This window comes from Microvirga arsenatis (assembly GCF_009910705.1).
Classification (GTDB): Bacteria; Pseudomonadota; Alphaproteobacteria; order Rhizobiales; family Beijerinckiaceae; genus Microvirga; species Microvirga arsenatis.
Genome location: NZ_JAAAXJ010000007.1, coordinates 1 through 55,942, shown reverse-complemented (window position 1 = coordinate 55,942; position 55,942 = coordinate 1). Strand labels below are relative to the sequence as shown.

Below are 55,942 nucleotides of genomic sequence, written 5' to 3'. Positions count from 1 at the left end.
CGCGCAAATCGGGGAGCTGGTCATGCGCGATGCCTGTTCGACGTCGCGCCAATGGCCGAACCTGTTCATTTCCGTCAATCTCTCCCCGGTTCAATTCCGCGGCGAGGGCTTCGCGGAGCGAATGATCCAGATCGCCCGCGAGAACGGCACGGATCCCCGAAAGATCGAGCTGGAAATCACGGAGGGTGTCCTGCTCGACGACGAAGGCCAGACCGCTCAGACGCTGAAGGCTTTGCGGGAGGCAGGCTTCCGGATCGCGCTCGACGATTTCGGCACCGGCTACTCCAGCCTCGGCTATCTGCACCGCTATGAAGTCGACAAGATCAAGATCGATCGGTCCTTCGTGAACAGCCTGGGCAAGGAGGACAGCGCGACAGCCATCGTCAGCGCCATCATCGCCCTGGGCCAGGCGATGAAGCTGACGGTCACGGCCGAGGGCGTCGAGACTCAGGAGCAGGAGCGCTTCCTTCGCAGCGCGGGCTGCGATGAACTGCAGGGCTACCGCTACTCCAAGGCCCTGGACAGAGAGCAGGTCGCGCGCCTCCTCGATCCCACACCCCGTCTCGAGCAGAGGAGCGCCCTGACAATTGCGCCCTCGACCATCTAGAGCACTTTTCGGCGAAGTGGATCCGGTTCGCCGCCAAAAATGCGGCAGGCAAGAAAGAGATGGTTCCATGTCGATGGAATCATCTCTAGGGGCTGTCCGAACGCACCATCTGAGGCCGGACCGTTCGAGGGGGTCAGACGCAAGGCTGGCATGCACCTTCATGCGGCCGGTGCGGGGTTTCACACGGAACCGATCGCATCCTGCCCGGTTGGCTTTCATCCCCTCGAGCTTCAGGAACACCCATGCCGCGCTATTTCTTCAACGTGCATATCGGCACGGATGCCCTCCCCGATCCCGAAGGCCAGGACCTGCGCGATGCGGATCAGGCCTGGGAGGTGGCCAGGGCGATGGCGCAGAACCTGATGGGCACCGAATTCGATCAGCCGATCAACTGGGCCTCGGCGCATATCGAGGTGAAGGACGATCTGGACGAGATCGTAATGGAATTCCCCTTCCTGGAAGCCATCACGCCCGACCGGCTTTCGCACTGACCGTTCGAACGAAGCTGCGCCTCACGCCCGCCTCGCCGAAGCGGTGAACGGCCTGAGCTTCAGGCTCAAGGTTCTCCCGGCGAAGCGCGCCTTCAGGCGCGCTCCTCCCAGAGCTTGGCGAGCTCGACGATGGTGGCGACGGCCTTTTCCATGTCCTGGCTGCTGACGAATTCCAGAGGCGAATGGAAGGCGTGGCCGCCGGCGAAGATGTTGGCGCAGGGCAGGCCCATGAAGGACAGGCGCGAGCCGTCCGTGCCGCCGCGGATGCTGCTGCGCTGGGGCTCCATGCCGGCCCGGCGGATGGCCTCCACCGCGTATTCGACGATCTCCGGACGCTGATCCAGCACCACCTTCATGTTGCGGTACTGCTCCTTCACCGTGAAGGTGTAGGTGGAGCCCGGATAGTTCTCCATCACCTGCCTGGTGATGCTCTCCAGCAGCGCCTCCTTCTGCTTCAGCCCCTCTTCCGTGAAGTCGCGGATGATGAAGCTCAGGGCTGCCTTTTCCATCACGCCGGACATTCCGGTGGGATGAATGAAGCCGTCGCGTCCCTTCGTGGTCTCGGGCGCCATGTCCCGAGGCAGCCGCGCGACGATGTCGCCGGCGATCCTGACCGCGTTCTCCATCTTGCCGTAGGCATAGCCCGGATGGATCGCCACGCCGCGGATGGCGATCTCCACCGCATCCGCCGAGAAGCTCTCGTCCTCGATGGTGCCGGCGGCTGAGCCGTCCATGGTGTAGCCGAAATCGGCGCCGAGCTTCGTCAGGTCCACCTTGTCGACGCCGCGGCCGATCTCCTCGTCCGTGGTGAAGAGGATGCGGATCGCGCCGTGCTTCACCTCCGGGTTGTTCACGAAGAACTCGGCCGCCGCCATGATCTCGGCGATGCCCGCCTTATCGTCGGCGCCGAGCAGCGTGGTGCCGTCGGAGGTGACGATGTCGTGGCCGGTCATGTCCTTGAGCACGGGATGGTCGGCGACGCGGATGATCTGGCTCGGATCCCCCGGCAGGCGGATGTCGCCGCCCTGGTAGTTCCGCACGATCTGCGGCTTGACGCCCGTGCCGGAGAAGTCCGGCGCGGTGTCCATGTGGGCGCAGAAGCAGATGACGGGCACGTTGTTCTTGTGCGTGTTGGCCGGAATGGTGGCATAGACGTAGCCGTGCTCGTCGAGATGCGCGTCGGAGATGCCGATCTCGTGCAGCTCCTCCACCAGCAGGCGGCCGAGATCCTTCTGCTTCTCGGTGGAGGGCTGGGTGGGAGACTTGGCGTCGGACTGGGTGTCGATGACGACGTAGCGGAGGAAGCGGTCGGTGACGCTGGTGGCCATGGGGTTCTGGATCCAAACTGCGGAAGAGGCCCCCGACTTGTAGCGGGCCGGGGCCTGTCCGTGAATAGGCCTCCGAAAGATCCCCACCGGCAAAGAAAAAGGGCCCGAGGGGCCCTTTTTCCGTCGGGAGCAGGCGCTGCCCTGCCCTAACGTATCGTGATGCTCTATGCGGCCTTCACATGGGTGAGGAAGGCCTGCACCTCGCGGCTGAGATCGCCCGAATGCCGCGCCAGTTCCTGCGCCGCGCTCAGGACTCGGGTGGCGGCGGTGCCGGTCTGCCCGGCGCCCTGCTTCACGTCGAGGATGCTGCCGCTGACGGAGGCCGTGCCGTGCGCCGCCTCCTGCACGTTGCGGGCGATCTCGCCGGTGGCGGCCCCCTGCTCCTCGATGGCTTCCGCAATCGCCGCCGAGGTCTGGGACATCTGGCTGATGGTGTTGCCGATGTTCTGGATCGCGCTCACCGCCTCCCGCGTGGCCTGCTGGATCTCGACGATCTGCGCCGAGATCTCCTCGGTTGCCTTCGTGGTCTGGTTGGCGAGCTCCTTCACCTCCGAGGCCACCACGGCAAAACCCTTGCCCGCCTCGCCCGCGCGCGCCGCCTCGATGGTGGCGTTGAGCGCGAGCAGGTTCGTCTGGCCGGCGATGGTGTTGATGAGCGCGATCACCGCGCCGATCCGCTCCGCCATGCTGGCCAGTGCCTGCACGGTGGCATCGGTGCGGCGCGTCTCCTCGACGGCGGCGCCTGCGATCTTCGCGGAGTGGGAGACCTGGCTTGCGATCTCGCGGGTGGAGATCGACAGCTCCTCCGTCGCCGCCGCCACCGTCTGCACGTTCATGGAGGCCTGCTCGGCCGCGGCCGCGACACTCTGGGACTGCAGGTTGGTCTGCTCCGCGGTGGCCGCCATGGTCTGGGCGGTGGTCTCCATCTCCAGGGCCGCGGTGGTCAGCGTCTGGGTGAGGGCTGCCACATTCGCCTCGAACTGACGCGTCAGCTCGTCCAGGCGCTGGGCGCGCCGGGCCTGCGCATCGGCCTCGCCGGCATAGGCCCGGTCCGCCTCGTCCTTGGCGACCAGGGTGTCCCTGAACACCTGAACCGCATGGGCCATGGCGCCGAGTTCGTCCCTGCGGTCCTGCGCGGGCACCTCGATCTGCCGCTCCCCCTTTGCGAGAGCGTGCATCACGCGTCCGAGCGCCAGGATGGGCCGGGTGACGCTGCGCCCGATGAAGGTCGCAACCACCGCGATGAGCAGGACGATCACGGCGACGCCCGACATCAGCTTCAGCGCGGTGCTCCACACCTTCGCGGCGGTGTCATCCGTGTAGACGCCCGAGCCGAGGATCCATCCCCAGGGCTTGAAGCCCTTGACGTAGGAGATCTTGCCGACGGGCTCCTGCGCTCCCGGCTTCGGCCACAGATAGGGCACGAACCCCGCGCCGCTCTCCTTCACCTTCTCGACGAAGGCGACGAACAGGCGAAGCCCCGTGGGATCCTTGTTCTGCGACAGGTCGGCGCCGTTGAGCTCCGGCTTGATCGGATGCATCACCATGCGCGGATGCATGTCGTTGATCCAGAAATATTCCTGGCCGTCGTAGCGCAGCACCTTGATCGCTTCGGCAGCCGCCTTCTGGGCCGCCTCGCGCGTGAGGCGGCCGGCCCGCTCCTCGGCCTCGTAGTGCTCGAGGATGCCATAGGCCACTTCGACGACGTGCTTGGTCTTGACCATCTGCGCGCCGGAGATCTCCTCGCGCAGGTGGAACACGGCGACTGCGATGACGGCGGCGATGCCGAGCAGGGCCGTCAGGGTGATGGAATGAATTTTCGTTCCGATGCCGAATGTCTTGCGCATGGTCCCCCCGGTTCTGCGCCTGATATGGTTCTGATTGCGCGCTCCCGACGAATGCGAGCAATCCTGGTCCGACGGTCTCCATCGTCGCGGGAGCGGAACGCAACCATTTCCCGAAGCTGGTTAAAAAGCCGTTCACGTAACGGCACCCGAGGGGTCGCAAGGTCGCAGAAATCTTTGTGCCGCAGCACTGTTTCAGGGCCGGGGCAGTTGCCCGCCGGGCGGCCGGAGGGTCAGCGCACCGTGACCTGATCCTTGATCTTCTCGTAGACCGGGCGGCGGAGCACCTTCTTCCGCACGAGATCGTCCACGGACTTGTAGGGGCGCCCCTTGACGATGGCGCGGCCCAGCGCGCCGGCGCCCTTGAGGGAGTTGAGCTGCTCCAGGGAAGCGGTGTTGAGATCGACCGGGACGGTTGCAGGCGCAGGCGCGGCGGGTTCGGGGAGCGCCGCCTGCTTCGTCACCGCGCCGGTGACGCTCATGTCGAGGGCCGGAGGCGGCGAAGGCTCGCCGATGGCGGCCGCGTCCTGCGGCTGTGCCGTCGAGGATTGCTCCGGAACGGGAGCCGGCGCATCGGGAGAAGGGGCGCCGGGCGGCGTGGAGACGGAGGGCGGGGCAAACTCCTGCGCATCGGCCACCTGGATCCGGGCTGCGGGATCGGGCAGGGCCGCGAGCTGCTCGCGGGCCAGGGTCTGCGGCGGCGCGACGACGACCATGCCTTCCGCCGGCGGACCGCCGCTGCCGGAGGAGAGCCACAGGGCAAGCAATCCCCCGGCCATGAGCGCAGCCACCAGGAGAATGCGCAGGCCCTGGAGGATGGCATTGTCGCGATGCTCTCGGACGGTCCGGGTCGGGGACAGGTTGCCAATCCGCATGGAATCCTCGCGCATACTCAACGGCGACACCGCGATGGGCTCAAGCGCTAGACCGGGGATGTGGCACGGACGTGGCAATCGGCGCGCGCAAGGCCGCGTCCATGACTATTTCGGATAGGTGCGGGGATTTTCTGCACGAGCCGAAGCGCATCCGAAACGTCATCATCTTGCGAAACAAGCCGCGGGCGGCCAGGCCGTCCGCGGCTCGAAACGGTTACGCGGCAGGCCGCAGACCGACGACGGAAGCCGGGATCTCGATGTCGACCTCGAGGGTCGAGACGGAGGCGCCGCGATCCATCTTGATCTGCACCTTGTCCTGGGGCACCGCCATGTGCTTGGCGATCACCGCCATGATCTCCTCGCGCAGGATCGCCACGAGATCCGAGTGCGGGCCCACGACGGTGCGCTCGTGCGCCAGCAGCACCTGGAGCCGCTCCCGGGCGACGGGCGCCGACGTCTGGCGCTTGAAGAATCCGAACAGGCTCATGCGGCCCTCCGTGCGAAGAGTTTGCCGAAAAGGCCGCGCTGCTTCTGCACCTCGACGAGGGTCTCGCCCTTCAGCTTGCGCACCGCGTCGCAATAGGCGCGGGCCGGGGCCGAGTTCGGGCTGCCCAGGGTCACGGGCGCGCCGAGGTTGGAGGAGCGCAGCACCTCGGTGCTTTCCGGGACGATGGCGAGCAGCGGGATGGAGAGGATGTCGAGAACGTCCTCGACCTTCAGGATCTCGCCGCGCTGGGCGCGGGCCGCGTCGTAGCGGGTGAGCAGCAGGTGCTTTTCCACCTGCTCGCCCTTCTCCGCCTTCTCGGTCTTGGAGTCGAGCAGGCCGATGATGCGGTCGGAGTCGCGGATGGAGGACACTTCCGGGTTCGTCACCACGACGGCCACGTCCGCATGGCGCATGGCCATGGTCGCGCCGCGCTCGATGCCAGCCGGGCTGTCGCAGATGATCCAGTCGAACTTTTCGCGCAGGCCCGCGATGACGCGGGCGACGCCCTCCTCCGTCAGGTTGTCCTTGTCGCGGGTCTGGGAAGCCGGCAGCAGGTGCAGGGTCTCGATGCGCTTGTCGCGGATGAGCGCCTGATCGAGCCGGGCATCGCCCTTGATCACGTTGACGAGGTCGAACACCACCCGGCGCTCGGCTCCCATCACCAGGTCGAGGTTGCGCAAGCCCACATCGAAATCCACCACGGCCACCTTCTGGCCCGACTGCGCCAGCGCGGCGCCAAGAGCCGCGGTGGAGGTGGTCTTGCCCACCCCTCCCTTGCCCGACGTCACTACAAGAACCTTCGCCATCCTCGGATCTCCACCCATCGAATTCTGTTCATGCGACGCCATCGCCACCGGATCCCCGGAAGAGCCCGACCATGAACGAGAGTGGAGCCGGAGAGAGCTGTCGCGGTTATTTTACGCAACGGAATGGGAATCATTGCGCGCCTGTTATGGTTACCGCCCGGTTAAGATTTTTGCGGAAAGCCCGGTTTTTCCTGCAAAAAGGCAGTTTTCGGGCCGTGCCGCGCGATGGGGCGCTCCCGCAGCCGAGCCGCCCCGCCTCCATTGACCTTCGCCCCGGAACCCCTAGCCTTGGATGGCAAGACGGGAGATCCATCGATGCGGCACGGATGGCGACTTCTCTTGGCGGCCTTCGCATGGACGTGGGCCCCTGAATCGGTCTCGGCCCAGCAGACCACGACGCTGCGGGTCGGGCATTTCCCCAACATCACCCATGTGCAGGCCCTGGTCGCCCGCGCCTTCGAGCGGCAGGGGCGCTCCTGGTTCGCGCAGCGCCTCGGGCCGGGCGTGACGATCGAGTGGTACGCCTACAATGCGGGCCCGAGCGCCATGGAGGCGATCTTCGCCAATTCGCTCGACCTCACCTATGTGGGCCCGAACCCGGCGCTGAACGCCTATGCGCGTTCCCGCGGCGCCGAGGTGCGCGTGATCGCCGGCGCCGTGAACGGAGGCTCAGCCCTCGTCGTGCAGGGGGATTCCGCCCTGGCCAAACCCTCCGACTTCAAGGGCAAGCGCATCGCCACCCCGCAATTCGGCAACACCCAGGACGTGGCCGCCCGCGCCTGGCTTGTCGCCGGGGGCCTGCGCATCACGCAGACCGGCGGCGATGCCCAGGTGGTGCCCACCAGCAATCCCGACCAGCTCTCCCTGTTCCAGAGCAAGCAGCTCGACGGGGTCTGGACCGTGGAGCCCTGGGTCTCGCGGCTCGAAGCGGAGGCGGGCGGCAAGGTGCTGGTGGAGGAGAAGGAGGCGATCACCACGATTCTCGTATCGAGCGCCGCCTTCCTGGCGAAGGACCGGGATCTCGCCCGGCGCTTCGTGGCAGCCCATCGCGAGCTCACCGAGTGGATCCGGCAAAACCCCGATGAGGCGCAGCGCATGGCCCGCGATGAGCTGCAGGCCTCGTTCCGCCTCGACATGCCGCCCGAGCTCGTCGCGCGCGCCTGGAGCCGCATGACGGTCACGGCCGATACCTCCCGCGAGGCGTTCCAAGCCTTCGTGGACAGCGCCCAGAAGGTGGGCTTCCTGCGCGGCGCGCCCGACCTGGCGCGCCTGATCGAGGCGCCTTGATGGAGCCCTTCACGCCGGATTCCAGCGCAGCCCGCCCGGCGAAGCTCATCGTCGAGGGCGTGTCCAAGTGGTTCACGTCGCGCGCCGTGGTGCAGGCGCTCGACGACGTGTCGCTGACGATCGCGGAGGGCGAGTTCGTCTGCCTCATCGGCCCGAGCGGCTGCGGCAAGTCCACCCTCCTCGACATCATCGCCGGGCTGACGAAGCCGGATACGGGCCGGGTGCTCGCGGACGGGCGAACGGTGGAGGGGCCGGGACGGCAGCGCCTCGTCATGTTCCAGGAATCGGCGCTCTTTCCCTGGCTCGACGCCTTCGGCAACGTGATGTTCGGCCTGAAGCTGAGGCCGGATCTCACCAATGCCGAGCGCAAGGAGATCGCGCACCACTACCTGAAGCTCGTCGGCCTCGAGAAGTTCGAGCATGCGCACGTGCACGAGCTCTCGGGCGGCATGAAGCAGCGCGTCGCGCTCGCCCGCGCGCTAGCGCCCGACCCGCAGGTGCTGCTCATGGACGAGCCCTTCGGCGCCCTCGACGCCATGACCCGCGACCAGCTCTACGACGACATCCAGGGGATCTGGATGGAAAGCCGCAAGACCATCGTATTCGTCACGCACAACGTGCGCGAGGCGGTGTGCCTCGGCGACCGGGTGGTGCTCATGTCGCCCTCGCCCGGGCGCATCCAGCAGGTCTTCCGCATTCCCCTGCCCCGGCCGCGCGACATCAACAGCCCGGAACTGGCCGGCCATGCGTCGAGGATCGCCGCAGCCCTCAAGGGCACCCGCATGGAGGCCGCGTCCGAATGAAGCGCATCGCCGTCGCCCTCCTCTTCTTCGCCCTGCTCATCGGATTGTGGGAGCTTGCCGTTCGCAGCGGCCGCTGGTCCGCCGTGCTGCTTCCCTCGCCGATCTTCGTGGGCGAGTACATCTGGGGCGCGCTCCTCGACGGAACCCTCGTGGAATCCACCTGGGTCACCCTCAAGCGGCTTCTCATCGGCTATGCGGCGGGGGTTCTCATCGGGCTGCCGCTCGGGCTCCTCACCAGCACGTCGCAGCTCTTCGAGGACACCCTCGGCGCGCTCTCGCTCGGCTTCCAGACCCTGCCGAGCGTGTGCTGGGTGCCGCTCGCCCTCGTATGGTTCGGCCAGACGGAGGGCGCGATGCTGTTCGTGGTGATCATGGGCACCGTGTGGTCGGTGATCATCGCCACCGACCACGGCGCCCGCAACATCCCGCCGATCTATGCCCGCGCGGCGCGCACCATGGGCTCGGAGGGCTTCCACAAATGGACGCGGGTGATCCTGCCGGCCTCGCTGCCCTTCCTGGTCAGCGGCATGAAGCAGGGCTGGGCCTTCGCCTGGCGCTCGCTGATGGCGGCGGAGATCTACGTGACGATCCTCACCGGCTTCGGCCTCGGCCACCTGCTCCATTACGGGCGCGAGCTGAACGCCATGGAGCAGGTGATCGGGATCATGATCGTGATCGTGGTGATCGGCCTCGTGGTGGACCGGGCCCTGTTCTCCCCGTGGGAGAACTTCCTGCACCGGCGCTGGGGCACGAATGTGAGGCAGACGTGAGAGGATCCCGCGCTGCCCCAGCGCGGGATCCTTGCCCTTACCGCCCGCCGTGCTTCGGCGAGCCCGAATCCGCCCCGCCGGTCGGCGCGCCGCCGGTGCCGATGGAGCCCGCGGAGGGCGCCGGGCCGCCTGCCGGCAGGGTTCCGCCGGGCTGGAGGGGCGAGGACAGGCCGGAAGGCGCCCGCGGCGGATGGGCCGAGGAGAACCAGTGATCGTCGGAGGGGCTGCCGCCCGCCTGCGGCTCGGATCCACCCGCGCCGTGCAGCAGGGCATCGTCCCCCCGGACTCCTCCCCGGCTCTCCTGGCCGCTCATCTGCGCCCCGGAGCCCTGAGCGGCGGAGCCTGCGCCGGCCGAGGCCGCGCCGGCTGACGCATAGGTGCGGGCGCCGGTCGAGGACCGGTCCGTCGCACCGCGGCGCGAGCCTTCCAGGCTGCGGTCGATCACGCCGCCCTCGAGCGGGAACGGCGGCTGCGGCCGCCGCGGCGCCGGGCGCAGGGACCCGTCCGGCCGCGAACCCATGGCGCCGGAGCGGTTCATGCTCCACAGCAGGGCGCCCGCACCCACGGCCAGCGCGCCGGCCAGCACCCCGAACACCGTGCCCGTGGGCAGACCGTAGCGGCTCGGCATCATCGCCTGCGGCAGGTGCCAGCGGCCCGCCTCGTAGGAGGCGATGCGCTCGCGCTCGTACTCGCGCTGGAGGCTCTTGAGCTCGCTCGGGGAGAAGACGCCGCGGGCGACGATCATCACCCCGTTCTCCTCCAGGGTGAAGGCGTGGCGGATGGAGCCGGTCAGGTCCTTGAAATCGGCAGCCCAGTCGCGGCTGTCCTTGTCGGGGCGGGCCTCCAGCTCGTCGAGCCGGCGCAGGATCTCGTCCTGCCGGCTTTCCAGATCGGCCACGTAGCCTCCCGTGCGCTCATGCCCGCGCAGGGCCGGGTAGAGCACGTTCTGCTGCGCCGCGATGTGCCGCTCCAGCTCGTCCTGGAGATCGGCGAAGAGCTCGGCCCGGCTGTTCGGCCCCGTTCCGGTGGCGCGCAGCACCTCACGGCAGAGCTCCTCGATATTCGCGTGATCCGACACGACCATGTGCCATAGGTCCATGGATAGCCTCCTGTTGAGCCTTTGCCCTAATCAGGATGAACGGCTGGGACGGGAGGCTGTTCCGGCCCGGTGAGGAGATCGGGCGCGTCCTCCCGAAAGATCCGGGTGCCGCAAGGACGCCCGGATCGCGTGGGTCCGTCCCTAGCCGGGGGAGGAGAAGGCGAAATCGTCCGCCCGCAGCCGGGCAAGGCGCATGTCCTCGATGGTGATCGTGGACCCGGCACCATAGGTGATCACCACATCCTCGCCGGACTGCACGGCATGGTTCTCTGCGATCATCTCCTCGAACGACTCGTAGAACGCGGCCTCGATGATGATCGTATCCTCGCCCGGCCTGAAGTCGGTGACCCGGTCATGGCCGCCGCCTCGAACGAACGAGAACGAGAACTCGTCCTCGCCCGGGCCGCCCTTGAGGACGTCGTTGCCGGCGCCGTCGAAGATCAGGTCGTTGCCGCTGCCCGCGTCGATGGTGTCGCTGTCGAGCCCGCCCCGGATGGTGTCGGCGCCGTCGTTGCCGAAGATCCTGTCGCGCCCGGTCTGGCCCTGAAGATCGTCGTTGCCGCTGCCGCCCTTGACGGAGTCGTTGCCCGTGCCGCCGAGGATGAAGTCGTCGCCCTGCTCGCCCCGCAGGTCGTCCCTTCCGTCGCCGCCGCGGATCAGATCGCCGCCGCCGCGGCCGAGGATCTTGTCGTTGCCGTAGCCGCCGAACAGGAAGTCGTTCTCGCCGCCGCCCTTGATGGAGTCGCTGCCGTTGCCGCCCCAGATCCATCCCTGCCCCGCCTTCAGGAACAGGGTGTCCCCGCCGTTGCCGCCGGAAAGGAAGTTGTACTGGGCCGTCCCTCGCAGGGTGTTGTCACCGCCGGTGCCGCTGAGAACGAGCGGCGTGACGTTCTCGGGCAGCCAGATCCCGTCGACCATGGCCCAGGCCTCGTTGTCGTCGGTGATGTTCGCGCCGGCGGAGGTGATCAGGACGTTGGGGCCGTCGGCGCCGTCATGGACGCCGAGCCTCAGGGACGGGAGGGGCTGGCCCGCCCCGCCGAGGGTCATCGTGACGTTCCCGACGATGTCCTCCTCCGTGTAGTCGCCGACGCGGGGCTGCTCGAAGAAGAAGTCGATCCCGGGCGTTCCGTTCGGCAGGTTGAACTGCGTTCCGGGCGGCGCGCTCTGGGCGATCTGCAGAGCCTCGCCGGAGAGAGCGAGATAGCCGGTGACGAGCTGGCCCTCCTTGTATTTTCCGACATTCGCGCCGTAGGCCGGGTCGACGAGGGACAGGTCGCTGATGTTCTGGTTTTGCCAGAAGCCCTCGACGCCTCCGTAGAAGATGTAACGCAAGGTGGACATGTGATCTCCATTCGATGGAGCAACACGGATGCCGTGCGCCGCCGCGCGAGCCGGAAAGCGCTTCCTGTTGTGCTGTCGGTAGAGCCGCGTTCCTCAGGAGCCCCGCAGACTTGTCTCAACCCGATGTAAGGTTGTACAGGTGCGAAAAAGGGTTAGCCCCTTTCGGGTAAGGAGGCCCTCTTTATTGCCCTTCCGAGCCGACATCGCGGCCGGGACCGTGTAGGCTCGAGCACCATTCGACGAATCGACGGATCATCATGAGCGCCTCCATCAGCCCAGCCGCGGAATCCCGATTGACGACCTACGAGGACGTCTGCGCCGCGGCGCAGCGCATCGAGGGAGTAGCGCATCGCACCCCGGTGCTGACCTCCCGCACCGCCGATGCGCGCACCGGCGGCCGGCTGTTCTTCAAGGCGGAGAACCTCCAGCGCTCGGGCGCCTTCAAGTTCCGCGGCGCCTACAACGCCATCGCGCGCCTGTCTCCGGAAGCGAAGCGGCGGGGCGTGGTGGCCTTCTCCTCCGGCAATCACGCTCAGGCCATCGCCTATGCCGGCCAGCTTCAGGGCGTGCCGACCGTCATCATCATGCCGCGCGACGCAGCGGCGATAAAGCTCGCCGCCACCAAGGGGTACGGCGGCGAGGTGGTGCTCTACGACCGCTACACGGAAGACCGCGACGCCATCGGGCGCAGGCTCTCCGAGGAGCGGGGCCTCACGCTCATCCCGCCCTACGACCACGAGGACGTGATCGCCGGCCAGGGCACGGCGGCGAAGGAGCTGATCGAGGAGGTAGGCCCCCTCGACATTCTGCTCGCCTGCACCGGCGGCGGCGGGCTGCTCGCAGGCTCCGCGCTCTCCGCCAGGGCGCTCTCGCCCGCGTGCCGGATCTACGGCGTCGAGCCGGAGGCGGGCAACGACGCGCAGCAATCGCTCCGCTCAGGAAGCATCGTGAAGATCCCCGTTCCCTCCACCATCGCCGACGGGGCGCAGACGGCCTATGTGGGCGCCAAGACCTTCCCGGTGATGCGCGCCCTCGTCGACGACATCCTCACCGTCTCGGATGCGCAGCTCGTGGAGACGATGCGCTTCTTCATCGAGCGCATGAAGATCGTGGTGGAGCCCACCGGCTGCCTCGCCGCGGCCGCCGCGCTGCACGGCGTCGCGCCCTGCGAAGGCAAGCGCGTCGGCATCATCATCAGCGGCGGCAACGTCGACCCGCTGGCGCTGGCGAAGTTCCTGGCGGGATAGTCTGACAGGCGGACAGGTTTCAGTGTCGCTCCCGTCCCCGGACATGATCCGGGGATTGGCTCCGGTCCTCCCGATGATGCGGAGGCGCCGCACGATCCGGCTCAGGCCTTCACCGCGAGGATGGCGTAGCGATGCTGCGTCGCGCGCTCGAGGCCCTTGAGCAGCGGCAGGTTCTTCGCCTGCTCGCGATGAATGTCCCTCAGGTTGCGGTCGATGGCGATCTGCGCAAATCCCGCCTCGCGCAGGAGCGCCGCCACCTCCTGCGCCCGTGCGCCCTTGGAGAAGTAGACGCGCTTCAGGATGCGCTCGTGCATCTCGCGCAGGCCGTTCGGCGCATGCGGCGCGCCGGCAAGGCCCGGCAGAATTCTCTCGACGAGGCGGATCGCGCGTCTGACGAGGGTGTCCGACACGAAATCGCCGTCCACGATGAGAAGCCGCCCGCCGGGCCTGAGCAGGGAATGCCACTCGCGGAACGCCGCCTTCGGGTCGACCAGCGTCCACACCAGATGCCGCGTGACGAGCACGTCGTAGCTCTCCGGCTTCTCCAGCGTGCGCTCCGCATCGCCCATGACGAAGCGGATGGCGGCGCCGCGCCGGGCCGCCTTGGCGCGCGCCTGGGCGAGCATCGCCTCCGACCAGTCGAGGCCCGTGACCTCGAAGCCCAACCCGTACAGCAGATGGGAGATCACGCCCGTTCCGCTCGCAAGGTCGAGGGCGCGGCGCCCCTCGCCGGAGCCGAGATGGCGCAGGAACAGGTCGCGCCAGGCCTGCCGTTCCGCCTCCGAGAAAATCTCGTGCCCCACCTGCTCGTCGAAGGTGGGGGCGCGCAGGGACCAGTAATCGCGGATCTCGTCGCGAAGGGTGTAGTTCGCCGTCATGAAGGTCAGCTGGTTGGTGGGGATCGCGGCGTTCCTCTAGGGCGAAAACGAACAACCGTCAAACTATAATGATTATAAACTATAGAATAGAACAGTTACAAACTAGGTGAATTACATTGGGATTAAAGTAATTCTAAAAGATATTTCTTGCGCTCAACTCGCAGGAGCCATAGGAGGGCACCGCTCTCCAGACTCCTTGCGAGGCTCACGATGCCACTGCCCAGACTGCTTTTCGGCGCCGCCCTGGCGCTCGCCGCTTTCCTGCCCCTTCCGTCCCATGCCGCCGACACCATCACGGTCACCGACATCGCGGGCCGCAAGGTCGAGGTGAAGGCGCCGGTCGAGAAGGTGATCCTCGGCGAGGGCCGGCAGATGTACTTCGTCGCCGCCCTCGACACGGACCAGCCGTTCAAGCGCGTGGTCGGCTGGCGCGACGACCTGCAGAAGGCGGATCTCGACGGCTACAGGGACTACCTCGCCAAGTACCCGCAGATCGACAAGATCCCCACCTTCGGAGGCTTCAAGGAGGGCACCTTCGACGTGGAGCAGGCCGTCTCCCTCAGGCCCGACGCGATCATCCTCAACATCGAGGCGAAGACCGCCACCGACGACGCCAAGCTCATCGAGAAGCTCGCCAGGATCGGCATTCCCGTGGTCTTCGTCGACTTCCGCGAAAAGCCCTTCGAGAACACCGATGCCAGCATGCGCCTCATCGGCAAGCTCTTCGGCAAGGAGACGCGCGCGGAGGAGTTCATCGCGTTCCGCAAGGAGCAGATCGAGCGCGTGACGCAGACCCTCGCCAAGGCCAATCCCGCCCAGCCCCTCGTGATGATGGAGCGCGCAGGCGGCTATTCCGACGATTGCTGCATGTCCTTCGGCAACGAGAACTTCGGCAAGTTCGTGGAGGTCGCCGGCGGGCGCAACCTCGCCGCCAAGATCATCCCCGGCACCTTCGGCGTCGTGAACCCTGAGCAGATCATCGCCGCCAACCCGGACCACGTGATCGTCACCGGCTCGAACTGGGAGCTCTACGTGCCCGGCGGCGCCTGGGTGGGCGTCGGCTCCGGCGCCGACAAGGCCAAGGCGCGCGCCAAGCTCGCCGGCCTGATGAAGCGAGCGGCCTATACCGGCGTGAAGGCGGTGAAGGACAACAAGGTGCACGCGATCTGGCACCAGTTCTACAACAGCCCCTACCAGTTCGTCGCCATCCAGGCGATGGCCAAGTGGCTGCACCCGGAGCTGTTCAAGGACCTCGATCCCGAGGCCACCATGAAGACGCTCTACGAGCGCTTCCTGCCGGTGCCCTACAAGACCGGCTACTGGGTCTCCCTCACCGACAAGGAATAGGCTCTTGGCCCACTCTCCCGCCATTGCCATTCGTGAGGGACGCGGTGCCTACCGCGTCCTCGTGCAGCGCAAGAAGCTCGTGCTTCTTGCGCTCGGGCTCGTTCTCGCCCTGTCCGTGATCGCCGATCTGGGCTTGGGACCCGCGCGCTATTCCATGCGCGAGGTCGTGCTGGCCCTGATGGGCTCGCCGGAGGTCTCGCTGCAGATCAGCGTGGTGATCTGGGACATCCGCATGCCGGTGGCGCTGATGGCGGTGATCGTCGGCGCGGCGCTCTCCGCAGCGGGCGCGCAGATGCAGACCATCCTCAACAACCCGCTCGCGAGCCCCTTCACGCTCGGCATCTCGGCGGCGGCGAGCTTCGGCGCCTCCGTCGCCCTCGTGTTCGGCATCGGCTTCCTGCCCTGGGCCATCGACTACGTGGTGTCGCTCAACGCGCTGCTCATGGCGCTCGCCGCCGCTCTCTTCATCCATTTCATGAGCCAGCGCCGCGGCGTGACCGTGGAGACCATCGTGCTGCTCGGCATCACCCTCGTCTTCACCTTCAACGCCCTGCTCGCCCTCGTGCAGTATCTCGCCTCCGAGCAGGCGCTCGCGGCGGTGGTGTTCTGGACCATGGGCAGCCTCACCCGCGCCACCTGGCCGAAGCTCGCCATCACCACGGCGGTTCTCGCGGTGTCCCTGCCCCTCTTCATGCGCCGCGCCTGGGCGCTCACGGCGCTGCGGCTCGGCGACGACAAGGCGGCGAGCTTCGGCGTCAACGTGCGCTGGCTCCGGCTCGAGACCATGATGATCATCAGCCTGCTCGCCGCCGTGCCGGTGGCCTTCGTGGGCACCATCGGCTTCATCGGCCTGGTGGGCCCGCACATCGCCCGCATGCTGGTGGGCGAAGACCAGCGCTACTTCCTGCCGGCCTCGGTGCTGTCGGGCGCTGCGATCCTCTCGCTCACCTCGGTCGTCAGCAAGTCCATCGTGCCCGGCACCATCTTTCCCATCGGCATCATCACGGCCCTCGTGGGCGTGCCGTTCCTGTTCAGCCTGATCATGTCCACCCGGAGGCGCGCATGGTAGCGACCCTGCAACTCAACCAAGTCGGCGTCCGCTACGGCAAGCAGGAGGTGCTCTCCGGCGTCACCACGCCGGTGCTGAAGGGCGGCGAGGTCACGGCGGTGATCGGCCCGAACGCGGCGGGCAAGTCGAGCCTGTTCCGGCGCATCGCGGGCCTGCTCGACGGGCCGGGCGAGATCCGCCTCGGCAACGGCGCGTCCCCGTCGCCTGCGCCCCATGTCTGCTACATGCCGCAGGACACCTCCGTGAACACGGTGCTCACCGTGTACGAATCCGTCCTGCTCGCCCGCAAGCAGGGCGCGCCGCGCAAGGTGACGGACGAGGATCTCCAGGAGGTCGACCGCGTGCTCTTCAGCCTGCGGATCGAGCCCATCGCGTTCAAGGGCCTGAACGAGCTCAGCGGCGGCCAGAGGCAGCTCGTGTCGCTCGCCCAGGTGCTCGTGCGCGAGCCGAGGATCCTGCTCCTCGACGAGCCGACGAGCGCCCTCGACCTGCACCGGCAGGTCGAGGTGCTGGCGCTGATCCGCTCCCTGGCGCGCGAGCGCGACATCTGCGTGGTGCTCGCCATCCACGACCTCAACCAGGTGCTGCGGGTGGCCGACCGGGTGATGGTGATCGATGCGGGCACCATGGTGGGCTGCGGCCCGGTGGAGGACGTGATCACCTCGACCCTGCTGCAGAACATCTACCGGGTCGACGGCCGCATCGAGCGCTGCTCGCGCCTGTGCCCGCACGTGATCATCGACGGGCCGATCGGCCAGGCGTGATGGAGCAGGCGGTCCTGGGCAGCCTCGCACCAGCCCGGCTGCCTATACCGGGATCCTCTCGAATCAGGAAATCCCGTGCATGATCCTTGGAATGCCTGAACGCCGATCGGACGAGCGGTTCGCCACCGTGCTGGAAGGATGGATCGGGGATCCCGAACGCAAGACGCGCATCGAGTGCTCGGTTCTGGACCTGTCGCTTTCCGGCGTGCGCCTTGTGATTCCCGGCTCCGCGGACGTGCCTCTGGAATTCGAGCTGCAGATCCCCGACGCCCGTGCAGCAGCCATGGCGCGGCTGATCTGGACGGACGGAATCCATTACGGCGCACAATTCACGGGCTGAGACAGCGTCCGCGCTCCGCGCGCTTCACTCTTCAGGCCGGGTCGAGGCTGCTCAGGAAGAGAGACCCCTGAAGAAAGAGGCGCTCCAGGAGCGCCTTCAGAATGTCATGGGGCCATGATGTAGAAGTCTTTGAAGGTCAGCTTCAGGTTCGGATCGATCTTGGCGAACTCGACGGCCGATCTCGAACCGGTCCCATCCGGATCGTAGTACAGCGAACCCGTGTCCTTGTTGTAGATGATGCGGTCGTTCGCGTCGTGCGCCGCGGTCCCCGTCCAGAAGGCACTCGCCTTCATGTCCCGGCCGGCAGAACCCACGCCCTTGAAGACCGCCGTCGACAGAACGATCGTGTCATACCTCACGCTGAAATCGGTGATCGTATCGACATTGGATCTCGATGGAGTCCGGGTGAACACGAAGGCATCATAGCCGCCGTGACCGGTGAGGACATCGCGGCCGGCTTCGCCCAGAATGAAGTCGTCGCCGCTGCCGCCCCAGATCGTATCGTTGCCCGTGTAGCCCCACAGCGAGTCGTTGCCCCGGTTGCCCTGGATCCAGTCGTTTCCGCCACGCCCGTCGATCGCGTCGGCGCCGCTCCCGCCGAAGATTTCGTCGCCACGGGCAGTTCCGGTCGTTTCCCCGTCCGCGTAAATAGTCGCCATGTCCCAGCCTCTCATCCGCTGCAGTAAAGTGCATCGAGCCTCGGCCGCTCGCCCTTTCCGAAGAGGCGAAGCAGTTTCAGGCTCGCTTGGAGGCTATCTTGTGTAGGAAAAGATGGCGTGTGAGGGCGCACATGGCGGGCTGCAGGAAAGAGAACCCTCGTGAAAAGACGGCATGGCCCGCAGCGGGTCGAATGACAGACCCTATTCCTAGTAATAAGAAGAAAAGGGCCGCGCCCAGTCCTGAGTTTGACTGTGTTCGCGACCCTTCGACCGTATTTGCCCCTACGGCGACCCTCTCTTAAAACAAGGTTTACAAGCCCGCAAGCCAAAATAGTTTGCAAATAAACCAAGTCTTGCGTCAGAATAGCGCAGAAATTCGCTTGACACGCCCAATTCCAATCTCTAGATGCCACATTTAAGACATAATACTACACAAATAGATAGGTTTACCGACCTTTTATTTGCCCCTACGGGTCGGCTCCTTGAAGCGCCCCTGCAAAGCGGGCGCTTCTTTTTTTGATTCCGCTCCCTGCCGGCATGCGCGAGGCCGTCACGAGGCCCCCTGCGGGGCGAAGAAGCAGATGATGGCCCGCGTCCGCGGCTCCTCGCAGAGATGGAACTTGGCATCCGGCGACATCTTGGTGTGGTCCTGCCCGATCAGGCGCCCGTCCCAGAGCCGCCATCCCTCGGCGGTCTGGGTGACGGTCTCGCCCCGCCCCTCGATCAGCTCGCGGCAATCCCGGTCGTCGCAGCACCAGTGCGGGTACCAGCCATGGGCGAGAGCCGGCGCGCCGATCAGGCAGGCCGCCGCAAGCACCATCCATCGCCTTCCGACGGCCATCGGGGCACGCCTTTCCCGAGGCGTCCGCCTCGTCCGACCAGCTTGCCCTTGATCTTGGCGCGCGCCCCTGGGCCCGTCCAGCCCTGCCCCAGCGGCAGGGTCCGGCCCGTTCGAGGCCGGACCTAGCCGTCGGCCCTCAGGAACGGCTCGACCTTGCCCTTGAGCTTGATGGTCATGGGGTTGCCGAAGCGGTCCTTGGCGTTGCCGGCGGTGACGCGGACCCAGCCCTCGCTGACGCAGTACTCGTCCACGTTGGTTTTCTCGACCCCGTTGAAGCGGATGCCGACGCCCTTCGCGAGCAGCTCCTCGTTGTAATAGGGGCTGTCCGGGTTCGAAGACAGGCGGTCGGGAAGCGTGTCGGTCATGCGGGGATCTCTCCGGTCGGGTTCGATGGGCCGGCAACCTACCCCTTCGGCCTCCCGATGCCAATTCCGGCCTCCCCCTGCGTGACAAGTCTGGCGGGATGTCCTACTTTCGTTGAACGCCCCAAGGGAACACTCCTGGGGCAGGACGACAATCCGCGGCCTACGCGGAAGCGGTTTCAGGGAGAGAAAGACTTGTCGGCGGCAACGGACGACATCCATACCGACTTTTCCGAGAACATGAGCTATGGGGACTATCTCCGGCTCGACACCCTCCTCTCCGCCCAGTCGCCGCTCACCCAGGAGCACGACGAGCTTCTCTTCATCACCATCCATCAGGTCATGGAGCTGTGGCTCAAGCTCCTGAACCGGGAGCTCGACACGGCGCTGGCCCATATCCGCGCCGACGAGCTCCAGCCCGCCTTCAAGTGCACCGCCCGCATCAACCGGATCCAGGAGCAGCTGATCCAGGCCTGGACCGTGCTCTCCACCATGACCCCTTCGGACTACCTGAGCTTCCGCCCGGCGCTCGGCAAATCCTCCGGCTTCCAGTCCTGGCAGTACCGTCTCGTGGAGTTCAAGCTCGGCGCCAAGGAGGCGGCGAAGATGGCGCCGCACCGGCACCGCAGCGACCTCGCCGAGCAGCTCGAGGCCGCCTACCGCGCCCCGAGCCTCTACGACGAATCCTTGCGCCTGCTGGCCCGGCGCGGTTACGCCATCCCGGCGGAGGTGCTCGAGCGGGACGTGACCCAGCCCTACGCGGCCCACCCGCAGGTCGAGGCGGCCTGGGAGGAGATCTACCGCCACGCGGGCGAGCATTTCGACCTCTATGAGCTCGCCGAGGAGCTGGTCGACCTGGAGGATGCGTTCCAGCAATGGCGCTTCCGCCACATGAAGACCGTGGAACGCATCATCGGCATGCGCAGCGGCACCGGCGGCAGCAGCGGCGTGGCCTATCTGCGCAAGGCGCTGGAAAAGTACTTCTTTCCCGAACTCTGGTCCGTGCGCGGCAAGCTATAAACCGGTTGAGAGCATCATGCTTGATCTTCGTTCCCAGTTCTCCCGCTTCCTCGGCGCCGAGCCGGACCGGCTGCATTTCGCAGCCCACAGCCATCACCCCTGGCCGGACGTGACCCGCGAGGCGCAGGTGCAGGCCTGGGACGACGCCGCGCGCCTGATGGACGACAAGTGGGAGCACGTCCTGGGTCCCGTGCTCGACGAGTTCCGCGGCCACGTGGCCGGGCATCTCAACCTGCCCGATCCCGAAACCATCGCGGTGGCGCCGAACACCCACGAATTCCTCAAGCGCATTCTCTCCTGCTTCCCGTCCGACCGCCCCGTGCGCATCCTGACCTCGGACGGCGAGTTCCACTCCTTCACGCGCCAGATCGCGCGCCTGGAGGAGGAGCGGCTCGTCGCCGTGACGCGCGTGCCGGCCGAGCCTTTCGCCACCTTCGAGGACCGCTTCCACGCGGTGGCGCAGCAGGGCTTCGACCTCGTCTTCGTCAGCCAGGTCTTCTTCAACTCGGGCTTCGCCCTCGACGGGCGCCATCTCGCGGAATGCAGCCGCGAGGGCGCGATGATCGTGATCGACGGCTATCACGGCTTCATGGCGCGGCCGACGGATCTCGGCAGCATCGCCGAGCGCGTGTTCTACATCGCAGGCGGCTACAAATACGCCATGGCCGGCGAAGGCGCGTGCTTCATGCACTGCCCGCCCGGCTGGGGCCTTCGCCCGCGCGACAGCGGCTGGTATGCGGCCTTCGGCAACCTCGCCAACGCGCAGAGCGGACAGGTCGCCTACAGCGACGACGGCTGGCGCTTCATGGGCGCGACCTTCGACCCGTCAGGGCTCTACCGCTTCAACGCGGTGATGCGCTGGCTCGCGGACGAAGGCATCACCCCGGGCATCATCCATGCCCATGCCAAGGCCCTGCAGCAGCATTTCCTGCGCCGCATCGAGGGCTCCGCCCTGTTCGAGCAGGCCTCCCTCGTGGTGCCGGCCGACGAGGTGCGCCGCGGCAACTTCCTCACCTTCCAGACGCCCGCCGCGCAGGCGATCCACAACGACCTGAAGGAGCTGCGCGTGGTGACGGACGTGCGCGGCCAGCGCCTGCGCCTCGGCTTCGGCATCTACCAGACCGAGGAGGAGGTGGACGACCTCGTGCGGCGCATCGACGAAGCGGGCGCGCTGGAGTCCCTGCCCGCCAATGCCTCCTCGGCGGCCTGATCCTTACAGCCCCACCATCCTCATGCCCGCTTCCGGATAGCGCGTGCCGGCGGCTGCGCCCGGCGGGATGATGCGGTCGATGCGGGCGAGGTCCTCGGGCGTCAGAGAGACGTCGAGGGCGCCCACATTCTCCTCCAGGTAGCGGCGGCGCTTGGTGCCGGGGATCGGCACGATGTCCTCCCCCTGCGCCAGCACCCAGGCGAGCGCAAGCTGCGAGGGCGCGCAGCCCTTCTCGCGGGCCATGGCCTCGATCTCGCGCACCAGGTCGAGGTTCTTCCGGAAGTTCTCGCCCTGGAAGCGCGGCGAGTTGCGGCGGAAATCGTCTTCCGCGAGATCGTCCACGCTCCTGATCTGCCCGGTGAGGAAGCCGCGGCCGAGGGGCGAATAGGGCACGAAGCCGATGCCCAGCTCGCGCAGCAGGGGCAGGATCTCGTCCTCCGGATCGCGGCTCCAGAGGGAGTATTCCGTCTGAAGGGCGGCGATGGGATGGACGGCATGGGCGCGGCGGATGGTCTGCGGGCCGGCCTCCGAGAGGCCGAGGAAACGCACCTTGCCCTGGCGCACGAGATCCGCCATGGCGCCGACCGTGTCCTCGATGGGCGTGTCGGGATCGACCCGGTGCTGGTAGTAGAGATCGATCACGTCGACCTTCAGCCGCCGCAAGCTCGCCTCGCAGGCCTGGCGCACGTAATCCGGCTTGCCGCTGATGCCGAGGCGCTCGCCGTTGGGCCCGCGCACATTGCCGAACTTGGTGGCGAGCACCACCCTGTCGCGCCGGTCCGCGATGGCGCGGCCGACGAGTTCCTCGTTGCGGCCGACGCCGTACATGTCCGCCGTGTCGAGGAAGGTGACGCCGAGCTCGACGGCGCGGTGGATCGTGGCGATGGATTCCGCCTCGTCGCCGCTGCCGTAGAACTCCGACATGCCCATGCAGCCGAGGCCGAGGGCGGATACCTGCAAGGGGCCGAGCCGGCGCTGCTGCATGGGAGATCTCCGGTTGCTGTGGACCAGAGGTGAACTGGCCTTCGCCCAACCGGTTTCAAGCCGCGAGGCGCGATCTCAGGGGGCGGTCACGCCGGAGCGGTTGAAGAGAAGAGCGCCCGGATGAAGGCGCATCGCCTCCTCCGTACAGGCCTCGGGACCGAGACGGCCGCGCAGGCGCGGATAGCGCCGGGCGAGATCGGCGAGGGTGACGTTCGCCGCGACGCGCGGATGGGCGACGCAGAGGGCGCCGTCCCTGCCCCAGGCGGCCTCGAACGGCAGCGGATCGACCGCTTCGGGAAGCTGGATCCCGAAGCGGTCGTAGACGTCGATCACCGTGCCGTCGCGGGTGGTCGCATCATCGTCGCCGCCGTAAGCCGCGCGCAGCATGTGGATGCAGGCCGCATGGAGATCGCGCATGGGCGCATCCGCTCTGTCGTCCCACGGACGGTAGCCCATGAGGATGCACTTGCCCTCCGCCCCGCTGGTGCAGGTGAAGGCGATGCCGCTCTCGTTCAGGAGCGGCAGGCCGAGGCGGCGCCCTCGGGCATCGGGCAGGCAGGCCTCGCGGCTGCCCTGCCCCGCAGCCTCCTCGATCAGCAGATGGTAGAGAACGAGCGGCTCGCCCGAGGCCGGGTGCTCCTCGTGCACGGAATCGATCAGCACCCGCAGGGTCTCGCCGCCCTCCTTGATGACGAGGCGCGCGCCGACGAGGGCCTCGCGGGCCAGCACGCGGCCATCGTCGAGACGCAGGCGGAACTCGCCCCGCGCGATCTCGAGGCGGCCGCCTGCCGCCTGCGCCGGCTGCAGGGCGGTCAGGTTCGCCGCGAAGGCGAGAGCCGCGATGAGGAAGCGGAGCGGCATGGCGATGCGGCAGAGGCCGGCCTCTTGTGGATGCAGGCCTCCGCCTCTCCGTCACCGGAGGTCGATGCGTTCGCCATCCTTGAGGATGACGATCACAACTTCGGCAGCAGCATCTTCTCCCGTGCCGTGGAGAGCGACGCCGTTGATGTTACGGCCATTCATGTTGCGGCCGTTGATGTTCCGCCCGTTCAGGCTGCTGCCGTTGATGTTGCGGCCGTTGATGTTTCGGCCATTGTCCAGGGTCAGCGCACCGACCTCCGGCGCCGCATAAAGGCCCGACGCCAGCAGGAGAGGCAAGGCATAGAGAAGCTTCATATCAGATGTCCTCTTAGGCCCCTTGGTTGAAAGTGTCCTTTTCAGACATTCTTGTGAAACTTTATATCGTCAAGAGGCCACAGGACCTCAATGAACTTCCGGTTGAAAAAATGACCTTTGGGAAAGGCGTGTGCTTCAGCGCACATGGCCCGTCGGAAGGCTTGGCCTTTCAGGAGCCCGCAACGGTCACACGGCCTGCCCGGCGCACCAGCCGGAGGACCAGGCCCATTGGAAGTTATAGCCGCCGAGCCAGCCGGTCACGTCGACCACCTCGCCGATGAAGTAGAGGCCGGGCACCGCCTTGGCCTCCATGGTGCGGGAATCGAGCTCGCGGGTGTCGACGCCGCCGAGCGTCACCTCCGCCGTGCGGTAGCCCTCCGACCCGGCGGGCTTGAAGCGCCAGCGGTTCACCGCATCCGCCACGGCGCGCAGCCGCTTGTCGGAATAATCCGCCAGATGGGCGGGGCCTTTCTCGGTCTCGGCGACGAGCTGCGCCAGCCGCTTCGGGAGAAAGGCCGCGAGCGCCGTCTGCAGCGCCTGACGCCCGTTCTGCGCGCGGGCGGCGCGCAGCTCCTCGAACAGGTCGACGCCCGGCAGGAGGGAGAGCTCGATCTCGCCGCCCTCGCGCCAATAGGACGAGATCTGCAGGATCGCAGGCCCGCTCAGGCCGCGATGGGTGAAGAGCAGCGCCTCCGAAAACCGCGTCCTGCCGCAGGCCGCCACCGCATCGACGGCGACGCCGGCGAGGGGCGCGAGCCGCGCCAGCATGGTGGGCTCGAGCGTCAGCGGCACGAGGGCAGGCCGTGTCTCCACGACCTTCAGGCCGAATTGCTCCGCGAGATCGTAGCCGAAGCCGGTGGCGCCCATCTTCGGAATGGACTTCCCGCCCGTCGCCACCACGAGCGAACGGCACTGCACCGCGCCTTGGGAGAGCTGCAGCGCGAACCCTTCCGAGGTCCTCTCGACCGATCGCACGGAGGTGGAGAGGCGAAGCTCCGCCTGCGCCTGCCGCATCTCGGCGAGCAGCAGGTCGACGATCTGCTTCGAGGAGCCGTCGCAGAAGAGCTGGCCCAGGGTCTTCTCGTGATAGGCGATACGATAGCGCTCCACGAGGGCGATGAAGTCGGCTTGCGTGTAGCGGCGCAGGGCCGAGATGCAGAAGCTCGGATTCTGCGAGATGTAGTTCGCCGGAGCCGCATGGAGATTGGTGAAGTTGCAGCGCCCGCCGCCGGAAATGCGGATCTTCTCGCCGGGCTTCGCCGCATGGTCGATCACCAGCACGGAGCGACCGCGCTTGCCGGCCTCGGCCGCGCACATCATTCCGGCCGCGCCTGCGCCGAGCACCACAACGTCGTACCGATCCAAGAGAAATCTTCCTGAGCGCCGTCCAGGCCGATAAGGGCACGCCTCGACCGAGGGCTTCCGGTCCTGCGAGACGCTCTCAGTATGCGGCCGGAGCCGTCGATGCAAGCGGCTCACGATTGCGCGAGGGCGGGAAGCATGCCAACGCTTCCGCATTGAGCCTTCGCGCTTGTCCGTCGATCCATCCTTCGCCACGCCCCATGACGCATCTCTCCGAATACGGCGCCCTCTTCGCCGCCGCCTTCCTTTCGGCTACGATCTTCCCGTTCCAGTCGGAGGCCGTGCTCTTCGCCATGCTGGTGGCCGAGCATTACACTTGGTGGATGCTCATCCTCGTGGCGAGCGTGGGCAACATTCTGGGCTCGATCGTAAACTGGTTCCTGGGCCGCTTCTTCGCCCATTTCGAGGATCGCCGATGGTTTCCGGTGAAGCGCCATCAGATGGCCAGGGCCGAAGCCTGGTATCACCGCTACGGGCGCTGGACCCTGCTGCTGAGCTGGGTCCCCATCATCGGCGATCCGCTCACCATCGTGGCGGGGTTGCTGCGCGAGCCCCTGCGATTTTTCATCCCCCTCGTGGCACTGGCGAAGACCGGGCGGTATCTCGCCGTCGGAGCCTTGAGCCTGGGGTGGATTTGAAGCCTACTGTCATTCCGGGGCCGCGTAGCGGAGCCCGGAATCGCAGTGGGACGTCTCTCACGGCCCCTGCAGGCTCGACCAGATCTCCTCCAGGTGCCGCGGCCCGAGGACGGCGCCGGAATTGGCGCGGATCACCGCCTCCATGCCGGCCGGAGCCTCGTTGGTCATGGCCCAGTGAACCGCCTCGCGCAGGGTGGCGAATTCCCGGATGTCGCTGGGGTGGCCTTGGCCGGCCGTGCCGATGGGCTCGTATTGCAGGTGGGCGGGGGCGTCCAGTTCGTCCTTGCTCAGCATGGGGCGGTCCTGTCTCGTTCAGGATGGCTCAGGCAGGACAACGCCTTCAGGCAGGAGGCGTTTCAGCCCTGTGCTCCTCCCGGGCCTCTTCCCACACCTCGCGCGCCGCATCGGCGTTGATCGCCGCGATGGCGAGGCCCACGATGAGATCCGGCCAGGCGGAGAGGGTCGCCGCCGTCACCAGCCCGGCGCCGACGATGGCCACGTTGGCGAAGGCGTCGTTGCGGGCGGAGAGGAACGCCGCCTTCGTCAGGCTGCCGCCGTGCTGGCGATGGCGGGCGAGCAGGAGGGCGCAGGCGAGGTTGACCGCGAGCGCCCCCATCCCGGCGAGCGACAACGGCACGGGCTCCGGCGCGACCGGCGCCCAGAACTTCTCCCAGGCCATCCAGAGGGTGGCGAGGCCCGGCACGAGGATGATGCCGGCCAGCACCATCCCGACCCGCGCCCGCATCCGGGCCGTGAGGCCCATGGCCAGCAGGATGAGGAGGTTGATGGAGGCGTCCTCCAGGAAATCGACGCTGTCGGCGAAAAGCGACACCGACCCGATGGCGAGCGCCACCGAGAACTCGACCCCGAAATAGCCGAGGTTGAGGGCCGCCACGACGGCGACTGCCCGGCGCAGGGGCTGGCTGACGGCCTGCTGGTTCATGGATATCCCCCCGCGTCGGGTCCTAGCAAACGCGACGGGCTGTTTCCAGCCGGGCGGGCCGGCGAGCAATTCCATTGCGGCACGGCAGGCGCGACCACAAGGAATGGCAAATTTTCTTGCAAATCGCGCAATTTGAGTCGAACAAGGCCCAAAGTCTCAGGGGAAGCCATGCCAGCCTATCGTTCTCGCACCACCACCCACGGCCGCAACATGGCAGGGGCCCGCGGCCTCTGGCGGGCCACGGGCATGAAGGATTCCGATTTCGGCAAGCCGATCATCGCCGTGGTCAACTCCTTCACCCAGTTCGTGCCGGGCCACGTCCACCTCAAGGACCTCGGCCAGCTCGTGGCGCGGGAGATCGAGAAGGCCGGCGGCGTCGCCAAGGAGTTCAACACCATCGCGGTGGATGACGGCATCGCCATGGGCCATGACGGGATGCTCTATTCCCTGCCCTCCCGGGAGCTGATCGCCGATTCCGTCGAGTACATGGTCAACGCCCATTGCGCCGACGCGATGGTGTGCATCTCCAACTGCGACAAGATCACCCCCGGCATGCTGATGGCGGCGCTTCGCCTCAACATCCCGGTCGTGTTCGTCTCCGGCGGGCCGATGGAGGCGGGCAAGGTCGTGCTCAACGGCGTGACCAGGAAGCTCGACCTCGTGGACGCCATGGTGGCCGCCGCGGACGACAAGGTGGCCGACGAGGACATCAAGGCCATCGAGCGCTCCGCCTGCCCCACCTGCGGCTCGTGCTCGGGCATGTTCACCGCCAATTCCATGAACTGCCTCACGGAGGCGCTGGGCCTGTCGCTGCCGGGCAACGGCTCGACGCTCGCCACCCATGCCGACCGCAAGCGCCTCTTCGTGGAAGCGGGACACCTGATCGTCGACCTCGCCCGCCGCTATTACGAGCAGGACGACGCAAGCGTGCTGCCGCGTTCCATTGCGTCGTTTGCCGCCTTCGAGAACGCCATGACCCTCGACATCGCCATGGGCGGATCGAGCAACACGGTGCTGCACCTGCTCGCCGCCGCGCACGAGGCGGAGGTTGACTTCACCATGGCGGACATTGACCGCCTGTCGCGCCGCGTGCCGGTGCTGTGCAAGGTCGCGCCTGCGGTTGCGAACGTCCACATGGAGGACGTGCACCGCGCCGGCGGCATCATGGGCATTCTCGGTGAGCTCGACCGCGCAGGGCTGCTCGACACCTCCGTGCCGACCGTCCATGCCGAGACCCTGAAGGCGGCCCTCGACCGCTGGGACGTGCGGCGCACCAACTCCCATGCGGTGCACGACTTCTTCCGCGCGGCTCCCGGCGGCGTGCCGACGCAGACCGCCTTCAGCCAGGAAAGCCGCTACGACAGTCTCGACACGGACCGCGCCTCCGGCGTGATCCGCGATGCGGAGCATGCCTTCTCGAAGGATGGCGGCCTCGCCGTGCTCTCCGGCAATCTCGCGCTCGACGGCTGCATCGTGAAGACGGCGGGCGTGGACGAGAGCATCCTCGTGTTCTCGGGTCCTGCCATCGTCTTCGAGAGCCAGGACGATGCGGTGAGCGGCATCCTCAACGGCAAGGTCAAGGCCGGCGACGTGGTGGTCATCCGCTACGAGGGACCGCGCGGCGGGCCGGGCATGCAGGAGATGCTCTACCCCACGAGCTACCTGAAGTCGAAGGGCCTCGGCAAAGCCTGCGCGCTCATCACCGACGGGCGCTTCTCCGGCGGCACCTCGGGGCTTTCGATCGGACACGTCTCGCCGGAAGCGGCGGAAGGGGGCACCATCGGCCTCGTGCGGGACGGCGACCGGATCGAGATCGACATCCCGAACCGCCGCATCCACCTCGCGGTGGACGAGGCGGAGCTGGAGCGCCGCCGCGCCGAGCAGGAGGCCAGGGGCTGGCAGCCCGCCGCCCCCCGCAAGCGCAAGGTGTCCGCAGCCCTCAAGGCCTATGCGATGCTCGCCACCAGCGCCGCCAAGGGCGCCGTGCGCCAGATCTGACCGGCGCGAATACGCGCCCGAGGATCTCCCGCGGCAGCGAAGCCCCTGCCCGGTGCGGCCCTGACCCGCGTTATCCTTCCGGTGAAGCAAACTCCCCCTGAATCCCCGATTCAGGGGGAGTTCTTTTGTGCTTACCTGTTCGCGTCGAAAGGACGGCACCACCAGGAACGACCGTCCAGCGCCCCCACGGGGTGCAGGGCACACAGGGGGCGCGAGAACAACACCGGTCTCGGGGCGCATGCATGGCTTCTGCGGAGGAGATCTTCACCTGGGAGGGCATCAGCCTGCCCTCCTATTGGGGCGGCAACTTCGCGACGCCGAGCGGCCGGGCGGCCCTGGACGCGATCCGGGCCGCGGGCGCCAACACCGTGACCCTGGTCCCGAGCTTCTTCATGCAGACCGAGTTCAGCAGCACGGTGCGGCTGAACCTCGACCCGCACAACCCTGCGAACAGCGAAAGCGATACCTTCGCGCAGGTGGAGGCGGCGATCCGGAGCGCGGCGGCCAAGGGCCTGAAGGTCGTGCTCAAGCCGCATCTGGAAACGGACAACCGCGTGTGGCGTGCCGAGATCGCGCCTGCCGATCCCGATCTCTGGTTCCGGAACTACAAGAGCATGATCGTGGAATACGCGAGGGTGGCGCAGGCCGGGGGCGCCGCCATGTTCGTGATCGGGACCGAGATGAGGAGCATGACGGCTGCGCACTACACCGCGAAGTGGATCGACATCATCGATGCGGTGCGCGCCGTCTACAACGGCCCCCTGACCTATGCGGCAACGGATCCGGAGGCCGCGCAGGTGGCGTTCTGGGACAGGCTCGACGTCATCGGGATCAATGCGTACTTCCCGATGACCGACAGCGACGATCCTTCCGTCGCGCAGTTGATCGATGCATGGATCAAGCCCTCGCCCATCGGCTACACCGACGCGATCCACAAGGGGATGTCGGCCGTCGACTACTACAGGTCGATCGCAGCCCAATGGGGCAAGCAGATCGTCTTCACGGAAGTGGGCTATCAGAGCATCGACGGCACCGCCCGCGACCCTGGCGTCTACGAGCCCGCGGGCACGCCGGACGATCAGGAGCAGAAGAACGCCTACGAGGCGCTCTTTCATGTCATGCAAAATTACGGCGGGTCGTGGCTCGACGGCGCGTTCCTGTGGAGCTACCAGACCGTGGCGGATGCGTATTGGGCGTCCGACTACACCACCCAGGGCAAGCCCGCGGATGCCGTCGTGACGACGGGCTATTCGAGCCCCGCCCACGGCGCCGGGCTGATGCGCATCGGCACGGCGGGCTCGGACTGGCTGGAGGGCGGGTATCACAACGACCTGCTCCATGGCGGCGGCGGAGCCGATATTCTCTGGGGCGGCGCGGGCGGCGACGTGCTGGACGGCGGCACGGGCGCCGACGTCATGCGCGGCAAGTCCGGCAACGACACCTATCTCGTGGACGAATCCGGCGATCAGGTCATCGAGGACGGGCCGGGAGGCGGCAGCGACACCGTGGCAAGCTCGGTCAGCTATGGACTGCCCGCCCATGTGGAGAATCTCACGGCCTTTGGCGCCTCTTCCCTCACCCTGATCGGCAATGCGCTGAACAACGTCGTCACGGGAACGGACGGGCATGACGCGATCGATGGCGGCGCGGGGGCGGATACCATGAGCGGCGGCCTCGGCGACGATACATACCGGATCGACGACCGCGCCGACCGGACCATCGACAGCGGGGGCGTCGATGCCGTCATCGCGAGCATCACCCATGCGCTCGCCCCCGATGTCGAGCACGCCGTGGCATCCGGCGCATCCTCCGTTGCGCTCACCGGCAACGCATCCGCCAACATGCTCACCGGCAATGCCGGGCGCAACCTGCTCGCGGGCGCCGCCGGCAGCGACAGCCTCTCCGGCGGCGGCAGTCACGACACCCTGAACGGCGGCTCCGGCAACGACAGGCTGTCAGGCGGCGCGGGCAGGGACAGCTTCGTGTTCGACACCAGGCTCGGCACCTCCAAGACGGACCGGACGGTGAACTTCGACACGATCGCCGATTTCTCGGTGAAGGACGACACGATCCGGCTGGAGAACAGGATCTTCACGAAGCTGAAGAAGACCGGCACGCTGAAGGACGAGTTTTTCGTCACCGGCACCCAGGCCAAGGACAGGAACGACCACATCGTCTACAACAAGAAGACGGGCGTGCTCTCCTACGACGCCGACGGCTCGGGAATGGGCAGGGCGGTCGAGTTCGCCGTGCTGAAGAAGAGCCTGGCGCTCACCTCAAAGGACCTCCTCGTCCTCTAGAGGCCAAGCGGCATGTGCGAAAACGCACATCAGATTGGATGGCACCCATCATTTTTCTGCCTCGAACCCCGTCTCCCCCTCCAAACGAGGAGTATTCGGCGCGAAGACGCCTTCTATCTCGCCCCGTTACAAGATAACCATGGGGAAGCGAGATGCCGAAACGAGGACATGCAGGTCCGGATGCTCCGGGCCGCGATGAAGTGTCGAACGCCTGTGCAGCCCGGCGGATGATCCGCCTCTTGCAAAGAGCGCCGGCGCCGGGCGCCCTGGCCCTCTCTCTCGCCGCGATCGCTGCTCCGCTCGACCGGGCGCAGGCGGCGTGCACGTCGAGCGTCTCCGGCGGGCGGACGAACGTGGTCTGCTCGGGCAACACCACCGACCATTACTGGGCGCGGGAGAACACGCCGTCGACGGTCGAGGTGCAGGCGGGCACGACCATGCAGACCAGCGGCGCCGCCATCCGCGTGGAAGGCGACAGCACCGTCACCATCGACAACGGCGCAACGGTCACCGTCACCGGCGGCAACGGAGATGGGGCCTTCAACGCGATCTATGCCGAGGACGACGGCAGCACGATCGTCAACAACGGCACGGTGGCGACGCAGCAGAACTCCGTGGACGGCATCGAGGCCACGGGCAGCCGGAACACGCTCGCGAACGGAGGCCGCGTGACCACCCAGGGCATCTCGTCGGAGGCGATGATCGCGCGCGGCCACGACAACGTGCTGCGCAACGGCGGCAGGCTCGAAACGTCGGGCTCGTCGGCCCGCGGCATGATCGCGGAGGGCAACAACAACACCTTCGTCAATACCGGCACGATCAGCACCACGGGCGCCGGCGGCGAGGGCATCCGCGCCGATGGCGGCGGCGTCACGAACCCGGCGCGGAACGCGACCATCGTCAACCGGGGCACCATCGCGACGACCGGCTTCACCGCCGACGGCATCCGCCTGATCGGCAACGCCGGCACAGTCACGAACGAGGGCACGATCACCGCATCGGGCGCCGAGGCGCGCGGCATCAAGCTCGAGGGAACCGGCAACCGGGTGGACAACCGCGGCACCGTGCAGGGCCTGGGCACCGACGGCGAAGGGCTCTACGTCATCAGCAATGCCGGCCAGGGCAACACCATCATCAACCATGCGAGCGGCCGGATCCTGAGCCGCGACGAGGTCGCCCTGCGCGGCCGCTTCGGCGCGGAGGACGTGGAGAATTTCGGGCTCATCCGAACGGACGTCGCGGGCGGCGCCGCCATCGATCTGGGCGACGGCAGCGACTCCCTGCTCATCGGCGCCAGCTCCACCATCCAGGGCCTCGCGAGAGCCGGCGCCGGCACGGACACCTTCAAGCTCGGAGGCGCGACGAACGCCGCCTTCGACGTGCGCGAGATCGGCGCCGGCGCCAAGTACCGCGATTTCGAGCGCTTCGAGAAGGTGGGCACCTCCACCTGGACGACGGAGAAGGACAACAACGCTGCGATGCCGTGGGCCGTGCGCGAGGGCACGCTGCTCGTGACGGGCAGCATGGGCGGCTCCGACATGACCGTCCATCGCGGCGCGACGCTCGGCGGCACGGGCACCGTCGGCAGCATCGATGCGCTTGCGGGCAGCATCCTCTCTCCCGGCGTCGACGGCGCCGCGAGCCGCGCGGGCGTCGGCGACATCCGCACCCTGAACGTGCGCGGCGACGTGAACATCGCCGCCGGCACCACCTATCGCGTGGATCTCAACAACCGCTTCGAGAGCGACCGCATCGTGGCCGACGGTCGGGCGACCATCCGGGGCGGCACGGTGGAGGTCCATGCGGAGCGGGCCGCCTACTCGCCGGGCCGCTGGACGATCCTCACCGCCCGGCAGGGCGTGACCGGGCAGTTCAGCGACGTGGACGACCTGATCTTCTTCCGGCCGATCCTGACCAAGGACGCGAACAACGTCTATCTGGAGCTCCTGCCCGTCTTCACCGACCGGCCTCCGCCCGACGCTCCTCCGGAAGATCCGAGCCGCCCGAGGCCTGCCCCTCCCCTGCAACCGGAGACCACGCCGCCGGTCACGATCCTGCACCACGAAAACCTGTTCCGTGCGGCGGTGCTGTGCCGCCTGCGCTGCTCGGCGTCCAACGCCATGGGCGCGATGCCGTCCTTCGTCGCCATCGATTCCGTTCCGGTTCAGTACGCGGCCGATCTTCCCGGGCGCCATGCCCCGCCCGCCGCTCCCGTTGCCGCCGCGCCGGCACAGCAGGGCACCGGATGGGGCGCGTGGGGCAAGGTGCTCGGCTCCGTTGGCCACAGCGAGGCCACGCCGGTCTCGGCCGCCATGGACCGGGCCACGGGCGGCATCGTGGTCGGCGTCGATGCGGGCCTCGGCACCCCCTACCGCCTCGGCATCGCGGCGGGCTATCTCGCCACCTCCTTCGACATCGACGCGGCGGCAGCCTCGGGCGACATCGAGAGCTTCCATCTCGGCGCCTACGGCTCCGCCGCCTTCGGGGCCCTCGGCCTGCGCGGCGGCGTGGCCTATGCCCATCACGAGATCGACCTCTCCCGCAATGCCGTCGCCGGGCGGTTCCGGGGCGGCGCCGCGAGCACCTCGGCGGATTCCGTGCAGGTGTTCGGCGAGATCGGCTACACGTTCCGGCTTGCGGAGCGGGTGACGCTCGAGCCCTTCGCGGGCCTCGCCTATGTGCATGTGAGCGGCCATGACGTCGTGGAGAACGCCTCGCCGTACCGGGCAACGGGCGAGGTCGCGGCGTTCGACACCCTCTATTCCACCCTCGGCGTGCGGCTCGCCGCCACGGTGCCGACCGAATCAGGCGCCCTCACCTTCAAGGGCATGCTCGGCTGGCGCCATGCCTTCGGCGACGTGCGGCCCGAGGCGCGCTTCACGGTGGACGGCTTCCCGACGCCCTTCCTCGTGGTCGGCGCCCCCATCGACCGCGACAGCCTGGTGGTGGAGGTGGGCGTGAACTGGCAGGTGAACGACACGGTCACCCTCGGCGTGATGTATGACGGCGCCATCGGCCGGCGCGACCAGGAGCACACCCTGCGCGGCTCCTTGAGCGTGCGATTCTAGGACGGACGGCAGCGGCGGGGTCTCCCGCCGCTGCCAAAGGTCTCAGGCACCGCATTCGGCCTTGACGAAACACTGTGTCCTGGATTCCTGTGACGTTCAGAGCCCGCTCAGCCGCAGGATGCCGATGAACCGCTTCGCATGGACCGCCAGCTTTCTCCTGCTCGCAGCGCCGACCCATGCCCAGACGGCGCCGGAGAGCAGGCCGCTTCAGCTCACCGTCCGCCCTTCGGGCGTGGACGGCGAGGCCAACGAGGCGGTCGAGCGGCAGCAGAGGCTGCTCAAGCGCCTCGAGCGCAGCAACCACATGGTGCGCTCCATCTGCATCAATTGCGGCGACGACTGGAAGCACCAGATCTACGCGCCCTTCGATCCCATGGCCTCCTTAAGCCGCTCCGGCCGGGTTTCCGAGGAGCCCGGTAACTAATCTTACAGCTTGGGACAGAGGTCCCAGGCAAAACGGTTGTGCGCCACCCCTCGACCCTCTATATCCGAGGAGGTGAGGACGACCTCATCCTTTCATGACGCCCGGTAGGGACGGCCCTGCCAATGACGGAGGTCCTGTCATGGCATGGATTTGGCTTGCGCTCGCCGGCTTGTTCGAGATCGGCTGGGCGATCGGCTTGAAGTACACCGACGGCTTCAGCCGTCCGCTTCCCTCCGTTCTGACGGCCCTGAGCATGATCGTCAGCGTCCTGCTCCTCGGCCTCGCCCTCAAATCCCTCCCCGTCGGAACCGGCTATGCGGTCTGGACCGGGATCGGCACCGTGGGAACGGCGCTGCTCGGCATCTACCTCTTCGAGGAACCCGCAACAATGCTGCGTCTTGTCTGCATCGGGCTGATCGTCTCCGGGATCCTCGGCCTGAAGATGGCTTCAGGATAGCTTGGGCTGTTAGGGTGGCAGCGTCATGAGGGCATTCACGCACATCAGGCCACACGCTTCGGCTCGGGGACTCCGGGCCTTCGTGCTCGTGGTGTGCCTGGTGATCCTCGGGCTGGAAGGCTGGCGCGACTGGCACGAGCGGGAGCAGGAATTCGCCCGCATCCAGAGCGAGATGAAGAACCTCGCCAAGTCCCTGAGCCAGCATGCGGAGGACATCTTCAACCTCGCCGACGCCATTCTCGTCGACGTGGTGGACCGGATCGAGACCGGCGGCGCCACGCCCGCCGTCATCGCGGCCATGGACGGCTTCTTCACCGAGCGGATCCAGACGCTCCAATCGGTGAAGTCGCTGACGGTCTATGGCGAGGACGGCCTTCTGCTGAGCAGCTCGCTTCCCGGACACCGCTACAAGGTGAACGCTCAGGAGCAGGCCTTCTTCCAGCACCACAAGAACACGATCGACGGGAAGCTCCGCTTCGGATCCCTGATCCGCGACCCGCTCGGCAGCGACTGGGTGCTGACCGTGTCGCGGCGCCTCGCCAAGCCGAACGGCACCTTTGCCGGCGTGGTGCAGATCAGCATCCCGCCCCGCTACTTCGCCAATTTCTTCGGCCGCTTCGACATCGGCTCCCAGGGCACCGTCGCGCTTCTGGGCACCGACGGCACGCTCCTGTCCCGCTATCCTTACCTCGAATCGGCCATCGGAGTGAAGCAGGCCTTCAGCGCATGGGCCGAATCGGGCAGGGTGCCGGGCTTCGGGGAATATGTCTCCCCCATCGACGGCGTGGCGCGGTTCGCGTCCGTTCAGCGCAACCACATCTATCCCGTCATGGTGCTTGCCGCCGTGGGACAGGAGGAGGCCCTCAAGAACTGGAACGAGGAGTTCGTCTTTCGCACGGTCGCCATCGTCATCCTCGTCATCCTCATCGGCACCCTCGGCTGGAACCTTGCCGGGGAGCTGCGCCGGCGCGAGGCCGCAGAGGCGGAACTCGCCGTTCTGGCCACCACCGACGGCCTGACGAGCCTCGCCAACCGGCGCACCTTCGACCGGCGGCTCGAGACGGAATGGCTGCGCGCCGCGCGGGAGAAATCGCCCGTGTCCCTGCTTCTGGTCGATGTGGACCAGTTCAAGGCCTATAACGACATCTACGGCCACCAGGCCGGCGATTCATGCCTGCAGGAGGTTGCCAGGACCATTGCCGGCGCGGCCCGCAGGCCCGCCGATCTCGTCGCGCGCTACGGGGGCGAGGAACTGGTCGTGCTGCTGCCCGGCGTCGACGAGTCCGGCGCGGCTGTCGTCGCCGAGGAGATCCGCGCGAAGGTGGAGGCGCTGACGGTTCCGCACGAGGCGAATGCGCCGATCGGCATCCTCACCGTCAGCGTCGGCAGCGCCACCCGCGTCCCGAGCCTCGACCGCTCCCGCATGGGCCCGAAGGACCTGATCACCCTGGCCGACGCGGCCCTCTACCGGGCCAAGCAGGGCGGCCGCAACCGCGTGGCCACGGCCCAGGCGGCGTGAGCCCCTCGGTTCAGAACACGCATTCCGTGAAAGCCGGCTGCACGGTGCCGTTCCAGCGTCCGTGATACAGCTCCAGCAGGCGCTCCGCCTGCGTGCGGCCCGAAGACACGATCTCCTCCGCATAGGCGAGATGGCGCGTCTCGTCCCGGCCGGACCCGTCGAGGAAGGCGCGGCGCCTGAGGCCTTCGCGGGCGAGCGCCACCGCATCGCGGGCCACGTCCTGCACGGAGCGGCCGGCGATGGTTGCCTTCAGCGCCAGCTTCGGCACGTCGGCGCGCAGCCGCTCGCGCTCCTGTGCGCTCCAGCCCTTCACGAGCTCCCAGGCTCCGTCGAGCGCCGCGTCGTCGTAGAGAAGGCCGGTCCAGAAGGCCGAGAGCGCGACGATGTGCTCGAGCGAGCCCACATCCGCGCCGCGCATTTCGAGATAGCGCTTCAGGCGCACTTCCGGGAACAGGGTGGAGACGTGGTTCGCCCAGTCCGATCGCGTGGCGCGCTCGCCCGGCAGCGGCGCGAACCTGCCCGCGAAGAGATCGCGGAAGGAGGCGCCGGCCACGTCGTGATAGGTCGAGCCGCGCTTGACGAAATACATCGGCACGTCGAGCGCCCAATCCACGTAAGCCTCGTAGCCGAAGCCCTCGTCGAAGGCGAAGGCCATCATGCCCGTGCGGTCCTTGTCCGTGTCGAGCCAGATCCGCGAGCGCATGGACAGATAGCCGTTGGGCTTTCCGTCCGTGAAGGGCGAGTTGGCGAAGATCGCCGTCGCGATGGGCTGCAGCGCCAGCGACACGCGCAGCTTCCTCACCATGTCGGCTTCGGACGCGTAGTCCATGTTCACCTGCACGGTGGACGTGCGGTACATCATGTCGAGACCGAGCGAGCCGACCTTCGGCATGTAGTCCGTCATGATGCGATAGCGCGCCTTCGGCATCACGGGCGTTTGAGCGCGCGTCCAGAGCGGGCTCATGCCGAGGGTGAGGAAGCCGATGCCGAGCCCTTCGCCGACGGCCTTCGCGTCGGCGAGGTGCCGGGCCGTCTCCTCCGCCGTGTCATGGAGCGTCCTGAGCGGTGCGCCGGACAGCTCGAACTGCCCGCCGGGCTCGAGCGAGATCGCGCCGCCGCCCGCATCATCGGCAAGGCCGATCGGGTGGTCGCCCTCCATGATCGACGCCCAGCCGGTGCGCTCCTGCAGCCCCTCCAGAAGGGCGCGGATGCCCCGGCTCCCCTCATAGGGAACCGGCGAGGCATCGGCCTTGTAGAACGGAACCTTCTCGTGTTCGGTGCCGAGCCGCCAGGATTCGCGCGGCTTCTCGCCGGAGGCGATCCATTCCACGAGCTCCGAACGCGCACCGATGGGGGTCGTATCGGATACGTCCCGCGCCATGCATCACCTCATCAAAAAGCGCGTTCAAGGCGCGCCGACTCAGGTCGGGACTCAATAAGCGGCTTAAGGCCAAGGTGCAATGAGGGACGCAGATACGGAAGCGATGGGAGCCATGCGCCCCCGTCAATGCCGGATCGCCGCTTCCCCCGTCGTCTCCGCGCTCAGCCAGTCGACCACGCCGGCCAGGGCATCCCGGTTCGACAGGCCCCGGCCGACCGCTTCGGTATAGAGCGTCAGCTGCTGGTCGGCGCTGGTGCCCCGGGCCACGATCCAGCGGGCGAGGTCGACCTCGCGCTGGCAGCCGAGCTCCTTCGCGTCCTCCGCCACGAGGTCGAGGGTCTCGTGCAGCAGGTCCCGCACGGGCTTGGCGGCGCGCGTCTTCTCGTCGACGAAGCTGCCGTGGATGCCGTAGCGCTGGGCGCGCCAGCCGTTCTCCTCGTTGATCGCGCGCGAGGCTCCGGTCTGCCCGGCATTGAGCGTGGGATCGAGGCTCAGGCGCCGCACCAGGCAGCGGTAGAGCGCGGCGATGGCGATGGTGTCGTCGAGCCGCGTGCAGCTGTCGGCGACGCGCAGCTCCAGGGTCGGGTGCTTGAGTGAGGGCCGGATCACCCACCAGACATAGCTCGAATTCTCGATCGCGCGGGCGGCGACGAGGGTGTCGATGTAGCGCTGGTAGTCCTGCTCGCTTTCGAACAGGTCCGGAAAGCCCGTGCGCGGCAACTCGCGATAGGCGGCGAGCCGGTAGCCGAGCAGGCCCGTGCGCTGCGCCTGCCAGAAGGGCGAGGAGGTGGACAGGGCCAGGAACAGCGGCAGATACGGCTGCATGCGGTTCATGATGTCCACGCGCTTGCCCGGATCGGGCACCTCGACATGGACATGCATGCCGCACAGCACGTTGCGGCTGCCCAGCATCTGCAGGTCGTGCATCACCTTGCCGTAGCGCGGCTGCGCCGTGGGGCGCACGCGGGACCAGACGGCGAGCGGATGCGTGCCCGAGGCCATGATGGACAGGTTGAAGTCGCGCGCCACCGAGCCGACGGCCGAACGCATCTCGGCGAGCTGGGCGCGGGCCTCGGCGAGCTCAAGGGAGGGCTTGGTGGCGATCTCGAGCTGCGGCTCCAGCATCTCGGGCTGGATGTCGCCCGACACCCGATCCCGGCACGCGGCGAAGAACTCCCTGATCTTTCCCTTGGCAATATCCCGCTTCGGCGCATCGTTGACGAAGTACTCCTCCTCGATGCCGAACCTGAAATCCCAGCTCATTTCCTTGTGACCTCTTTATTGTTCAGAAATGACCTTCTGCGCATGCGGGTCGTCCTGCAGCGACCGCCCCAAACTCCGGCTCAATGGGGCCGGAATGGGGCAGATCGGCGTGAAACTGCTAAGCTTATGAATCTAGGCGCGGATCGGCGCGGGTCGTCGTCGGACGATGCCGTCAGCTCCAGTCGCCGAGCACTGATTGGACGATCGCCAGGGCAGCCACAGCGGCTGTGTCGGCACGCAGGATTCGCGGTCCCAACGATACGCAAACACATCTTTCGTGGGCGGCGACAAGCGCTCTCTCCTGATCGGTGAACCCGCCTTCGGGTCCCACGATAACGACAAGGCCAGCTTGATTGTTCCCAAGCTTGGCGAGGGCCTGGACCGGGTTGGAAACGGGGGCGTCCTCGTCGCAGAAGACGACGAGATGCTCCGGGTCCAAGTCCTTGAGAAACCGCTCCAAACTCAGTTCCTCGCGCACCTCCGGAATCGACAGGATCCCGCATTGCTCGGCAGCCTCGATCACGTTGCTGCGCATGCGCTCCAGGTTGACCCGGCTGGCCTGGGTCCGGCGCGTCAGGATGGGCTGGAGAACGCCCGCCCCCATCTCGACCGCCTTCTGCACCATGTAGTCGAGGCGGGCATGCTTGAGGGGGGCGAAGGCGTAGACGATGGCAGATGCCGGGCCCTGCTCGCGGGTCCTCTCCCGGCAGACGAGGTCGGCGGCCTTGCGCCCCTCCACGGAGACTTCGGCCCGCCACTCCCCGTCCCGCCCGTTGAAGACCAGCACCGCCTCCCCGTCCCTGAGGCGCAGGACGTTCAGGAGGTAGTTGGCCTGACCCCGGTCGAGGGCGACCCGGGCGCCGGCCTGGAGCGGCGCGTCGACGAAGAGGCGGGGAGCGTTGAAGTCGTATTCGGCCATGGTCACCTTCGGTGTGCGGTCCAGCTCTACCAATTTCCCTGCCGGCCCGGGAGGGGCGACGGCTCCGGTTACCGGAAATTCAGGTGCGGCATGGCACAGCTTGCGCCGGAGGCGGCCATTCGCCTCTTGGCCTTCCGGCCCCGAACCTGTTAACAGAACGCAGGCGCGCGAGACATCACGGGCTTATTGAGGGAATTTGGGCATGATGCATATCCGTTCGCACCTCCTGTCGGCCTTTGCCGTCGCCGGCCTCTTCATGAGCGCCGATGCCGTGGATTCCGCAGCTCGGGCGCAGGCGAGCAGCTGCGCCGACGGCCAGAAGATCATCGCCGAGCGCCGCAGCCTGGGCGAGCAGTTCCAGAAGCTCAGCAACGGCGGCAAGGACAAGAAGCTCGACCCTCGCGCCGCCTGCGGCCTCTTCACCAAGCTCGCCGCCAACGGCGATGCGGGCGTGAAGTGGATGACCGAGAACAAGGATTGGTGCCAGATCCCCGACAAGGTGTTCGAGGATTTCACGACCGAGCACAAGCGCATCCAGACCGTCAAGGGCCAGGCCTGCCAGGCCGCCGCGAAGATGGCGGAGATGGAAAAGCGCGCCAAGCAGCAGGCCCAGCAAGCCCAGCAGGGCGGCCTTGCCGGCAAGATGGGCGGCGGCCTGACCGGCACCCTGAGCATCCCGAAGGGCGCGCTCTGAGCCGGCTCCTGCTTCCGTGACGGAGCCTCACGCCGCGCCCTCCCTGCCCGATGCCGTCCGGGGCCATTGGGCCGAGCGGTGGGCCCCCTCGGGCCTGAAGCCCTACCTGCGCCTCGCCCGCATCGAGCGGCCCATCGGCTGGTGGCTCCTGCTCCTGCCGTGCTGGTGGTCGGCTGCGCTGGCGGCTCTCCATGGCGGCCGGCCCTGGCCCGATCCCGTCCACTGCCTCCTCTTCCTCGTCGGGGCCGTGGCCATGCGCGGAGCGGGCTGCACCTACAACGACATCGTCGACCGGGATCTCGACACCCGGGTGGAGCGCACCCGCCAGCGCCCCCTGCCCTCGGGCCAGGTCTCCCTGAAGGGCGCCCTGGCCTTTCTCGCCCTCCAGGCCCTCGTCGGCCTCGTCGTGCTCCTGCAGTTCAACGGCTTTGCCATCGCGACCGGCTTCGCCTCGCTTGGCATCGTCGCACTCTACCCGTTCATGAAGCGGTTCTTCTGGATGCCGCAGATCGTCCTGGGGCTTGCCTTCGCCTGGGGAGCGCTGATGGGCTGGGCCGCGGCCTTCGGCTCCCTCGGCGGCGCGGCCGTCCTGCTCTATCTCGGCAGCATCGCCTGGGTGGTGGGCTACGACACCGTCTACGCGCTGCAGGACATCGAGGATGACGAGGTCGTCGGGATCAAGTCCTCCGCGCGGTTCTTCGGCGAGCGGGTGAAGCCCGGCGTCGGCCTGTGCTATGCCCTCGCTATCCTCTTCATGGCTGCGGCCTTCGTGCAGGCGGGAGCGGGAGCCCTTTCCTTTGCGGGGCTCGCCCTCTTCGCGCTCCACCTCGCCTGGCAGGTGGCGCGCATCGACCGGAGGGATGGAGCCGGGGCGCTGCGCCTCTTCCGCTCCAACCGGGATGCGGGGCTGATCCTTTTCGCGGCCCTGACCCTCGACTGCCTGCTCTAGCCTCCCGCCGCACCGAAAAGGCCGGGTTCCGGGCGACAGGATATGGTATCTGCCCGGCGTCACCCCCATGTCAGGCCCGATGCTGCTCCCCTCCTCCCCTTCCATGTCCTCCCTGGCGCCCGCCGTGCGCGAAGCCGCGCGGCAGGCGGGCGAGCTGGCGCTGCCCTACTTCCGGTCGGGCGCCCAGACCGCCGCCAAGCTCTGGTACAAGGGGCACAGCTCCCCCGTGACAGAGGCGGACATCGCTCTCGACACCTTCCTGAAGCGCTGCCTCACCGAGCTCCTGCCCCAGGCCGGCTGGCTCTCGGAGGAGACGGCGGACGACCCGTCACGGCTCGGGCAGAGCCATGTGTGGATCGTCGATCCCATCGACGGCACCCGCGCCTTCGCCACCGGCCATCCGGACTGGGCGATCTCGATCGCGCTGGTCAAGGACGGCGCGCCGGTTCTCGGCATCCTCCATGCCCCGATCCACAACCGCCTCTACGAGGCGAGGTCCGGCGAGGGAGCCTGGTGCAACGGCGAGCGGCTTCACCTGTCCGCCGCCGAGGCCGGCAGTCGCGCGCGGGTGGCGGGCCCGAAGCCCCTCGTGGACAGGCTGGAGCGCCGCCTCGGCCCCGTGGAGCGCCTGCCGAAGGTCCCCTCCCTCGCGCTCAGGCTGGCACGGGTGGCGGAGGGCTCCATCGATGTCGGCCTCGTCTCGGCCCATGCCCAGGACTGGGACATCGCCGCCGCGGACCTCATCCTGCGGGAGGCGGGCGGCTGCCTCACGGAGCTCGACGGTTCGACCCCTGTCTACAACAAACCCCAGCCCTCCCACGATGAGATGATTGCCGTTGCGTCACGGTTGCATCCTCGTGCTATTGGAGCCATGAGAGCCTGAAGATTGTTGGCTCCAGCCTCACATCATCCGACAACCCTCGTTGAAAGCAGCCTTTCGTCATGACCGAAACGTCCGGCAAGCAACTCCTGCATCTGGTCTTCGGCGGTGAGCTCACCAGCCTCGAATCCACCGACTTCAAGGACCTTTCCAAGATCGACATCGTCGGCATCTTCCCGAACTACGCCTCGGCCCATGCGGCCTGGAAGGCCAAGGCCCAGGCGACCGTGGACAACGCGCACATGCGCTACTTCATCGTCCACCTCCACCGCCTCCTGGATCCACAGAACGGCTGACCGCCACCTCGCGATGGGTCTCGTCAAGCGCATCTCCCGCTCGCGCGCCGTTCAGGAAGCCCTGGGCTTCCTGGTCGCGGGCTATCTCAAGTTCGTGCAGCGGACGAACCGGTTCGTCATGGAGCCGGCGGATGCCTATGACCGGATCGACATGCCCGTGATCGCCGCCATGTGGCACGGGCAGCATTTCATGATTCACTTCGCCAAGCGGCCGCAGGACCGGGCCGCGAGCCTCGTCTCCCGCTCGGGCGACGGCGAGTTCAACGCCATCGCCCTGCGCCATCTCGGCGTGCGCGCCATCCGCGGCTCCGGGGCCCGGGGCCGCGACATCCGCAAGAAGGGCGGCGTCCAGGCCATGCGCGCCATGCTGCGGGCTCTGAGCGAGGGGGAAATGGTGGTGATGACCGCCGACATCCCGAAGATCTCGCGGGTCTGCGGCCAGGGCATCGTCACCCTCGCGCAGCTCTCGGGCCGGCCCATCGTGCCCGTCGCGGTGGTCACGAGCCGGCGCATCGACTTCAACAGCTGGGACAGGGCCAGCATCGGCCTGCCCTTCGGCCGCGGCGCCATGGTGCTGGGCGAACCGATCCACGTGCCCCGCGATGCGGACGAGCAAAGGCTGGAGGAGCTGCGCAGGACGGTCGAGCAGGAGCTCGACTGGGTGCACGAGCGGGCCTATGGCCTGGTCGGCTCGAAGGACCCGGGCGCCAAGCAGGCGTCCCTTCTGGCAGGAGGCTCCCGGGCATGAGCTTCCCCGTCGTGTTCAAGACGTACCGGACCCTCGTCTCCCTGCTGGAGCCGGCCGTGCTCGGCCTGCTCTACTGGCGCCAGCGCAAGGGCCGCGAGGACCGGACGCGGCTCGGCGAGCGGCAGGGCTATCCCAGCCGGCAGCGGCCCAAGGGTCACCTGGTCTGGGTCCATGGCGCAAGCATCGGCGAGACCCTGTCCCTGCTGCCCGTGGTCGAGCGCATGACCCAGCGCGGCCTTGCCGTTCTCGTCACCTCGGGCACCCGCACCTCGGCCGAGCTGATCGCGCGCCGGCTTCCACCGGGTTCGGTGCATCAGTTCGTTCCCCTGGACGTGCCACGTTACATCAAGCGCTTCCTGGATCACTGGCGGCCGGACCTGGCGCTGATCGCCGAATCGGAGATCTGGCCGAACACCATCATGGCGCTCGCCGAGCGGGACATCCCGCTCGTCATGGTCAACGGCCGCATGTCGGACCGCTCCTACCAGCGCTGGCAGAAGATGCCGGGAATCATCCGCGGCCTGCTCGAACGCTTCGCCCTGTGCCTCGCCCAGACCTCCGAGGACGCGGAGCGGCTCGCCCGGCTCGGTGCGCCGCGGGTGGCCGTGACCGGCAACATCAAGTTCGACGCGGCGCCCCCGCCCGCCGACCCGCGGGTCGTGGCGCATCTCTCCGGGCTCATCGCCGGACGCCCGGTCTGGCTTGCCGCGAGCACGCATCCGGGGGAGGAGAGCGCCATCGTCGCCGTCCACCGCGCGCTCGCCAAGCGCCACCCCAACCTCCTGACCATCATCGCGCCCCGGCATCCGCATCGGGGGCCGGAGGTCGCGGCCATCGCCGGCCAGGCGGGGCTGCGCGCGAGCCGGCGCTCGGAGGGCATCCATCCCGACCGGGCGACGGATATCTACGTGGTCGACACCGTGGGCGAGATGGGCCTGTTCTACCGGCTCTCCCCCATCGTGCTCATGGGCGGAACCCTGGTGCCCGTCGGCGGGCACAACCCCATCGAGCCGGCGAAGCTGGGCGCAGCCATCCTGCACGGCCCGCACGTCCACACCGCCGCGGAGATCTACGAGGCCCTCGACCGCGCGCGCGGCGCTCTGATGGCCAAGGACGGCGCCACCCTGGCCCGGGCGGTGAGCGAGCTGCTCGGCAACGCCGCGCTCACCCGGGACATGGCCCGGGCGGCAGGCGAAGTCGTGCAGGCCCTGGGCGGAGCCGTCGACCGCACCATGCAGTCGGTCGAGCCCTTCATCGTGCAAGCCAAGCTGGGGGCGCGCCGCTGATGCGCGCGCCGGATTTCTGGTGGGATCCGCAGGCGGCCTGGCCGGCCAGCCTCCTGCGCCCGGCCGGCCTGGTCTACGGCGCCGTGGCGACGCGGCGGATGCGCCGAAGGGGCGAGCGGGCCAGCCTGCCCGTGATCTGCATCGGCAACTTCACCGCGGGCGGAGCCGGCAAGACGCCCACGGCCCTTGCGGTTGCACGCATCCTCGACGCGGCAGGCGAAAGTCCCGCCTTCCTGACCAGGGGCTATGGCGGCCGCCTGCGCGGCCCGATCCAGGTGCGGGCAAAGCATAAGGCCGCCGACGTGGGCGACGAGCCGGTCCTGCTGTCGAAGGCGAGCCGCACCATCGTCTCGAGCGACCGCCCCGCCGGCGCGCGCCTCGCCTATGAGATGGGCTCCACCGTCATCGTCATGGACGACGGGCTGCAGAACTCCTCCCTCGTCAAGGATTGCGCCATCGCCGTCGTCGACGGAGCTGTCGGGGTCGGCAACGGACTCCCCCTGCCCGCCGGCCCGCTGCGCGCGCCGCTGGACACGCAATGGCCCTTGGTCGATGCGGTGATCGTGATCGGCGAGGGAGAGCCGGGACGGCAGCTCGCGGAACAGGCGGCGAACCGGGGCAAGCGGGCTTTCACGGCCCGACTGGAGCCTGCGGCAGGGGCCGCCCAGGCGCTGAAAGGCACCCGGGTCCTGGCCTTCGCCGGCATCGGGCGGCCGGAAAAATTCTTCGACACCCTGCGCGCCTGCGGCGCCGTCGTGGAGGCGACGCGGTCCTTTCCGGACCATCACCCCTACCGGGCCTCCGAGCTTGCGGCCCTGCGCCAGGAGGCCCAGGCCCTCGGCCTTCGGCCCGTCACCACAGAGAAGGATCTTGCGCGCATCGCCGCCCTGGCCGAAGCGGAGCCCTGGCCCGAGCTTCAGGCGCTGCCGGTGCGGCTCGCGATCGAGAACGAGGCGGCCCTGCGCAACCTGATCCTGCGCCGGGTCAACGAGCGGCGCCTGAGGCCTGCCTGAGCCGGTCTCAGGCCTTCTTCGGAACCTGCCCGGTCAGGCGCATCATCACCGCCTCCGGCGAGGCATAGGGCTCCTGGCGCTCCACGCTCCAGTACTTCAGCTCGTCCAGGGGGATCTCGACGCCGGTGACGGCGCAGCGCACGAAGGCGCCGGGCTTCACCACCCGGAGATTGCTGTCGAGATACTGCACGACGGCTTCGCCGCCGCTGCGTTCGAGCTTGTTCAACATGGACGACATCGGGGCTCTATGTTGCGCCTGCCCTTCACATAAGCAAGCCGCGCGAGGTTTCCAACACTTGCCTAGAGCGCTTTTCGGCGAAGTGGGTCCGGTTCGCCGCCCAAAAAAGCGCGACTAAGCAAAGACTAGAGCCGATTCCACATCAGTGGAATCGGCTCTAGAACAGGGCGCCCTGCTCTTCGGCCACGACGAGCTTCGGCTTCACGGGCCTCGGCCGCGTGCCGATACGCCCTCCGGTGGCATCCGCCTTGCCGTCGGCGAATTCGAGCACGAGGGCCTGGCCGTCGAGCACCGCCTCCGCCGAGTGGAGCGGCTGTCCGCCCGCATCGCGCACGAGGGCGAAGCCGCGCTTGAGCACGGACTTGTAGTTCAGGCTGTCGAAGAGCTTGGACACCGCCTCGAGCTGCCGCGCCTTGCGGGCGAGCTGGCCTTCGAGCGCAGGCAGGAGGCGCTCGGCGACCCGCTGGGCGAGTTCGTGCGCCTGGGCCAGGCGCGTGCGCTCCGCGCGCACCAGCGTCTCGCGGGAGACGACCAGCCTTTCGCCCATCTGCTTCAGGGTTTCCTTCCTCAGCAGGACGGAGCGGCAGACCGCGTTGTGCGGGCGCGTTCCCACCGCATCGAGCCGCGCGCGCATCCGGGCGACACTCGCCACGGGCGAGAGATGCGCAAGCTGGCGGGAGAGCTTGTGCAGCCGCTCCTCGTGGCCGCGGGCGTTGCGCGCGAGCGCCGGGTAGAGCTTGGCGGCGGCGAGATCGAGGCGCTGGCGCTTGGGCGAGAACAGGGCCTCGGGGCTCGGGAGGGCACGGGCCGTGGCACGCAGGTCCGACCGCCGCCGCTCCACGAGGCGCAGCGCCGCCTCCCCATGGCGGCGGGAGAGATCGTTGACCGCGGCGATGAGCTCGACGCGCACCGGCACCACCATCTCGGCCGCCCCCGTCGGCGTCGGCGCGCGAACGTCGGCGGCATGGTCGATGAGGGTGGTGTCGGTCTCGTGGCCCACCGCCGAGACGAGGGGAATCGCGCTCTCGGCCGCGGCCCGGACCACGACCTCCTCGTTGAAGCCCCACAGGTCCTCGATGGAGCCGCCGCCGCGGGCGACGATGAGCACGTCGGGGCGGGGAATCTTCCCGCCCGGCTCCAGCGCATTGAAGCCCCGGATCGCGGCCGCGACCTCCGCCGCGCAGGTCTCGCCCTGCACGCGAACGGGCCACACCAGCACCCGGCGGGGGAAGCGGTCCTCGAGCCGGTGGAGGATGTCGCGGATCACCGCGCCTGTGGGCGAGGTGACGACGCCGATCACCCCCGGCAGGAACGGCAGGCGCCGCTTGCGCTCGGGCGCGAACAGCCCCTCCGCGTTGAGCTTCCGGCGCCGCTCCTCCAGGAGCGCCATGAGGGCGCCGATGCCGGCGGGCTCCAGCGCCTCCACGACGATCTGGTACTTGGACGAGCCCGGGAAGGTGGTGATGCGCCCGGTGGCGATGACCTCCATCCCCTCCTCGGGGCGGATCCTCAGCTTGGCGAAGGCGCCCTTCCAGATCACCGCATCGATGCGGGCGTTCTGGTCCTTGATGCAGAAATAGGCATGCCCCGAGGAATGCGGCCCGCGGTAGCCCGACACCTCGCCCCGGAGGCGCACATGGCCGAACGCATCCTCCAGGGTGCGCTTGAGGGCGCCCGCGAGGTCCGAAACCGACCACTCATGGGCATTCGAGGGGGTTTTTTCTGCGAACATGGGGTGAACCTAGTTCCTCCCACAGGGGTCTGCCAAGGGCATGGACGCAACAGGGAGCGAGAACGGCACGCTATCCCCTGTGCATTTCGCCGCGCCCTTCGATCGGACCGCGACGGCGACGTTTCCGGGTAGGCGAGCGGCCTCAGAGCCGCTAAGAGCCCAAACGTCATCAGGGAGGCCTTGCCATGAACATCCTTCTCATCGGTTCCGGCGGACGGGAACATGCCCTCGCCCGCAGCCTCTCGGCGAGCCCCCTCTGCAGCAAGCTGCTGATCGCCCCGGGCAATCCCGGCACGGCGCAGTACGGCACCAATGTGGCCCTCGACGTCGCCGACCACCGGGCGGTGATCGATTTCTGCCGGGTGATGGGCATCGGCTTCGTGGTGGTCGGGCCGGAGGCGCCCCTCGTCGCCGGCCTCGTGGACGACCTGAAGGGCGCCGGCATCAAGGCCTTCGGACCGAGCAGGGCTGCCGCCCAACTCGAAGGGTCCAAGGCCTTCACCAAGGATCTGTGCGCCGAGTTCGGCATCCCCACCGCCGCCTACCGGCGCTTCACCGATGCTGAAGCCGCGAAGGCCTATGTGCGCAGTTACGGCGCGCCGATCGTGGTGAAGGCGGATGGCTTGGCTGCCGGCAAGGGCGTGGTGGTCGCCCTGTCGTTCGAGGAGGCGGAGGCCGCCATCGACATGATGATCGGCGGCGGCCTCGGCGCTGCCGGGGCGGAGGTGGTGATCGAGGCCTTTCTCGAAGGCGAGGAGGCGAGCTTCTTCGCGCTCTGCGACGGCACCCGCGCGATTCCCTTCGGCACGGCCCAGGACCACAAGCGCGTGTTCGACGGCGACGAGGGTCCCAATACCGGCGGCATGGGGGCCTATTCCCCCGCCGCCGTGCTGACGCCGGAGCTGCAGGCGCGCGTCATGCGGGAGATCATCGAGCCGACGCTCGCCGGCATGAAGGCGCGCGGCATGCCCTATACGGGCATTCTCTATGCGGGGCTGATGCTCACGAAGGCCGGGCCGCAGCTCATCGAATACAATGCCCGCCTCGGCGATCCGGAAACCCAGGTGCTGCTGCCGCGCCTGAGATCCGACCTCGTGGCGGCGCTGCTCGCCGCCTGCGACGGCGCTCTCGACGGGGTCTCCCTGCAATGGTCGGATGCTGCGGCGCTCACCGTCGTGATGGCGGCCAAGGGCTATCCGGGCGCGGTCGAGAAGGGCTCCGAGATCAGGGGCCTCGCCCAGGCCGAGGCGCTCAACGACGTGATCGTCTTCCATGCCGGCACGAAGCAGGATGGAGACCGGATCCTCGCCCATGGCGGGCGGGTGCTCAACGTGACCGCGCTTGGCTCCACCATCACCGAGGCCCAGAGGCGGGCTTACGACGCCGTGGACAGGATCGACTGGCCCGAAGGCTTCTGCCGTCGCGACATCGGCTGGCGTGCGGTGGAGCGCGAGCGGGCCTGACATCCGTCTACCCCTATTGACGGATGACGCTAGGTAAGTTTTCTCTCGTTCGGGTTGCGCCTCTTTTTCCAGGGCCGCCGCGTCCACTTTGGCGCTGTGCGCTCTAGCTTCCTCCGAGGCCCTTTCACAACGCTGAGTGGCTGTCCATGAGCGACGATCTCTTTCCCGGTTTCGAAAGCCACTGGATCGACACGGAGGTCGGGCGCATCTTCGCGCGCAGCAAGGGCAGCGGAAGGCCGCTGGTGCTGCTGCACGGCTTTCCTCAGACCCATGCCATGTGGCACCACCTGGCGCCTGCTCTCGCCGAGACGCACCGGGTGGTCTGCATGGACCTGCGCGGGTATGGCTGGTCCACCGCGCCGAAAGGCGATGCGAAGCACGAGACCTATTCCAAGCGCGCCATGGGCCGCGACGTGATCCAGGTGATGGAAGCCTTGGGCCATGTGCATTTCGCCGTTGCCGGGCACGATCGCGGCGCGCGCGTCGGCTATCGGCTCGCCCTCGACCATCCCGGCCGCGTGGAGCGCCTCGCGCTCCTGGACATCCTGCCGACCTATCACGTTTGGGAGCAGATGCGGGCGGGCGCGATCCCGGAAGCGCATTGGGGCTATCTCTCCCAAGCCTATCCCAAGCCGGAGGAGGAGATCGGACGCGATCCGATCCCCTATTTCGAGGGGCTCATGCGCAAATGGTCCGCGGCTGGCGATCTGAGCGCCTTCGACCACCGCGCGCTGCACGCCTACTGGCAGAGCTGCAACGAGCCTTCGCGCATCCATGCCTTCTGCGAGGATTACCGCGCCGGCGCCACCCAGGATATCGAGGCGGACGAGGCCGACCTTGCCGCAGGCAGGACGATCCAGTGCCCCACCTACCTGATCTGGAGCGACTTCTATCTCGTCGGCGGCGCCATGGGGCATGAGCAGAAGCCGCTCGATATCTGGCGCCGCAGCTTCGCCCCGAAGGTGCACGGCATCGGCGTCACCTCCGGGCACTTCGTGGCCGAGGAGAACCCAGGCGCCACCCTGGAGGCGCTCAGGTCGTTTCTGCTGAGCTGACAGGCTCCCTTGCAGGAACCCGTCGCGCGGGCGGCACGTTCACCGCTGCACACGGGATCCCTTTCCATGACAAAGCACAACCCCGAGCAGCCGCCGCTGCAAGGCTCGTCCTCCGAGAGTGAGATCATTCCGCTTGCGGAGGAGGAGCTGCGCCTCGACAAGCGTGTCGCGACCAAGGGCAAGGTGCGGATCAGCACTGCCGTCGATTCCCGAACCGAGCTCGCGAAAGCCACGCTCGACGGCGAGACGGTGGAGGTCACGCGCGTTCCCGTCGACAGGATCGTCGATCACGCGCCCGACATCCGCACAGAAGGCGATGTGACGATCATTCCCGTGCTCGAGGAAGTGCTCGTCGTGGAGAAGCGGCTGGTGCTGAAGGAGGAGCTGCATGTGCGCAAGCGCATGACGCAGGAAACCGTCGAGGTGCCGGTCGAGCTTCGCAAGCAGCGCGCGATCGTCGAGCGCATTCCCGCCGACGAGGACGATGCAGCCGCCAAGCCGTGAAATCGCGCCGTTGCAGCCTGGGCAAGGGAACGAAGTCGCCGAACCGCTATTGGTAGGTCAGTGCTCCGTTGCGGCGATATTGCAGTGTCAGGCCAAGCTTTCCTGAATGCGCAATGCTGAGCAGCTTCGCGTCACCTCATCGGCAAACTTTGGAGAACATGCGCAATGGCCAAAACCGTCACCTGCCTCTTCGGCAGCGAATCCCAGGCTTCCGCAATCGTGCGCGAGCTGGAGCAGTCGGGCATTTCCCGTGGAAGCATCTGCCTGTTCAGCAACTCGGGCAACAACCGTTTCTGGGACGGCACCAGCAGCTTCGACGAGAGCTCGAGCGGCTCGCATCATGATCGTGTCGAGCATTACCTGATCTCCAACGGCGTGCCGCACGACGATGCCCGCGCCTATGCGGAAGGCGTGCGCCGCGGCCACACGCTCGTGGCCGTGCGCTGCGACGAAGACGAGGTCGACCGTGTCGTCGACATCCTCGACGATGACGACGTCCTCGATCTCGACGAGCGGCAGGATTCGTGGCGCTCGGAAGGCTGGAGCGGCTACGGTTCGGACACGGGCGAGCTCGGCACGGGTGCTGCCACCACATCGGCCGGCATGCTCGGCGCGGGCGACCTGAGCGGCGGCGGCATGCGTGACCGCAGCGGCCTCGAAGGCGACCGCCTCCATGCCCAGGGCCGCAGCACGGGCCAAGGCGACGAGGTGATCCCCGTTACGGAGGAGGAGCTGCATGTCGGCAAGCGCGAGGTGAGCCACGGCCGCGTGCGCATCCGCTCGCACGTGACCGAGCGTCCGGTTCAGGAGCAGGTGACGCTGACCGAAGAGCGCGTCGCCGTGGAGCGGCGCCCGGTGGAAGGCTCCATGCGGGCCGGCTCCGTCGACAACGGCGACCTGTTCCGCGAGCGCACCGTCGAGATGGAGGAGCGCGCCGAGGAAGCGGTGGTCTCCAAGGAGGCCCGGGTCGTCGAGGAGGTGGTCGTGCGCAAGGAGGCCGACCAGCGCACCGAGACGGTCTCCGACACGGTGCGCCGCACCGAGGTCGAGGTCGAGGACGAGCGCGGCAACACCGTCTCCCGCACCGGCACCACGGACGACAAGCGCTGAAGCCCGTTTCCAGGCTTCAGGACAGAGCCCGGAGCATCGCTCCGGGCTTTTTTAGTGCCCTCTGCCAGCAGACGATATGATTTTTTACCTACAACGCCCAATCGCGCCCGGAACAGAACCGCACCTCGTGCGCCATCACACAGCTTTTTCCCTTGCGACAGCTAAACAGGAAGCGTACGACACGTGATTACGTATCAATCAAGGGGGCGCTCATGGCCGAGGGAGTAGCTAGTTTCATCAATCTGAGGTCCACCGGAACCAGCGGCGCCCTCACCCGCTACGCCGATGGCCGCTTCCTGTCGGTCTGGACGGACTTCGACCAGAGCGGACGGGCCTACGTCTATGGCAAGGTCTTCAACGCTGACGGCACGGCGGCAGGCAACCATTTCCTGATCGACTCCGTTGCCAGCGCGATCTACAGGGACATCGCCGTCGAGACCCTGGCCGATGGCCGGACCATCGTGGCGTGGGTCAAGAGCGACGGCACGGGAGCCTCCGTTGTCGGCAAGGTGCTGAATACGGGCTTCGCTCCTTCCGGCGGGCTACTGGAACTCAGCCCCGATGTCGACTCCGAGGAGGCCCCGCAGCTTCATGCACTCGACGGTGGCGGGTTCACCCTGCTCTACAGAGGATCGGCCACCGTTCAAGGCCAGACCTACACGGGCCTGATCGCCCATTCCCTCAGTCCTGACGGAGCAGGATGGAAAACCGATTACCATGTCGCGGTCGAAGGCTTCGCAAACGATGGGAGCAACGCGACGACGGTCTTGAGGAACGGAACCTACGTCGCTGCAGCCTCGGTCCTGGCTCAAGGGGGCGGAGGGGTCAATGTGGGCGTCCTCATTCTTCGGGAGAACGGCGAATGGGAACCCCACGCGATCGACGACGTCCCTGGAGCAACCGGAGGGATCAATCCGGGCATCGGTGCTCTCGGCAATGACCGGTTCGTCGTCGTCTGGGAGGATGTGGAGGGACAAGGCCGGGTCATCCGGGCTCAGATCATCGACAGCACGGGTGCGAGCCTTGGAAATCCTTTCACCTTCGCGAAGCCCTCTGGCACCCTCGAAGGCACTCCCGTCGTCAAGCAACTTGCCGATGGCGGCTTCGCGCTCGCATTCGTGGTCGAGACGAGCGGGAACGAGAACCTCTATACTGCTGCCGTGAGCGGCAACGGTACCGTCCTCGATACAACACTCGTCGGCACGGTGACAGCCGGCGATCAATGGGACCCTTCGATCACTGCTCTCTCGGGCGACGACTATGCGGTGAGCTGGCAGAGCAACGGCGAGAGCGGCTCGCCGCAATACATCGTCGAGGTGATCGGCCGCGAAGGAATGGACGTCACGACCGTGATCACGCCCGGAGGTACCGGCGAGCCGCCTCCTCCCCCGCCTCCTCCGCCCCCGCCGCCCTCCGACAACACGTGGACCGGCACGCTTGGCAATGATCGATACGTGGGAACCGCAGCGTCGGAAACCATCAATGGCCGCGATGGCAACGATACGCTCAGCGGCGGTGCTGGCGACGACACCATTTTCGGCAGCTTTGGCAACGACAGAATCCGGGGCGGATTAGGGAATGACGTCCTGTCGAGCGGGGTCGGCTTCAACGAGTTCATCTTCGACACCAAGCCGAACAAGAGCACGAACAAGGACAAGATCCTCGACTTTCATTGGATCAACGACGAGATCTGGCTGGACAACAAGGTGTTCACGAAGCTCGGCAAGAAGGGCTCGGAGAAGAGCCCGGCCCTGCTCAAGAAGTCGTACTTCGCCTCGGAAAAGGCCAAGGACAAGGACGACTACATCATCTACAGCAAGAAGAAGGGCGTGCTCTCCTACGACGCCGACGGCTCGGGATCCAAGTACAAAGCCGTCGAGTTCGCGACCGTGAAACCCGGCACGAAGATCATCTGGGAGAGCTTCTACGTGATCTAGAGCGGCGGGCCCGCCCTAGCGCCGTTCCTCGAAGAAGGCGCGCAGGAGGGCCGCCGCCTCGCTCTCGCGGATGCCGCCATAGGCCTCGGGCGCATGGTGGCAGGTGGGCTGGTCGAAGAAGCGGACGCCGTTGTCGACGGCGCCGCCCTTCGGATCGTAGGCCGCGTAATAGACCCGGCGGATGCGGGCGAAGGAGATCGCCGCCGCGCACATGGTGCAGGGTTCGAGGGTCACGTAGAGATCGCAGCCGGGGAGCCGCTCGTCGTCGAGAGCTTCGCAGGCTTGGCGGATGGCGAGCATCTCGGCATGGGCGGAAGGATCGCGCAGCTCCCGCGGGCGGTTGCCGGCCGAGGCGACGATGCGCCCGTCCCTGACGACGGCAGCCCCCACCGGCACCTCCCCCCGCGCCGCGGCGGCGCGGGCCTCCGCGAAGGCCACGCTCATGGGATCCGCCCCGTCCGGATCGGGCGGCCTGTGATCGGCGTTGTCGGTCAAGCGCGTATCCTTGGCCCTCGCTTCTGCAGCCCTCCTCTGCTATCAGGCTCCCATGACCGACAGCAACGACAATCATCGCAGGGGCCGTTCGTCCGGACGCTCCGACCGCAGCCGCACCTCCGGCGACAGGCCCTTCCGCAAATCCCGCGACGGCGGCGACCGCTCCTCCCGCGCCCGGGGCGAGGACGAACACCCGCGCAAGCCGCGGCCCGCGGGGGACAAGCCCTTCCGCAGCCGCGATGGCGACAAGAAGCCCCTCCGTGCCCGCCGCGACGAGGGCGACCGCCCCTTCCGCGGCCGCACCGGCGACGAGCGCCCGCGCCGCTTCGACCGCGCCGCCGAGGACCGGCCCCGCCGCACCCGCGAGGAGCGCCCGGAAGCCCCGGTGGAGCCCGTGGAGCCCGCCGAGGACCGCATCGCCAAGGTGATCGCCCGCGCCGGCATCGCCTCCCGCCGCGATGCGGAGGCGATGATCGCGGAGGGCCGCGTGACCCTCAACGGCAAGGTGCTGGAGAGCCCCGCGGTCAACGTGACCGCCGCCGATACCATCACCGTGGACGGGGAGCCCCTGCCCGCCAAGGAGCGCACGCGCCTGTGGCTCTACCACAAGCCGCGCGGCCTCGTGACCACCGCCCGCGACCCGGAGGGCCGCCCGACGGTGTTCGAGAACCTGCCCGAGGACCTGCCGCGCGTGGTGGCGGTCGGCCGGCTCGACATCAACACGGAAGGGCTCCTGCTGCTCACCAACGACGGGGGGCTCGCCCGCGTCGTCGCCCATCCCGACACCGGCTGGCTGCGCCGCTACAAGGTGCGCGCCCATGGCGAGATCACCCAGGCGGACCTCGACCGGCTGCGCGACGGCATCTCCATCGACGGCATCGACTACGGCCCCATCGAGGCCCGCCTCGACCGGGTGCAGGGCGACAATGTGTGGATCACGATGGGCCTGCGCGAGGGCAAGAACCGCGAGATCAAGCGCATCCTTGAGCATCTCGGCATGCGGGTGAACCGCCTGATCCGCATGTCCTTCGGCCCCTTCCAGCTCGGCGACCTCGAGGTCGGCCTTGTGGAAGAGGTGAAGACCAAGGTGCTCAAGGACCAGCTCGGCGCGGCACTCGCGGCCGAAGCCGGCGTCGATTTCGAGAGCCCGGTGCGCGAGCCCATCGCCCCGTTCGGCTCCTTGAAGAAGGAACGCCCGGAGCGTGACGAGCGCCCCGCCCGCTCCGCCCGGGGCCGGGACGACGAGCGCCCGCGCCGCCGTCGCGACGACGACGAGCGGCCGTTCCGCGCCCGCGACGGCGAGCGCCACGGCCATGACGAGGAGGAGCCCAAGAAGCGCCCCTCCCGCCTCGAACCCAAGCGCAGCGTCTGGCGCGCCGGCGAAGACGAGGTGGCCCCGCGCAAGAAGGTTCCCCGCCGGGGCGCGGACCCGCGGGAGGAGCGCGCCGCCAAGGCGGAGCGCCCGCGCGAGCGCGTGGGCGCCATCGCCTCGGCGGAAGGCCGCAAGGTCGTGGTGGAGCGCCTCGTGCGCGTGCCGGAGGCGGAGGAGGCTCCCGCCCCGCGCCGCGGCCGCGGCGATGCAGCCGGGGGCGAGGAGCGCCCGCGCCGCCGCACGGCGGATCGCGATGCCGCCCC

At 67.7% G+C, this 55,942-nt stretch carries 55 protein-coding genes (1 of these 55 cut by a window edge); 32 read left to right on the top strand and 23 right to left on the bottom strand.

Going from position 1 to position 55,942, the window contains the following annotated elements; translation table 11 throughout:
• A protein-coding gene (locus GR303_RS14290) for a putative bifunctional diguanylate cyclase/phosphodiesterase (RefSeq protein ID WP_161722925.1) crosses the window boundary here: on the top strand, positions 1-607 show its end. 1,685 nt of this gene lie to the left of the window's left edge; the window shows 607 of its 2,292 coding nt (coding positions 1,686-2,292); the start codon falls outside the window, past its left edge; it ends in the stop codon at positions 605-607.
• 242 nt (positions 608-849) lie between these two features.
• A complete protein-coding gene (locus GR303_RS14285; protein WP_161722924.1) occupies positions 850-1,098 on the top strand; it encodes a DUF6894 family protein in 249 nt (82 codons plus the stop codon).
• Positions 1,099-1,190: 92 nt separating this feature from the next.
• Here GR303_RS14285 and pepT read toward each other — a convergent pair whose 3' ends face one another.
• From pepT to minD, 5 genes are all read right to left on the bottom strand, one after another.
• Positions 1,191-2,426: a peptidase T gene (gene pepT / locus GR303_RS14280; RefSeq protein WP_161722923.1), complete on the bottom strand. Its 1,236-nt coding sequence runs from the start codon at positions 2,424-2,426 to the stop codon at positions 1,191-1,193.
• A 164-nt stretch (positions 2,427-2,590) separates the two neighbouring features.
• Positions 2,591-4,273 carry a methyl-accepting chemotaxis protein gene (locus GR303_RS14275; RefSeq protein WP_161722922.1) on the bottom strand — a complete coding sequence of 561 codons (1,683 nt, stop codon included), beginning with the start codon at positions 4,271-4,273 and terminating at the stop codon, positions 2,591-2,593.
• Positions 4,274-4,503: 230 nt separating this feature from the next.
• Positions 4,504-5,145: a ComEA family DNA-binding protein gene (locus GR303_RS14270; RefSeq protein WP_246205545.1), complete on the bottom strand. Its 642-nt coding sequence runs from the start codon at positions 5,143-5,145 to the stop codon at positions 4,504-4,506.
• Between the two features lie 214 nt (positions 5,146-5,359).
• Positions 5,360-5,632 (bottom strand): cell division topological specificity factor MinE, encoded by a 273-nt coding sequence (gene minE / locus GR303_RS14265; protein WP_161722921.1) that lies wholly within the window; start codon positions 5,630-5,632, stop codon positions 5,360-5,362.
• A complete protein-coding gene (gene minD / locus GR303_RS14260; protein WP_161722920.1) occupies positions 5,629-6,438 on the bottom strand; it encodes a septum site-determining protein MinD in 810 nt (269 codons plus the stop codon). The genes minE and minD overlap by 4 nt, the downstream gene beginning before the upstream one ends.
• 339 nt (positions 6,439-6,777) lie before the next feature.
• Between minD and GR303_RS14255 the strand changes: the two genes are divergently transcribed.
• From GR303_RS14255 to GR303_RS14245, 3 genes are read left to right on the top strand one after another with little or no spacing between them, the layout of a single operon-like run.
• Entirely contained in the window at positions 6,778-7,725 is a 948-nt protein-coding gene (locus GR303_RS14255) for an ABC transporter substrate-binding protein (protein ID WP_246726446.1), read from the top strand.
• Positions 7,725-8,528, top strand: a complete 804-nt coding sequence (locus tag GR303_RS14250) for an ABC transporter ATP-binding protein (protein ID WP_161723100.1) — start codon at positions 7,725-7,727, stop codon at positions 8,526-8,528. The genes GR303_RS14255 and GR303_RS14250 overlap by 1 nt, the downstream gene beginning before the upstream one ends.
• The gene (locus GR303_RS14245; RefSeq protein WP_161722918.1) at positions 8,525-9,298 is read left to right on the top strand and encodes an ABC transporter permease; all 774 of its coding nucleotides are present in this window, start codon (positions 8,525-8,527) and stop codon (positions 9,296-9,298) included. The genes GR303_RS14250 and GR303_RS14245 overlap by 4 nt, the downstream gene beginning before the upstream one ends.
• Positions 9,299-9,335: 37 nt before the next feature.
• Here GR303_RS14245 and GR303_RS14240 read toward each other — a convergent pair whose 3' ends face one another.
• Both GR303_RS14240 and GR303_RS14235 read right to left on the bottom strand, forming a co-directional pair.
• The gene (locus GR303_RS14240) at positions 9,336-10,397 is read right to left on the bottom strand and encodes a hemerythrin domain-containing protein (protein WP_161722917.1); all 1,062 of its coding nucleotides are present in this window, start codon (positions 10,395-10,397) and stop codon (positions 9,336-9,338) included.
• A 141-nt stretch (positions 10,398-10,538) separates the two neighbouring features.
• Positions 10,539-11,738, bottom strand: coding sequence for a calcium-binding protein (locus GR303_RS14235; protein ID WP_161722916.1), 1,200 nt, complete (start codon positions 11,736-11,738; stop codon positions 10,539-10,541).
• A 257-nt stretch (positions 11,739-11,995) separates the two neighbouring features.
• Here GR303_RS14235 and GR303_RS14230 point away from each other — a divergent pair, with 257 nt between their 5' ends.
• Complete coding sequence (locus GR303_RS14230) at positions 11,996-12,985, top strand: threo-3-hydroxy-L-aspartate ammonia-lyase (protein WP_161722915.1); 990 nt, start codon at positions 11,996-11,998, stop codon at positions 12,983-12,985.
• Between the two features lie 101 nt (positions 12,986-13,086).
• Here GR303_RS14230 and GR303_RS14225 read toward each other — a convergent pair whose 3' ends face one another.
• The gene (locus GR303_RS14225; protein ID WP_161722914.1) at positions 13,087-13,863 is read right to left on the bottom strand and encodes a class I SAM-dependent methyltransferase; all 777 of its coding nucleotides are present in this window, start codon (positions 13,861-13,863) and stop codon (positions 13,087-13,089) included.
• A 210-nt stretch (positions 13,864-14,073) separates the two neighbouring features.
• On the opposite strand from GR303_RS14225, the gene GR303_RS14220 reads away from it, so the two are divergent.
• From GR303_RS14220 to GR303_RS14205, 4 genes are all read left to right on the top strand, one after another.
• On the top strand, positions 14,074-15,210 hold the full coding sequence (locus GR303_RS14220) for an ABC transporter substrate-binding protein (protein WP_161722913.1): 1,137 nt from the start codon (positions 14,074-14,076) through the stop codon (positions 15,208-15,210).
• A 4-nt stretch (positions 15,211-15,214) separates the two neighbouring features.
• Positions 15,215-16,279, top strand: a complete 1,065-nt coding sequence (locus GR303_RS14215; protein WP_161722912.1) for a FecCD family ABC transporter permease — start codon at positions 15,215-15,217, stop codon at positions 16,277-16,279.
• Complete coding sequence (locus tag GR303_RS14210) at positions 16,273-17,043, top strand: ABC transporter ATP-binding protein (protein ID WP_161722911.1); 771 nt, start codon at positions 16,273-16,275, stop codon at positions 17,041-17,043. Before GR303_RS14215 ends, GR303_RS14210 begins: the two co-directional genes overlap by 7 nt.
• Positions 17,044-17,134: 91 nt before the next feature.
• Positions 17,135-17,383 carry a PilZ domain-containing protein gene (locus tag GR303_RS14205; protein ID WP_161722910.1) on the top strand — a complete coding sequence of 83 codons (249 nt, stop codon included), beginning with the start codon at positions 17,135-17,137 and terminating at the stop codon, positions 17,381-17,383.
• Between the two features lie 104 nt (positions 17,384-17,487).
• Here GR303_RS14205 and GR303_RS14200 read toward each other — a convergent pair whose 3' ends face one another.
• The 3 genes from GR303_RS14200 to GR303_RS14190 all read right to left on the bottom strand — a co-directional run bounded on the left by GR303_RS14200 (position 17,488) and on the right by GR303_RS14190 (position 19,248).
• Positions 17,488-18,042: a calcium-binding protein gene (locus tag GR303_RS14200; RefSeq protein ID WP_161722909.1), complete on the bottom strand. Its 555-nt coding sequence runs from the start codon at positions 18,040-18,042 to the stop codon at positions 17,488-17,490.
• Between the two features lie 550 nt (positions 18,043-18,592).
• Positions 18,593-18,883, bottom strand: a complete 291-nt coding sequence (locus tag GR303_RS14195) for a hypothetical protein (protein WP_161722908.1) — start codon at positions 18,881-18,883, stop codon at positions 18,593-18,595.
• Between the two features lie 122 nt (positions 18,884-19,005).
• Entirely contained in the window at positions 19,006-19,248 is a 243-nt protein-coding gene (locus GR303_RS14190) for a DUF3297 family protein (RefSeq protein ID WP_161722907.1), read from the bottom strand.
• Between the two features lie 192 nt (positions 19,249-19,440).
• Between GR303_RS14190 and kynA the strand changes: the two genes are divergently transcribed.
• Positions 19,441-20,265 carry a tryptophan 2,3-dioxygenase gene (gene kynA / locus GR303_RS14185; RefSeq protein WP_161722906.1) on the top strand — a complete coding sequence of 275 codons (825 nt, stop codon included), beginning with the start codon at positions 19,441-19,443 and terminating at the stop codon, positions 20,263-20,265.
• 16 nt (positions 20,266-20,281) lie between these two features.
• On the top strand, positions 20,282-21,475 hold the full coding sequence (locus GR303_RS14180) for an aminotransferase class V-fold PLP-dependent enzyme (RefSeq protein WP_161722905.1): 1,194 nt from the start codon (positions 20,282-20,284) through the stop codon (positions 21,473-21,475).
• Between the two features lie 3 nt (positions 21,476-21,478).
• On the opposite strand, the gene GR303_RS14175 is transcribed toward GR303_RS14180, so the two are convergent.
• From GR303_RS14175 to GR303_RS14160, 4 genes are all read right to left on the bottom strand, one after another.
• A complete protein-coding gene (locus GR303_RS14175; protein ID WP_161722904.1) occupies positions 21,479-22,459 on the bottom strand; it encodes an aldo/keto reductase in 981 nt (326 codons plus the stop codon).
• A 75-nt stretch (positions 22,460-22,534) separates the two neighbouring features.
• Positions 22,535-23,320, bottom strand: a complete 786-nt coding sequence (locus tag GR303_RS14170) for an ADYC domain-containing protein (protein ID WP_161722903.1) — start codon at positions 23,318-23,320, stop codon at positions 22,535-22,537.
• Positions 23,321-23,371: 51 nt separating this feature from the next.
• Positions 23,372-23,635, bottom strand: a complete 264-nt coding sequence (locus GR303_RS14165) for a hypothetical protein (protein WP_161722902.1) — start codon at positions 23,633-23,635, stop codon at positions 23,372-23,374.
• 186 nt (positions 23,636-23,821) lie between these two features.
• Positions 23,822-25,000: a BaiN/RdsA family NAD(P)/FAD-dependent oxidoreductase gene (locus GR303_RS14160; protein WP_161722901.1), complete on the bottom strand. Its 1,179-nt coding sequence runs from the start codon at positions 24,998-25,000 to the stop codon at positions 23,822-23,824.
• A gap of 197 nt (positions 25,001-25,197) precedes the next feature.
• On the opposite strand from GR303_RS14160, the gene GR303_RS14155 reads away from it, so the two are divergent.
• Complete coding sequence (locus GR303_RS14155) at positions 25,198-25,635, top strand: YqaA family protein (protein ID WP_161722900.1); 438 nt, start codon at positions 25,198-25,200, stop codon at positions 25,633-25,635.
• A 57-nt stretch (positions 25,636-25,692) separates the two neighbouring features.
• On the opposite strand, the gene GR303_RS14150 is transcribed toward GR303_RS14155, so the two are convergent.
• Together GR303_RS14150 and GR303_RS14145 are read right to left on the bottom strand one after the other, a co-directional pair.
• Complete coding sequence (locus tag GR303_RS14150; protein WP_161722899.1) at positions 25,693-25,929, bottom strand: hypothetical protein; 237 nt, start codon at positions 25,927-25,929, stop codon at positions 25,693-25,695.
• A gap of 46 nt (positions 25,930-25,975) precedes the next feature.
• Entirely contained in the window at positions 25,976-26,578 is a 603-nt protein-coding gene (locus GR303_RS14145; protein WP_161722898.1) for a cation transporter, read from the bottom strand.
• 168 nt (positions 26,579-26,746) lie between these two features.
• On the opposite strand from GR303_RS14145, the gene ilvD reads away from it, so the two are divergent.
• The 6 genes from ilvD (at position 26,747) to GR303_RS14115 (ending at position 36,344) form a co-directional block, all read left to right on the top strand.
• Positions 26,747-28,576 carry a dihydroxy-acid dehydratase gene (gene ilvD, locus GR303_RS14140; protein ID WP_161722897.1) on the top strand — a complete coding sequence of 610 codons (1,830 nt, stop codon included), beginning with the start codon at positions 26,747-26,749 and terminating at the stop codon, positions 28,574-28,576.
• Between the two features lie 242 nt (positions 28,577-28,818).
• Positions 28,819-30,876, top strand: a complete 2,058-nt coding sequence (locus GR303_RS14135; protein ID WP_161722896.1) for a glycoside hydrolase family 113 — start codon at positions 28,819-28,821, stop codon at positions 30,874-30,876.
• A gap of 239 nt (positions 30,877-31,115) precedes the next feature.
• Positions 31,116-33,944: an autotransporter family protein gene (locus tag GR303_RS14130; protein WP_161722895.1), complete on the top strand. Its 2,829-nt coding sequence runs from the start codon at positions 31,116-31,118 to the stop codon at positions 33,942-33,944.
• Positions 33,945-34,068: 124 nt separating this feature from the next.
• Positions 34,069-34,368 (top strand): hypothetical protein, encoded by a 300-nt coding sequence (locus GR303_RS14125; RefSeq protein ID WP_161722894.1) that lies wholly within the window; start codon positions 34,069-34,071, stop codon positions 34,366-34,368.
• 139 nt (positions 34,369-34,507) lie between these two features.
• Positions 34,508-34,825 carry a quaternary ammonium compound efflux SMR transporter SugE gene (sugE, locus tag GR303_RS14120; RefSeq protein WP_161722893.1) on the top strand — a complete coding sequence of 106 codons (318 nt, stop codon included), beginning with the start codon at positions 34,508-34,510 and terminating at the stop codon, positions 34,823-34,825.
• A 25-nt stretch (positions 34,826-34,850) separates the two neighbouring features.
• Positions 34,851-36,344 carry a sensor domain-containing diguanylate cyclase gene (locus GR303_RS14115; protein WP_161722892.1) on the top strand — a complete coding sequence of 498 codons (1,494 nt, stop codon included), beginning with the start codon at positions 34,851-34,853 and terminating at the stop codon, positions 36,342-36,344.
• Between the two features lie 10 nt (positions 36,345-36,354).
• On the opposite strand, the gene GR303_RS14110 is transcribed toward GR303_RS14115, so the two are convergent.
• From GR303_RS14110 to GR303_RS14100, 3 genes are all read right to left on the bottom strand, one after another.
• On the bottom strand, positions 36,355-37,725 hold the full coding sequence (locus tag GR303_RS14110) for a glutamate--cysteine ligase (protein ID WP_161722891.1): 1,371 nt from the start codon (positions 37,723-37,725) through the stop codon (positions 36,355-36,357).
• 123 nt (positions 37,726-37,848) lie between these two features.
• Complete coding sequence (locus GR303_RS14105; protein WP_161722890.1) at positions 37,849-38,988, bottom strand: carboxylate-amine ligase; 1,140 nt, start codon at positions 38,986-38,988, stop codon at positions 37,849-37,851.
• A gap of 172 nt (positions 38,989-39,160) precedes the next feature.
• Complete coding sequence (locus GR303_RS14100; protein WP_161722889.1) at positions 39,161-39,907, bottom strand: 16S rRNA (uracil(1498)-N(3))-methyltransferase; 747 nt, start codon at positions 39,905-39,907, stop codon at positions 39,161-39,163.
• A gap of 202 nt (positions 39,908-40,109) precedes the next feature.
• Between GR303_RS14100 and GR303_RS14095 the strand changes: the two genes are divergently transcribed.
• The 7 genes from GR303_RS14095 to lpxK all read left to right on the top strand — a co-directional run bounded on the left by GR303_RS14095 (position 40,110) and on the right by lpxK (position 45,773).
• On the top strand, positions 40,110-40,601 hold the full coding sequence (locus GR303_RS14095) for a hypothetical protein (protein ID WP_161722888.1): 492 nt from the start codon (positions 40,110-40,112) through the stop codon (positions 40,599-40,601).
• A 16-nt stretch (positions 40,602-40,617) separates the two neighbouring features.
• A complete protein-coding gene (gene ubiA, locus GR303_RS14090) occupies positions 40,618-41,550 on the top strand; it encodes a 4-hydroxybenzoate octaprenyltransferase (RefSeq protein WP_161722887.1) in 933 nt (310 codons plus the stop codon).
• Between the two features lie 67 nt (positions 41,551-41,617).
• Complete coding sequence (locus tag GR303_RS14085) at positions 41,618-42,433, top strand: inositol monophosphatase family protein (protein ID WP_246205544.1); 816 nt, start codon at positions 41,618-41,620, stop codon at positions 42,431-42,433.
• Positions 42,434-42,492: 59 nt separating this feature from the next.
• Complete coding sequence (locus GR303_RS14080) at positions 42,493-42,726, top strand: DUF4170 domain-containing protein (RefSeq protein WP_161722886.1); 234 nt, start codon at positions 42,493-42,495, stop codon at positions 42,724-42,726.
• 13 nt (positions 42,727-42,739) lie between these two features.
• Positions 42,740-43,474 carry a lysophospholipid acyltransferase family protein gene (locus tag GR303_RS14075; RefSeq protein WP_161722885.1) on the top strand — a complete coding sequence of 245 codons (735 nt, stop codon included), beginning with the start codon at positions 42,740-42,742 and terminating at the stop codon, positions 43,472-43,474.
• Positions 43,471-44,760: a 3-deoxy-D-manno-octulosonic acid transferase gene (locus GR303_RS14070; RefSeq protein WP_161722884.1), complete on the top strand. Its 1,290-nt coding sequence runs from the start codon at positions 43,471-43,473 to the stop codon at positions 44,758-44,760. Before GR303_RS14075 ends, GR303_RS14070 begins: the two co-directional genes overlap by 4 nt.
• Entirely contained in the window at positions 44,760-45,773 is a 1,014-nt protein-coding gene (gene lpxK / locus GR303_RS14065; protein WP_161722883.1) for a tetraacyldisaccharide 4'-kinase, read from the top strand. The genes GR303_RS14070 and lpxK overlap by 1 nt, the downstream gene beginning before the upstream one ends.
• A 7-nt stretch (positions 45,774-45,780) precedes the next feature.
• On the opposite strand, the gene GR303_RS14060 is transcribed toward lpxK, so the two are convergent.
• Together GR303_RS14060 and xseA are read right to left on the bottom strand one after the other, a co-directional pair.
• Positions 45,781-46,002 carry a DUF2093 domain-containing protein gene (locus GR303_RS14060; protein WP_161723098.1) on the bottom strand — a complete coding sequence of 74 codons (222 nt, stop codon included), beginning with the start codon at positions 46,000-46,002 and terminating at the stop codon, positions 45,781-45,783.
• A 166-nt stretch (positions 46,003-46,168) separates the two neighbouring features.
• Positions 46,169-47,743 carry an exodeoxyribonuclease VII large subunit gene (gene xseA, locus GR303_RS14055; protein ID WP_161722882.1) on the bottom strand — a complete coding sequence of 525 codons (1,575 nt, stop codon included), beginning with the start codon at positions 47,741-47,743 and terminating at the stop codon, positions 46,169-46,171.
• 185 nt (positions 47,744-47,928) lie between these two features.
• Between xseA and purD the strand changes: the two genes are divergently transcribed.
• The 5 genes from purD (at position 47,929) to GR303_RS14030 (ending at position 53,812) form a co-directional block, all read left to right on the top strand.
• Positions 47,929-49,206 carry a phosphoribosylamine--glycine ligase gene (gene purD, locus GR303_RS14050; RefSeq protein WP_161722881.1) on the top strand — a complete coding sequence of 426 codons (1,278 nt, stop codon included), beginning with the start codon at positions 47,929-47,931 and terminating at the stop codon, positions 49,204-49,206.
• Between the two features lie 146 nt (positions 49,207-49,352).
• Positions 49,353-50,261, top strand: a complete 909-nt coding sequence (locus GR303_RS14045) for an alpha/beta fold hydrolase (protein WP_201752062.1) — start codon at positions 49,353-49,355, stop codon at positions 50,259-50,261.
• A gap of 66 nt (positions 50,262-50,327) precedes the next feature.
• Entirely contained in the window at positions 50,328-50,765 is a 438-nt protein-coding gene (locus GR303_RS14040; protein WP_161722880.1) for a YsnF/AvaK domain-containing protein, read from the top strand.
• A 165-nt stretch (positions 50,766-50,930) separates the two neighbouring features.
• On the top strand, positions 50,931-51,875 hold the full coding sequence (locus tag GR303_RS14035) for a YsnF/AvaK domain-containing protein (RefSeq protein WP_161722879.1): 945 nt from the start codon (positions 50,931-50,933) through the stop codon (positions 51,873-51,875).
• A 212-nt stretch (positions 51,876-52,087) separates the two neighbouring features.
• The gene (locus GR303_RS14030; RefSeq protein ID WP_161722878.1) at positions 52,088-53,812 is read left to right on the top strand and encodes a calcium-binding protein; all 1,725 of its coding nucleotides are present in this window, start codon (positions 52,088-52,090) and stop codon (positions 53,810-53,812) included.
• Between the two features lie 15 nt (positions 53,813-53,827).
• On the opposite strand, the gene GR303_RS14025 is transcribed toward GR303_RS14030, so the two are convergent.
• A complete protein-coding gene (locus GR303_RS14025) occupies positions 53,828-54,256 on the bottom strand; it encodes a nucleoside deaminase (RefSeq protein ID WP_161723096.1) in 429 nt (142 codons plus the stop codon).
• 103 nt (positions 54,257-54,359) lie between these two features.
• Here GR303_RS14025 and GR303_RS14020 point away from each other — a divergent pair.
• Positions 54,360-55,942 (top strand): pseudouridine synthase (locus tag GR303_RS14020; protein WP_246726445.1); only part of this gene is annotated, 1,583 nt, incomplete at its 3' end.

Coding starts and splice junctions, on each gene's coding strand:
- GR303_RS14285 (WP_161722924.1), top strand. CDS start 850: ATGCCGCGCTATTTCTTCAACGTGCATATCGGCACGGATGCCCTCCCC.
- pepT (WP_161722923.1), bottom strand. CDS start 2,426: ATGGCCACCAGCGTCACCGACCGCTTCCTCCGCTACGTCGTCATCGAC.
- GR303_RS14275 (WP_161722922.1), bottom strand. CDS start 4,273: ATGCGCAAGACATTCGGCATCGGAACGAAAATTCATTCCATCACCCTG.
- GR303_RS14270 (WP_246205545.1), bottom strand. CDS start 5,145: ATGCGGATTGGCAACCTGTCCCCGACCCGGACCGTCCGAGAGCATCGC.
- minE (WP_161722921.1), bottom strand. CDS start 5,632: ATGAGCCTGTTCGGATTCTTCAAGCGCCAGACGTCGGCGCCCGTCGCC.
- minD (WP_161722920.1), bottom strand. CDS start 6,438: ATGGCGAAGGTTCTTGTAGTGACGTCGGGCAAGGGAGGGGTGGGCAAG.
- GR303_RS14250 (WP_161723100.1), top strand. CDS start 7,725: ATGGAGCCCTTCACGCCGGATTCCAGCGCAGCCCGCCCGGCGAAGCTC.
- GR303_RS14245 (WP_161722918.1), top strand. CDS start 8,525: ATGAAGCGCATCGCCGTCGCCCTCCTCTTCTTCGCCCTGCTCATCGGA.
- GR303_RS14240 (WP_161722917.1), bottom strand. CDS start 10,397: ATGGACCTATGGCACATGGTCGTGTCGGATCACGCGAATATCGAGGAG.
- GR303_RS14235 (WP_161722916.1), bottom strand. CDS start 11,738: ATGTCCACCTTGCGTTACATCTTCTACGGAGGCGTCGAGGGCTTCTGG.
- GR303_RS14230 (WP_161722915.1), top strand. CDS start 11,996: ATGAGCGCCTCCATCAGCCCAGCCGCGGAATCCCGATTGACGACCTAC.
- GR303_RS14225 (WP_161722914.1), bottom strand. CDS start 13,863: ATGACGGCGAACTACACCCTTCGCGACGAGATCCGCGATTACTGGTCC.
- GR303_RS14220 (WP_161722913.1), top strand. CDS start 14,074: ATGCCACTGCCCAGACTGCTTTTCGGCGCCGCCCTGGCGCTCGCCGCT.
- GR303_RS14210 (WP_161722911.1), top strand. CDS start 16,273: ATGGTAGCGACCCTGCAACTCAACCAAGTCGGCGTCCGCTACGGCAAG.
- GR303_RS14205 (WP_161722910.1), top strand. CDS start 17,135: ATGCCTGAACGCCGATCGGACGAGCGGTTCGCCACCGTGCTGGAAGGA.
- GR303_RS14200 (WP_161722909.1), bottom strand. CDS start 18,042: ATGGCGACTATTTACGCGGACGGGGAAACGACCGGAACTGCCCGTGGC.
- GR303_RS14195 (WP_161722908.1), bottom strand. CDS start 18,883: ATGGCCGTCGGAAGGCGATGGATGGTGCTTGCGGCGGCCTGCCTGATC.
- GR303_RS14190 (WP_161722907.1), bottom strand. CDS start 19,248: ATGACCGACACGCTTCCCGACCGCCTGTCTTCGAACCCGGACAGCCCC.
- GR303_RS14180 (WP_161722905.1), top strand. CDS start 20,282: ATGCTTGATCTTCGTTCCCAGTTCTCCCGCTTCCTCGGCGCCGAGCCG.
- GR303_RS14175 (WP_161722904.1), bottom strand. CDS start 22,459: ATGCAGCAGCGCCGGCTCGGCCCCTTGCAGGTATCCGCCCTCGGCCTC.
- GR303_RS14170 (WP_161722903.1), bottom strand. CDS start 23,320: ATGCCGCTCCGCTTCCTCATCGCGGCTCTCGCCTTCGCGGCGAACCTG.
- GR303_RS14165 (WP_161722902.1), bottom strand. CDS start 23,635: ATGAAGCTTCTCTATGCCTTGCCTCTCCTGCTGGCGTCGGGCCTTTAT.
- GR303_RS14155 (WP_161722900.1), top strand. CDS start 25,198: ATGACGCATCTCTCCGAATACGGCGCCCTCTTCGCCGCCGCCTTCCTT.
- GR303_RS14150 (WP_161722899.1), bottom strand. CDS start 25,929: ATGCTGAGCAAGGACGAACTGGACGCCCCCGCCCACCTGCAATACGAG.
- GR303_RS14145 (WP_161722898.1), bottom strand. CDS start 26,578: ATGAACCAGCAGGCCGTCAGCCAGCCCCTGCGCCGGGCAGTCGCCGTC.
- ilvD (WP_161722897.1), top strand. CDS start 26,747: ATGCCAGCCTATCGTTCTCGCACCACCACCCACGGCCGCAACATGGCA.
- GR303_RS14135 (WP_161722896.1), top strand. CDS start 28,819: ATGGCTTCTGCGGAGGAGATCTTCACCTGGGAGGGCATCAGCCTGCCC.
- GR303_RS14125 (WP_161722894.1), top strand. CDS start 34,069: ATGAACCGCTTCGCATGGACCGCCAGCTTTCTCCTGCTCGCAGCGCCG.
- sugE (WP_161722893.1), top strand. CDS start 34,508: ATGGCATGGATTTGGCTTGCGCTCGCCGGCTTGTTCGAGATCGGCTGG.
- GR303_RS14115 (WP_161722892.1), top strand. CDS start 34,851: ATGAGGGCATTCACGCACATCAGGCCACACGCTTCGGCTCGGGGACTC.
- GR303_RS14110 (WP_161722891.1), bottom strand. CDS start 37,725: ATGGCGCGGGACGTATCCGATACGACCCCCATCGGTGCGCGTTCGGAG.
- GR303_RS14105 (WP_161722890.1), bottom strand. CDS start 38,988: ATGAGCTGGGATTTCAGGTTCGGCATCGAGGAGGAGTACTTCGTCAAC.
- GR303_RS14100 (WP_161722889.1), bottom strand. CDS start 39,907: ATGGCCGAATACGACTTCAACGCTCCCCGCCTCTTCGTCGACGCGCCG.
- GR303_RS14095 (WP_161722888.1), top strand. CDS start 40,110: ATGATGCATATCCGTTCGCACCTCCTGTCGGCCTTTGCCGTCGCCGGC.
- GR303_RS14085 (WP_246205544.1), top strand. CDS start 41,618: ATGTCAGGCCCGATGCTGCTCCCCTCCTCCCCTTCCATGTCCTCCCTG.
- GR303_RS14080 (WP_161722886.1), top strand. CDS start 42,493: ATGACCGAAACGTCCGGCAAGCAACTCCTGCATCTGGTCTTCGGCGGT.
- GR303_RS14075 (WP_161722885.1), top strand. CDS start 42,740: ATGGGTCTCGTCAAGCGCATCTCCCGCTCGCGCGCCGTTCAGGAAGCC.
- GR303_RS14070 (WP_161722884.1), top strand. CDS start 43,471: ATGAGCTTCCCCGTCGTGTTCAAGACGTACCGGACCCTCGTCTCCCTG.
- lpxK (WP_161722883.1), top strand. CDS start 44,760: ATGCGCGCGCCGGATTTCTGGTGGGATCCGCAGGCGGCCTGGCCGGCC.
- GR303_RS14060 (WP_161723098.1), bottom strand. CDS start 46,002: ATGTTGAACAAGCTCGAACGCAGCGGCGGCGAAGCCGTCGTGCAGTAT.
- xseA (WP_161722882.1), bottom strand. CDS start 47,743: ATGTTCGCAGAAAAAACCCCCTCGAATGCCCATGAGTGGTCGGTTTCG.
- purD (WP_161722881.1), top strand. CDS start 47,929: ATGAACATCCTTCTCATCGGTTCCGGCGGACGGGAACATGCCCTCGCC.
- GR303_RS14045 (WP_201752062.1), top strand. CDS start 49,353: ATGAGCGACGATCTCTTTCCCGGTTTCGAAAGCCACTGGATCGACACG.
- GR303_RS14040 (WP_161722880.1), top strand. CDS start 50,328: ATGACAAAGCACAACCCCGAGCAGCCGCCGCTGCAAGGCTCGTCCTCC.
- GR303_RS14035 (WP_161722879.1), top strand. CDS start 50,931: ATGGCCAAAACCGTCACCTGCCTCTTCGGCAGCGAATCCCAGGCTTCC.
- GR303_RS14030 (WP_161722878.1), top strand. CDS start 52,088: ATGGCCGAGGGAGTAGCTAGTTTCATCAATCTGAGGTCCACCGGAACC.
- GR303_RS14025 (WP_161723096.1), bottom strand. CDS start 54,256: ATGAGCGTGGCCTTCGCGGAGGCCCGCGCCGCCGCGGCGCGGGGGGAG.